At 43.3% G+C, this 57,671-nt stretch carries 57 protein-coding genes and 1 other RNA gene (2 of these 58 only partly in view); 36 read left to right on the top strand and 22 right to left on the bottom strand.

Annotated elements, in window-relative coordinates; translation table 11 throughout:
- Positions 1–470: the 3' portion of an orotate phosphoribosyltransferase gene (gene pyrE / locus DFP79_RS15965; protein ID WP_133504947.1), read on the top strand. The gene continues 178 nt to the left of window position 1, outside the view; only the last 470 of its 648 coding nucleotides appear in the window; its start codon lies off the left edge, out of view; its stop codon occupies positions 468–470.
- Positions 471–536: 66 nt separating this feature from the next.
- Here the strand turns inward: pyrE and slmA are convergent, their stop codons facing one another.
- The 4 genes from slmA to coaBC form a co-directional block, all read right to left on the bottom strand.
- Positions 537–1,130, bottom strand: a complete 594-nt coding sequence (slmA, locus tag DFP79_RS15970; protein ID WP_133504948.1) for a nucleoid occlusion factor SlmA — start codon at positions 1,128–1,130, stop codon at positions 537–539.
- A gap of 47 nt (positions 1,131–1,177) precedes the next feature.
- Positions 1,178–2,092, bottom strand: coding sequence for an acetylglutamate kinase (argB, locus tag DFP79_RS15975; protein ID WP_133504949.1), 915 nt, complete (start codon positions 2,090–2,092; stop codon positions 1,178–1,180).
- Positions 2,093–2,505: 413 nt separating this feature from the next.
- Positions 2,506–2,964 carry a dUTP diphosphatase gene (gene dut / locus DFP79_RS15980; protein WP_133504950.1) on the bottom strand — a complete coding sequence of 153 codons (459 nt, stop codon included), beginning with the start codon at positions 2,962–2,964 and terminating at the stop codon, positions 2,506–2,508.
- Positions 2,965–2,991: 27 nt separating this feature from the next.
- On the bottom strand, positions 2,992–4,212 hold the full coding sequence (gene coaBC, locus DFP79_RS15985) for a bifunctional phosphopantothenoylcysteine decarboxylase/phosphopantothenate--cysteine ligase CoaBC (protein WP_133504951.1): 1,221 nt from the start codon (positions 4,210–4,212) through the stop codon (positions 2,992–2,994).
- A gap of 125 nt (positions 4,213–4,337) precedes the next feature.
- Here coaBC and radC point away from each other — a divergent pair, with 125 nt between their 5' ends.
- The 12 genes from radC to cdd all read left to right on the top strand — a co-directional run bounded on the left by radC (position 4,338) and on the right by cdd (position 16,892).
- Entirely contained in the window at positions 4,338–5,012 is a 675-nt protein-coding gene (gene radC / locus DFP79_RS15990; protein WP_133504952.1) for a RadC family protein, read from the top strand.
- A gap of 310 nt (positions 5,013–5,322) precedes the next feature.
- Positions 5,323–5,559, top strand: coding sequence for a 50S ribosomal protein L28 (rpmB, locus tag DFP79_RS15995; protein WP_013659714.1), 237 nt, complete (start codon positions 5,323–5,325; stop codon positions 5,557–5,559).
- A gap of 11 nt (positions 5,560–5,570) precedes the next feature.
- Positions 5,571–5,741, top strand: a complete 171-nt coding sequence (rpmG, locus tag DFP79_RS16000; RefSeq protein WP_011978459.1) for a 50S ribosomal protein L33 — start codon at positions 5,571–5,573, stop codon at positions 5,739–5,741.
- Positions 5,742–5,920: 179 nt separating this feature from the next.
- Entirely contained in the window at positions 5,921–7,570 is a 1,650-nt protein-coding gene (locus tag DFP79_RS16005; protein ID WP_133504953.1) for a leucine-rich repeat domain-containing protein, read from the top strand.
- Positions 7,571–8,054: 484 nt separating this feature from the next.
- Positions 8,055–9,188, top strand: a complete 1,134-nt coding sequence (locus tag DFP79_RS16010; protein WP_133504954.1) for a helix-turn-helix transcriptional regulator — start codon at positions 8,055–8,057, stop codon at positions 9,186–9,188.
- A gap of 45 nt (positions 9,189–9,233) precedes the next feature.
- Positions 9,234–10,370, top strand: a complete 1,137-nt coding sequence (locus tag DFP79_RS16015) for a helix-turn-helix transcriptional regulator (RefSeq protein WP_133504955.1) — start codon at positions 9,234–9,236, stop codon at positions 10,368–10,370.
- A 100-nt stretch (positions 10,371–10,470) separates the two neighbouring features.
- Positions 10,471–11,286, top strand: coding sequence for a bifunctional DNA-formamidopyrimidine glycosylase/DNA-(apurinic or apyrimidinic site) lyase (mutM, locus tag DFP79_RS16020; protein WP_133504956.1), 816 nt, complete (start codon positions 10,471–10,473; stop codon positions 11,284–11,286).
- Between the two features lie 231 nt (positions 11,287–11,517).
- The gene (locus DFP79_RS16025) at positions 11,518–12,513 is read left to right on the top strand and encodes a BMP family lipoprotein (protein ID WP_133504957.1); all 996 of its coding nucleotides are present in this window, start codon (positions 11,518–11,520) and stop codon (positions 12,511–12,513) included.
- A 296-nt stretch (positions 12,514–12,809) separates the two neighbouring features.
- Entirely contained in the window at positions 12,810–14,360 is a 1,551-nt protein-coding gene (locus tag DFP79_RS16030) for an ABC transporter ATP-binding protein (RefSeq protein ID WP_133504958.1), read from the top strand.
- The gene (locus DFP79_RS16035) at positions 14,357–15,451 is read left to right on the top strand and encodes an ABC transporter permease (protein ID WP_133504959.1); all 1,095 of its coding nucleotides are present in this window, start codon (positions 14,357–14,359) and stop codon (positions 15,449–15,451) included. Before DFP79_RS16030 ends, DFP79_RS16035 begins: the two co-directional genes overlap by 4 nt.
- A gap of 11 nt (positions 15,452–15,462) precedes the next feature.
- Positions 15,463–16,431, top strand: coding sequence for an ABC transporter permease (locus DFP79_RS16040; protein WP_133504960.1), 969 nt, complete (start codon positions 15,463–15,465; stop codon positions 16,429–16,431).
- A gap of 62 nt (positions 16,432–16,493) precedes the next feature.
- Positions 16,494–16,892: a cytidine deaminase gene (gene cdd / locus DFP79_RS16045; RefSeq protein WP_133504961.1), complete on the top strand. Its 399-nt coding sequence runs from the start codon at positions 16,494–16,496 to the stop codon at positions 16,890–16,892.
- Positions 16,893–17,126: 234 nt separating this feature from the next.
- Here the strand turns inward: cdd and DFP79_RS16050 are convergent, their stop codons facing one another.
- The gene (locus DFP79_RS16050) at positions 17,127–18,275 is read right to left on the bottom strand and encodes an oligogalacturonate lyase family protein (protein ID WP_133504962.1); all 1,149 of its coding nucleotides are present in this window, start codon (positions 18,273–18,275) and stop codon (positions 17,127–17,129) included.
- 218 nt (positions 18,276–18,493) lie between these two features.
- Here DFP79_RS16050 and DFP79_RS16055 point away from each other — a divergent pair, with 218 nt between their 5' ends.
- The 12 genes from DFP79_RS16055 to DFP79_RS16105 all read left to right on the top strand — a co-directional run bounded on the left by DFP79_RS16055 (position 18,494) and on the right by DFP79_RS16105 (position 30,240).
- A complete protein-coding gene (locus DFP79_RS16055) occupies positions 18,494–19,375 on the top strand; it encodes a carbohydrate ABC transporter permease (protein WP_133504963.1) in 882 nt (293 codons plus the stop codon).
- On the top strand, positions 19,372–20,283 hold the full coding sequence (locus tag DFP79_RS16060) for a carbohydrate ABC transporter permease (RefSeq protein WP_243730298.1): 912 nt from the start codon (positions 19,372–19,374) through the stop codon (positions 20,281–20,283). Before DFP79_RS16055 ends, DFP79_RS16060 begins: the two co-directional genes overlap by 4 nt.
- Before the next feature lie 10 nt (positions 20,284–20,293).
- On the top strand, positions 20,294–21,430 hold the full coding sequence (locus DFP79_RS16065; RefSeq protein WP_133504964.1) for an ABC transporter ATP-binding protein: 1,137 nt from the start codon (positions 20,294–20,296) through the stop codon (positions 21,428–21,430).
- Between the two features lie 35 nt (positions 21,431–21,465).
- Positions 21,466–22,752, top strand: coding sequence for an ABC transporter substrate-binding protein (locus tag DFP79_RS16070; RefSeq protein WP_208111447.1), 1,287 nt, complete (start codon positions 21,466–21,468; stop codon positions 22,750–22,752).
- 248 nt (positions 22,753–23,000) lie between these two features.
- A complete protein-coding gene (kduD, locus tag DFP79_RS16075) occupies positions 23,001–23,759 on the top strand; it encodes a 2-dehydro-3-deoxy-D-gluconate 5-dehydrogenase KduD (protein ID WP_133504965.1) in 759 nt (252 codons plus the stop codon).
- A gap of 33 nt (positions 23,760–23,792) precedes the next feature.
- Positions 23,793–24,728 carry a sugar kinase gene (locus DFP79_RS16080; RefSeq protein WP_133504966.1) on the top strand — a complete coding sequence of 312 codons (936 nt, stop codon included), beginning with the start codon at positions 23,793–23,795 and terminating at the stop codon, positions 24,726–24,728.
- A gap of 128 nt (positions 24,729–24,856) precedes the next feature.
- Entirely contained in the window at positions 24,857–25,639 is a 783-nt protein-coding gene (gene kdgR, locus DFP79_RS16085; protein ID WP_133504967.1) for a DNA-binding transcriptional regulator KdgR, read from the top strand.
- Between the two features lie 122 nt (positions 25,640–25,761).
- A complete protein-coding gene (locus tag DFP79_RS17910) occupies positions 25,762–25,923 on the top strand; it encodes a protein-tyrosine phosphatase family protein (RefSeq protein ID WP_166637721.1) in 162 nt (53 codons plus the stop codon).
- Positions 25,924–26,119: 196 nt separating this feature from the next.
- The gene (locus tag DFP79_RS16090) at positions 26,120–27,451 is read left to right on the top strand and encodes a GGDEF domain-containing protein (protein ID WP_133504968.1); all 1,332 of its coding nucleotides are present in this window, start codon (positions 26,120–26,122) and stop codon (positions 27,449–27,451) included.
- A 194-nt stretch (positions 27,452–27,645) separates the two neighbouring features.
- A complete protein-coding gene (gene zigA / locus DFP79_RS16095; RefSeq protein WP_133504969.1) occupies positions 27,646–28,857 on the top strand; it encodes a zinc metallochaperone GTPase ZigA in 1,212 nt (403 codons plus the stop codon).
- A complete protein-coding gene (locus DFP79_RS16100; RefSeq protein WP_133504970.1) occupies positions 28,854–29,555 on the top strand; it encodes a DUF1826 domain-containing protein in 702 nt (233 codons plus the stop codon). Before zigA ends, DFP79_RS16100 begins: the two co-directional genes overlap by 4 nt.
- Positions 29,556–29,799: 244 nt before the next feature.
- A complete protein-coding gene (locus DFP79_RS16105; protein WP_133504971.1) occupies positions 29,800–30,240 on the top strand; it encodes a GNAT family N-acetyltransferase in 441 nt (146 codons plus the stop codon).
- Positions 30,241–30,331: 91 nt separating this feature from the next.
- On the opposite strand, the gene DFP79_RS16110 is transcribed toward DFP79_RS16105, so the two are convergent.
- Entirely contained in the window at positions 30,332–30,637 is a 306-nt protein-coding gene (locus tag DFP79_RS16110) for a hypothetical protein (protein ID WP_133504972.1), read from the bottom strand.
- A gap of 241 nt (positions 30,638–30,878) precedes the next feature.
- Between DFP79_RS16110 and nhaD the strand changes: the two genes are divergently transcribed.
- A complete protein-coding gene (gene nhaD / locus DFP79_RS16115) occupies positions 30,879–32,138 on the top strand; it encodes a sodium:proton antiporter NhaD (RefSeq protein WP_133504973.1) in 1,260 nt (419 codons plus the stop codon).
- A gap of 207 nt (positions 32,139–32,345) precedes the next feature.
- Here the strand turns inward: nhaD and DFP79_RS16120 are convergent, their stop codons facing one another.
- From DFP79_RS16120 to smpB, 10 genes are all read right to left on the bottom strand, one after another.
- A complete protein-coding gene (locus tag DFP79_RS16120; RefSeq protein ID WP_133504974.1) occupies positions 32,346–32,750 on the bottom strand; it encodes a Na+/H+ antiporter subunit G in 405 nt (134 codons plus the stop codon).
- Positions 32,751–32,761: 11 nt separating this feature from the next.
- Positions 32,762–33,031, bottom strand: a complete 270-nt coding sequence (locus tag DFP79_RS16125) for a K+/H+ antiporter subunit F (RefSeq protein WP_133504975.1) — start codon at positions 33,029–33,031, stop codon at positions 32,762–32,764.
- Entirely contained in the window at positions 33,025–33,510 is a 486-nt protein-coding gene (locus DFP79_RS16130) for a Na+/H+ antiporter subunit E (protein WP_133504976.1), read from the bottom strand. The genes DFP79_RS16125 and DFP79_RS16130 overlap by 7 nt, the downstream gene beginning before the upstream one ends.
- Positions 33,510–35,033 (bottom strand): monovalent cation/H+ antiporter subunit D, encoded by a 1,524-nt coding sequence (locus tag DFP79_RS16135; RefSeq protein WP_133504977.1) that lies wholly within the window; start codon positions 35,031–35,033, stop codon positions 33,510–33,512. Before DFP79_RS16135 ends, DFP79_RS16130 begins: the two co-directional genes overlap by 1 nt.
- Entirely contained in the window at positions 35,034–35,402 is a 369-nt protein-coding gene (locus DFP79_RS16140) for a Na+/H+ antiporter subunit C (protein ID WP_133504978.1), read from the bottom strand.
- Entirely contained in the window at positions 35,402–38,200 is a 2,799-nt protein-coding gene (locus DFP79_RS16145; RefSeq protein WP_133504979.1) for a monovalent cation/H+ antiporter subunit A, read from the bottom strand. Before DFP79_RS16145 ends, DFP79_RS16140 begins: the two co-directional genes overlap by 1 nt.
- Positions 38,201–38,436: 236 nt before the next feature.
- On the bottom strand, positions 38,437–39,528 hold the full coding sequence (locus DFP79_RS16150) for a methyl-accepting chemotaxis protein (RefSeq protein ID WP_133504980.1): 1,092 nt from the start codon (positions 39,526–39,528) through the stop codon (positions 38,437–38,439).
- A 352-nt stretch (positions 39,529–39,880) separates the two neighbouring features.
- On the bottom strand, positions 39,881–40,489 hold the full coding sequence (locus tag DFP79_RS16155) for a Yip1 family protein (protein ID WP_133504981.1): 609 nt from the start codon (positions 40,487–40,489) through the stop codon (positions 39,881–39,883).
- 533 nt (positions 40,490–41,022) lie between these two features.
- Positions 41,023–41,385: a transfer-messenger RNA gene (ssrA, locus tag DFP79_RS16160) on the bottom strand.
- Between the two features lie 60 nt (positions 41,386–41,445).
- Positions 41,446–41,928 (bottom strand): SsrA-binding protein SmpB, encoded by a 483-nt coding sequence (gene smpB, locus DFP79_RS16165; protein WP_133504982.1) that lies wholly within the window; start codon positions 41,926–41,928, stop codon positions 41,446–41,448.
- 173 nt (positions 41,929–42,101) lie between these two features.
- Here smpB and DFP79_RS16170 point away from each other — a divergent pair, with 173 nt between their 5' ends.
- From DFP79_RS16170 to DFP79_RS16180, 3 genes are read left to right on the top strand one after another with little or no spacing between them, the layout of a single operon-like run.
- Positions 42,102–43,460, top strand: a complete 1,359-nt coding sequence (locus tag DFP79_RS16170; RefSeq protein WP_133504983.1) for a sodium-dependent transporter — start codon at positions 42,102–42,104, stop codon at positions 43,458–43,460.
- A 1-nt stretch (position 43,461) separates the two neighbouring features.
- Entirely contained in the window at positions 43,462–43,893 is a 432-nt protein-coding gene (locus DFP79_RS16175) for a type II toxin-antitoxin system RatA family toxin (protein ID WP_133504984.1), read from the top strand.
- Positions 43,886–44,176 (top strand): RnfH family protein, encoded by a 291-nt coding sequence (locus tag DFP79_RS16180; RefSeq protein WP_133504985.1) that lies wholly within the window; start codon positions 43,886–43,888, stop codon positions 44,174–44,176. The genes DFP79_RS16175 and DFP79_RS16180 overlap by 8 nt, the downstream gene beginning before the upstream one ends.
- 46 nt (positions 44,177–44,222) lie before the next feature.
- Here the strand turns inward: DFP79_RS16180 and DFP79_RS16185 are convergent, their stop codons facing one another.
- Positions 44,223–44,540, bottom strand: coding sequence for an outer membrane protein assembly factor BamE (locus tag DFP79_RS16185; RefSeq protein WP_133504986.1), 318 nt, complete (start codon positions 44,538–44,540; stop codon positions 44,223–44,225).
- Between the two features lie 69 nt (positions 44,541–44,609).
- On the opposite strand from DFP79_RS16185, the gene fur reads away from it, so the two are divergent.
- On the top strand, positions 44,610–45,020 hold the full coding sequence (fur, locus tag DFP79_RS16190) for a ferric iron uptake transcriptional regulator (protein ID WP_133504987.1): 411 nt from the start codon (positions 44,610–44,612) through the stop codon (positions 45,018–45,020).
- A gap of 227 nt (positions 45,021–45,247) precedes the next feature.
- On the opposite strand, the gene recN is transcribed toward fur, so the two are convergent.
- Positions 45,248–46,918 carry a DNA repair protein RecN gene (gene recN, locus DFP79_RS16195; RefSeq protein ID WP_133504988.1) on the bottom strand — a complete coding sequence of 557 codons (1,671 nt, stop codon included), beginning with the start codon at positions 46,916–46,918 and terminating at the stop codon, positions 45,248–45,250.
- A 219-nt stretch (positions 46,919–47,137) separates the two neighbouring features.
- On the opposite strand from recN, the gene grpE reads away from it, so the two are divergent.
- From grpE to dnaJ, 3 genes are all read left to right on the top strand, one after another.
- A complete protein-coding gene (grpE, locus tag DFP79_RS16200; protein ID WP_133504989.1) occupies positions 47,138–47,707 on the top strand; it encodes a nucleotide exchange factor GrpE in 570 nt (189 codons plus the stop codon).
- Between the two features lie 132 nt (positions 47,708–47,839).
- A complete protein-coding gene (gene dnaK / locus DFP79_RS16205) occupies positions 47,840–49,774 on the top strand; it encodes a molecular chaperone DnaK (protein WP_133504990.1) in 1,935 nt (644 codons plus the stop codon).
- Positions 49,775–49,956: 182 nt separating this feature from the next.
- Complete coding sequence (gene dnaJ / locus DFP79_RS16210; RefSeq protein ID WP_133504991.1) at positions 49,957–51,096, top strand: molecular chaperone DnaJ; 1,140 nt, start codon at positions 49,957–49,959, stop codon at positions 51,094–51,096.
- Between the two features lie 70 nt (positions 51,097–51,166).
- Here dnaJ and DFP79_RS16215 read toward each other — a convergent pair whose 3' ends face one another.
- Complete coding sequence (locus DFP79_RS16215; RefSeq protein WP_133504992.1) at positions 51,167–51,781, bottom strand: uridine kinase family protein; 615 nt, start codon at positions 51,779–51,781, stop codon at positions 51,167–51,169.
- A gap of 164 nt (positions 51,782–51,945) precedes the next feature.
- On the opposite strand from DFP79_RS16215, the gene DFP79_RS16220 reads away from it, so the two are divergent.
- The 3 genes from DFP79_RS16220 to DFP79_RS16230 all read left to right on the top strand — a co-directional run bounded on the left by DFP79_RS16220 (position 51,946) and on the right by DFP79_RS16230 (position 54,517).
- Positions 51,946–52,530: a uridine kinase gene (locus DFP79_RS16220; RefSeq protein ID WP_133504993.1), complete on the top strand. Its 585-nt coding sequence runs from the start codon at positions 51,946–51,948 to the stop codon at positions 52,528–52,530.
- Positions 52,531–52,554: 24 nt separating this feature from the next.
- Positions 52,555–52,887, top strand: coding sequence for a DUF3392 domain-containing protein (locus tag DFP79_RS16225; protein WP_133504994.1), 333 nt, complete (start codon positions 52,555–52,557; stop codon positions 52,885–52,887).
- Between the two features lie 262 nt (positions 52,888–53,149).
- A complete protein-coding gene (locus DFP79_RS16230) occupies positions 53,150–54,517 on the top strand; it encodes a glyceraldehyde-3-phosphate dehydrogenase (RefSeq protein WP_133504995.1) in 1,368 nt (455 codons plus the stop codon).
- Positions 54,518–54,652: 135 nt separating this feature from the next.
- On the opposite strand, the gene DFP79_RS16235 is transcribed toward DFP79_RS16230, so the two are convergent.
- The 3 genes from DFP79_RS16235 to DFP79_RS16245 form a co-directional block, all read right to left on the bottom strand.
- Positions 54,653–55,426, bottom strand: a complete 774-nt coding sequence (locus DFP79_RS16235; RefSeq protein WP_133504996.1) for a TSUP family transporter — start codon at positions 55,424–55,426, stop codon at positions 54,653–54,655.
- A 109-nt stretch (positions 55,427–55,535) separates the two neighbouring features.
- Complete coding sequence (gene glpD, locus DFP79_RS16240; RefSeq protein ID WP_133504997.1) at positions 55,536–57,098, bottom strand: glycerol-3-phosphate dehydrogenase; 1,563 nt, start codon at positions 57,096–57,098, stop codon at positions 55,536–55,538.
- A gap of 244 nt (positions 57,099–57,342) precedes the next feature.
- Positions 57,343–57,671, bottom strand: the 3' portion of a protein-coding gene (locus DFP79_RS16245) for a DeoR/GlpR family transcriptional regulator (protein ID WP_133504998.1). Its footprint extends 436 nt past the window's final position; only the last 329 of its 765 coding nucleotides appear in the window; its start codon lies off the right edge, out of view — the gene reads right to left on this strand; it ends in the stop codon at positions 57,343–57,345.

Raw genomic sequence — 57,671 nt, forward strand, 5'->3', positions numbered from 1 at the left:
CAGATGTATCTTTCGACGTTTTATTCGGCCCTGCGTATAAAGGCATTCCATTGGCAACTACTACGGCAGTTGCACTGTATGATCATCATGACGTAGACACACCATATGTGTTTAACCGAAAAGAAGCGAAAGACCACGGTGAGGGCGGTACTCTTGTCGGTGCTCCTTTGGCGGGCAATGTCATGATCATTGATGATGTCATTACCGCAGGAACGGCAATTCGCGAGGTGATGAATATCATCGATCAAGCAAATGCTAAACCAGCTGGTGTTCTTATTGCGCTTGACCGCCAAGAGCGCGGTAAAGGCAAGTTGTCTGCAATTCAGGAAGTCGAGAGAGATTTTAATATGCCTGTGATCAGCATTGTGTCTCTAAACGATATCATGACCTATCTTGAAGAGCAGCCATCTCCTGAGTTTGCAAAACACTTGGAAGCCATAAAAGCGTACCGAAGTGAATATGGTATCTAATTTAGATTACAAAACAGCAATTTGTAATCTAAAAAGTTGTTTCGGTGAGTCGTTTTCTGTAAATGGTTAACGACTTACCATCAAGTTTTGTGCCAATACAGTCCATTGTTCTTTCCACATTTTAAGTGGTTTGTTTTTGAACTCGCTGCGCACATACTGACGAATCTTTCCTTCCAATAGAGAAACGAGGAAGTTTGCACAGGGGGCGATTCCCATATTAGGGCGTAATCCTTGTTTTAAATCGGATTCTCTGATGATTTGCTTTAATTGAGTTTCAATACGATCAAACAATTGTGCAATACGAACACGCAGTCTTTCGGTTTCGCCCGCAAGCGCATCTCCAGTGAGAAGACGACACATACCAGGGTTGTGATCAGCAAACCCTAACACCAAAGTAAGTATCATTTCAGTGCGCTTTAATACGTCACTTTCTTCTTGAATAATGCGTGTGATTCGGGTGAAAAGTGACTCTTCAATAAACTCGATCAACCCTTCAAACATTTTTGCTTTACTTGGAAAATGTCGATAAAGCGCCGCCTCTGACACACCGACTTGCTTAGCCAGTGCAGCAGTAGTGATTCTTGCTCCTGGACTGCTTTCCAGCATTTCTGCCAAAGCTTGCAAAATTTGGGTTCGGCGATCTGGTTTTTTGTTTGTCATGTTCGGCACCCGTAGTAAATTGAAAATCCTGTATTAGTAAGCAAAAATTACGCTTGAGCGTTTTTGCCCTGATTAGTAATCAAGGTGCCAACGCCTTCATCTGTGAATATTTCAAGCAAGGTTGCATGAGGTACACGGCCATCAATGATATGTGAGCTTGTTACACCCGCATTTACGGCAGACAATGCGCAACTGATCTTTGGTAGCATGCCACCGTAGATTGTGCCGTCTGCAATAAGTGCATCCACTTGTGTGGTGCTCAGTCCAGTAAGAACTTGGCCAGTTTTGTCTTGAACCCCTGAAATATTGGTAAGCAACATTAGTTTTTCGGCGTTAACGGCTTCTGCTACTTTTCCTGCCACCAAATCAGCGTTGATGTTGTAGGCGTTACCGTCGGAATCAACACCGATTGGAGCGATCACAGGAATCAAATCACTGTTTTCTAAAACTTTTAAAACACTGGTATCAATGGCAGCGACTTCACCAACATGGCCGATATCCACCTGTTCGGGTGCATTCATTCCTTCGGCTTGATGTTTAACAAACAACTTTCGTGCTTTAATAAAACCACTGTCTTTACCTGTAATACCAATGGCTTTACCACCTGCTTTGGAGATCAGGTTAACGATTTCTTTATTAACCTGCCCGCCTAGAACCATTTCGACGACATCCATCGTGGCTGTATCTGTGACGCGCATGCCATTGATAAATTTAGACTCAATGTTGAGTTTATTCAGCATGTCACCAATCTGTGGGCCACCGCCGTGCACAACAATAGGGTTGATACCAATGGCCTTCATTAACACAATATCGCGTGCGAACCCTGCTTGTAGTGCTTCATCCGTCATCGCATTGCCACCGTATTTGATGACGAGTGTTTTGCCTGCAAAACGTTGAATATAAGGAAGTGACTCACTTAAAACTTGAGCCACATCTAAAGCAGATTCACGCGTGAATGCCATTGAAAAAAAACTCCTATTGTTTTTCGATATGTTGTTATTTGTTCCACAGTCATTAGCGCATAAAGTTGGCTAATTATAGAGTGGATGACTTCGGTGCTTACTAAAGTTGTTGTTTGAAAATGAGCTTGCTTTCTAAGCCTAAAAGTAAAATTCTAGTTGCAGATAGAGTGCAGAGTCTTTTGTGTAACGATGTAAGAAGTATGTAAGCAACCACTTAGGGTTGAAATAATAGCTTGATCTGAATGATTAAACTATATGCAATTGGCGAAAAAGTTAAGTTTTGCTCGTTTCTTCATGGATATTCTGTGGGGGATGAGAAGAAGCTTGAAAAAAAGAAACTTAAATGACCTAAAAGGTGAAAAATACTCATCCTTTAGGTCATTAGTGGTTATTCGAGACTAGGAACGGCGTGCTTACTTTGTTCCGGTGTGACCAAACCCGCCTGCGCCGCGTTCAGTACTTTCGAACTCGGTAACGATATCAAAATCGGCTTGAATAACAGGAAGTAATACAAGTTGCGCAACACGTTCACCGGGTTCGATTGTAAATTCTGTTTGACCACGATTCCAACAAGAAACCATCAGTTCGCCTTGGTAATCTGAGTCTATTAGCCCCACCAAATTACCTAGAACAATACCGTGTTTATGTCCTAATCCTGAGCGAGGTAAAATAGTCGCAGCTAGATTTGGATCTTGAATGTAAATGGCGATACCCGTCGGGAGTAACGTTGTTTCGCCGGGAGAAAGTTTTATAGGCTCATCTAAGCATGCACGTAAATCAAGACCTGCAGACCCTTCTGTTGCATACGTAGGAAGAGGGATCTCTTTGCCGATTTTATCGTTCAATACTTTTAGTTGGATGGCTTGTTTCATCTTTAATGCTCTTAGGTTTTGATGCCTTTATTTAGGCTGATTTACTTGGTAAGTTTGAATGATGTCCACAAGGTGTTTTGCAAGCTCGGTTTTGCTCGCTTTCTCCGGTGTCCATTGTGATTTTTTTGACAGCACGACGACTTGATTTTGGTCGTTGTTGAAGCCTATATCGCTTCGAGACACGTCGTTAGCGATAATCAAATCGAGGCCTTTTCGTTCTAGCTTTCCTTTTGCGTACGCAATGACATCTTGTGTTTCTGCCGCAAAGCCAACGAAGTATTTGGCCGCGTCCTCTGTAGACAACGTGGCAATAATATCTGGGTTTTTAACTAACGTAAGTTGCATCTCGTTTTCATCGGATTGTTTCTTCATCTTCTGAGTTGCAACGTCTTTTACTCGAAAATCTGCAATCGCGGCAGCGCCGACAAATACATCTGCTTGTTCTGCTGCTGCGACTCGACACGCGTAGAGCATTTCTTGAGCGCTTTTAATATCCACTCTTTTAATGCCTTGCGGTGTTGGTAAGTTTGTAGGCCCACTGACTAATGTTACGGCAGCGCCTCGTTCAGCCGCTGCGCTCGCCAATGCATAGCCCATTTTGCCAGAGCTATGGTTACTGATAAATCGAACTGGATCGATGGCCTCCATTGTTGGGCCTGCTGTTATGATCCAGTGTTGTCCTTCAAGGTCGTTTATCTTGGGAGTGAAGTACGTTTCAATTGCTTCAAAAATAGCTTCTGGCTCTTCCATCCTGCCAAACCCTACATCGCCACACGCTTGTTCTCCTGCCGCAGGGCCAACCATAAGAATACCGTTTGAAAGCAGTGCCTCTTTGTTTGTTTGTGTCGCTGCGTGGCTCCACATTGCTTGATTCATTGCAGGGGCAATCATCACAGGAGATTCAGTTGCTAAGCAGAGGGTGGATAACAAGTCATTCGCCATACCTTGAGCCTGACGGGCCATAAAGTCCGCAGATGCAGGTGCAATGACAATGAGGTCAGCCCATTTTGCAAGCTCAATGTGGCCCATTCCAAGTTCTGCGTGAGGGTCTAGCAATGTACTGCGTACAGGGTTGCCAGAGATTGCTTGAAGCGTCATTTCAGTGACAAAAGCTTTTGCGCCGTCTGTCAAAACGACCTGTACTTCCGCGTTTTCTTTCTTTAAAAGACGAATTAGTTGAATGCTTTTATAAGCAGCGATGCCACCTGTAATACCAACTAATATGCGTTTACCTGTTACCCTTGCCATAAAATACTTCTCAATTGATTGGAGTGGGGTTAATGTTGGCCCATTACAATCAAGCAGGCGTTTATTCACCTGCCGGAATGATTGTAGATATTGTTTCAAGACTACCATGAATCAAGGAGAGAATCATGAGTATCAAGCAATGGCCGGAGCAAGAGCGGCCCCGAGAAAAACTTATTCATCAAGGGGCGCGAGCATTAAGTGATGCCGAACTCTTAGCCATTTTTTTACGCACTGGAACGCAAGGGATCAGTGCGGTAGAACTAGCACGTCGAGTATTGGAGCATTTTGGTGGACTACGTCAGTTACTCGGTGCTTCCAGAGAAGAATTCTGTCAAGGATTTGGACTTGGGGATGCGAAATACACCCAGCTGCAAGCTGTGATGGAAATGTCTCGTCGCTATCTTCATGAGCAATTGGTAAGAGATACCGTCTTTAATAACGTCGATCATGTGAAATCTTACCTGTCTAGCCAGCTTAGGCATTCGCCTCGAGAAAAGTTTGTAGCGCTGTTTTTGGATTCCCAACACAGGCTGATCCGTTATCAAGAGCTGTTTCAGGGAACCATCGACAGTGCCGCTGTCTACCCAAGAGAAATCGTCAAAGCGGCTCTTTTTAACAATGCGTCCGCTATTATCGTTGCTCACAACCATCCCTCTGGTGTGAGTGAACCCAGTCAGTCCGATATTCATATAACAAGCCGTATTAAAAAAGCATTAGAGTTGGTTGATGTTGCTTTGCTGGATCATTTCATCGTTGGAGAGGGGCAACCTTTGTCGTTGGCAGAGCGAGGGTATGTTTGAGTTTTATACCCTGTTTAAGGATATGCTCAAACAGGGTTTAAGGTATCGACTATTATATCTATGATGTCGCTCATTTCGGCTTCTTGATTGAATGCACGTATTTAGCGCCATTTCGTAAGAAATTTTGGGAAGAGCTAATGCAAAAACTGATCATTTTTTAACAAAATAATTGCTCTTTAAGGGCTCGTATGTGAAAATATGCGCCGCTATTCAGCTGGTATGGGATTTTTTTGATTCGTTGGGAATCATGCTCCGCCTGAGAAAGTTTGTACTTTCAATAGTTTTGTATAGCAACGAAAGGTATTAGATTATGTCTCGCGTATGTCAAGTTACAGGGAAACGTCCTGTTACAGGTAACAACGTTTCTCACTCTAAGCGTCGCACTAAGCGCCGTTTTCTTCCTAACCTTCACTGGCACCGTTTTTGGGTAGACAGCGAAAACCGTTACGTTCGTATTCGTGTATCTTCTAAAGGTATGCGTATTATCGATAAAAAAGGCATCGATGCAGTTCTTGCTGATATGCGTGCTAACGGCGAAAAAGTATAAGGAACTGAATTATGGCTTCTAAAGGCGCTCGCGATTTGATTCGCATGGTATCTTCTGCAGGTACTGGTCATTTTTACACTACAGACAAGAACAAACGTAACACTCCAGATAAACTGGAAATGAAAAAGTTTGATCCTGTAGTGCGTAAGCACGTAATGTACAAAGAAGCGAAAATCAAATAATTTTTGCTCTCTCAAGTACATAAAAAAACCGGCATATTGGCCGGTTTTTTTATGTCTTTTTTCTGGTTTTATCCGTAAGGAACTGTAAAAAAAATCTCCTCTATACCCCATATGGGGGTTTCCTCTGATCCTGAACAAAAGGTTAAATTTTGCTTTATTCTTGTTTTAAGGAGAGGGACATGTTTCGCGCATTTAGAATAAGGTTCAGTACTCTGGCTGCTCTGTCTATTATCTTAACTGCTTGCGGAGGGGGAGGAGGTGATGACTCTACGAATTCTAGTTCAAGTAATAATGAATCAGGGACTGGTTTCACTGGTACGACAGCGTTTTCAGATAGCCTTGTAAGCGGTAAGCGATTCTATGACGTATATATCGAAGAGGGAGAGGCGGAGCCCTATGGGATTGCTACTATTCTATTCGACAACAGCCACGTAAAAGTCGGTGACGGTTATATTGAGTCTAGTGAGAACGAAAAGTACTTTATTGAGCAATATACTTGGGATGTGCTCGACAATGGCAATTTATTGGTCACTTCGACTGACAGTGATGAAAGTTTGGTTGGGAAAGTCCTGTCAGCCCATACCGATTATATCGAAGTTTGTTTCGAAGAATCGGGAGAAACGGGTAACTGTGACAAAGAGCTCTTATTTAGTGACAAGGCAAAAGCCAAGGCTTATATCGCGTCGAACTCGCCTGTGGGAACATCAATCAACCTAAATAGCATTACGGACTCTGCATTAAACGCCGCTTTCCGAGACCTCGAATACGATTATGCAGAGCAAGTTTATGAAATCGACTTACCCAAGTTTGACATACAGTCTTTAGCTGGCTTGAATCAGTTTATGGAATTGTATCGATTGGTCGTCCCAGAAAACCACATAACGGATATCAGTGCTTTGTCGGCTTTGACAAAAATGGAGATTTTGGATTTAGCGGATCAGACGGACGCGTCAACTGGCGATGATATAAACCTTCTTAGTTACGATGCTATTTATAGTATGAAAGGGTTAGTTTACTTATCGCTCACACAGTTAGGCAACAATGTTACGCTTACCAAGTTTGAGCTAGACACTTTTTTAGCTGCCAGTACCGCTAAGAACGATATAGAGGTCTTAGCGTTCTATAAGTTAGCGCTTGATAATGACGATGTATCTGCGATTAATTCCTTGCCAAATTTGCGCGTGCTGGCCATTGATGAGGGGGAAGTTACCGACTTCTCATCCTGGAATAATAACTGGAGTAAACTTCAGCAGTTGAGAGTGGGTTGGAATACTGACAGCTCAAATACTAAAGTGACGTTTGACCTCAATACTATGATTAGTAAGAGCTTAAACTTAGATAATCTTACTAAACTTGAACTTGCGAAAACCTCAATCACGGAGGCAGATCTTGCAACGATTGTTTCTGGCGTTGGTAGTAAACTCCGTTACTTGGATCTGCGCTCTACGAACATTGATTCATACTCCAATTTATCGAATGCAAGTATGCCGAACTTAGAGAGATTAAAACTAAGGCCCTTAAACTATGGCAATGATGCGTACGATCTTAGTGGTACATTGCCGTTTACAGCCTCAAAACTAACCAAATTGTATTTGGAGGATGGCGACATTAGCAATTTTACAATCTCTAATTTTTCCAGTTTGACGAAACTTCAAATATCGGGCTCAAATGTAATCAGTGAATCGGTTAATGGTTTTGTCAGCGCATTAAATGCTTTGTCTAACTTCGATACACTTGTGATTCGCAGAGACGCTAAGCTATCGGGCGTGACAGTTAACTGTGATGATCTAGTGGGGTTAAAGTCGAGTATCTCCTGTACTGATATTTAGTACAATTCTCAATAGAGGGTTGTTTCATGTGCCCTCTATTCCCCTTCATTTTTGTTCTTATATCCGTCGCTCGCTTTTTAGAGTACGTCCAAGGTTGATGGTCACACCTTTGTTCGCTTCTATTGGTAATTGGGCTATTAACTTATGTGTTTTTTTGTAGTATAAAAAATGTACATTTCTGTGTGTATTCCTTCTTCATGCTTTGTCTAGGGGTTGTGTGAGCAAGTCCACTGGCTTTTGCATGTGGATCGTACTTTTTTTGAGGTTAGTTTTGCCGTTCAATATTGAACATATTGGCTAGAAAGTTAACAAAGCATAAAGTGAGTGCGAATTTAATTTGAAGTACGGCACGCCCTTTTGGGTCTTTCAAAGAAACAGACTATCTTCGTTAAGATAGATAAAAGGTATTAACATTTCTGCTCGTTCTCGCCTTAATAGGCTGTTCTCTGATAAGACTTATTCGTACCTACCCTAGGGTTATAGAATGGATATTGAGATTGTAGATGCTGTAAGTGCGTTGTATTCGACAATTAATGCACCAAAGCGTAATGAAGAAACATACGATAAGCTGGCATCGGTATTTGGCTCAGCGGGTATGACTCAATACAGCGAAAGTAATCAATCTTTCAACCTTCAAATCTCTTCCAGCATTTATAAACGTTACGGAGCTGAATTTGCTGAATACAATAAGCGTTACTCTCAATACGAATCTGAGGGGATAAACCGATTATTTGAAGAGGATACTTATGGCTGGTTAACCGAGCAGGAAGGCTGGCTGGAAGAGGAAAATGTTATAGATAGGGAAGATTTTCTCTTCATTCGAGAAAAGACTGGATTGGCTCGAACGGTAGGAGTTAATTTATCTGAGCCCGCTGGCTGGAAACATGCTGTTATTATCCATTATCCTGAGATAGTGAAAGACATCCCCAAAAACTTAGATAAACATATCGCCTTATTAGCGCCTCATATCGCTAAGACGGTTAACTTGAATAGCTTTCTTCATGGGCTCTACTATAAATATCAAGCGGTATTATCAGTATTGGATGGTTTAAGTGTTGCGGTATGTGTTTGTGATTACCGAGGGTATATCATTGTTTCAAATAGACAAGCACAGCACATTGTTTCCATGAAGGATGGCGTCTATTTAAAGAATCGAAAATTATGTTTCTCAAATTCAGAACAAAATTCTCAGTTTCGGGCCAGCACTCGAAAAATTGCAGGCACCTCGCAAGGTAAAGGTAATCTAACTGGCGTCTCATTTTTTATCGAACGTCCATCAGGCAAGCATCCATTTTATGTTGAGCAATCGCCTATAAAAGACGGATGTTACGAAGTTGAGAATAATCTTAGTGGCAGTATTATTTATATAATAGACACGCAGTCTCCTCCTGAGATAGACGTCTCGATATTTGCAAGTGTGATTTCATTGACGCCGAGTGAAGCCCATATTTCAAATATGATCTTCAAAGGGTTAAAAGATCGAGATATGGCCGATTATCGAGGAGTTTCGGTAGAGACTGTAAGAAAGCAGATTAAGTCAATATTGTCGAAGGCTCAGGTAAACAGTCGAATCGAACTTCTGATAAAGGCTGTCTCTATTCGACCTCCCATTTTGTAAAACGTCCCCAATATTTTTATAGAAGTTGTGTAAGGAGAGATTGCTGTGTCACATCATCAAGATTTTAATGATTCACATCTTCTTCAAGTGATAGAAGACATATATGCGTATGGTTTTGATCACCAAAATTGGGATAAACCGCTTGAAGGTCTATGTCGTTTATTACGAGCAAAGAGCGGCGGGTTATTTTTCTTAGATCATAAAAAGCGAATATTTCGGGCTCTTGGTGTCTATAACATTTCTGAAGAATATATTGAAAAATACAAGCAGCTTGGAGCCTTAGACGCTACGGCAACGGTGATGATACCGCTGCCGGAAGGCGCAGCGAGAGCCGCGATTGATCATAACGTCTCACGTACTGAGCATGTCGATTTTTACGATAAAATATTGTTAAAAGCGAATCTAGGTTATATTGCTGCACTCAATATCTGTAACCACGAGAATTACTTTGTCGGTATCGGTATTCATCGAGGAATGGAATCGGAGCAATTTTCGAAGGATGAGGTGAAGGTGCTGGAAAGGCTTTATTCTCATTTTCGAAGAGTCTTTGAAACAGCGGATATATTAGAGCGTCTTAAACAAAAGGAAGCCATTTTGGTGCACCTGCTCTCCAAGGTGCCATTGGGTATTGTGCTAGTCGATGCTTTTCTAAAAGTACATTATCAAAATGATTTAGCGTATTCATTGATGAAGCACGATCTAGGCTTGAGTATCTCTAAGAACAATTCGTTGCTGGGCGCTGATACTGAAAGTCTTAAGCGTTTAAAGTCATTGGTGATTCAAGCCGCAGAAGACGATGGTAAAGATGTGTCTGTGCACCATTCTCCCATTCTATTTCCGTCGCTAAATGAGCATCCGCTGTCTGTTACTATTGCCCCCTCTCCTGTAGAAAGCTCTCTTTATAGTCCTGATCTTGTGCCTTTGTATATCTCTCATCCCCTTGTTGCCTCATTTGTTTCAGTGGAGATGTTACAAGCGATTTATCCTTTGACGAAGGCTGAGGCCGAGATTGTCATCCTCTTATTAGGTGGCAGTACGTTGAATGACATTACTTCTGTTAGAGGGAGTTCCAAACAGACGGTCAGGAGTCAGCTCAAATCGATTTTTTCAAAGCTAAATGTGAGCTCTCAGCAAGAGTTAATTCGCTATTTGATTACAGGGTCGTTAAATCTCGTTGGCTGATGCACTTACTAGAAAAACGATTAATAAGACGACTGTGTGAACAACAGGCAACGCATATTATAATCTCATGAAAATAAGTATTAGATTGTAGGAGCCTTTAGTGCCAGAACTTCCCGAAGTCGAAACCACAAAGCGTGGGATCGAGCCGAATATTGTAAATAAGACCATACAACATCTTGTTATTCGTCAGCCTAAACTGCGTTGGCCAATTCCTGACGCTGTAAACGCTCTGGTAGGACAAAAAGTAGAAGGCGTTTCTAGGCGAGGGAAGTACATCGGTGTTCATACCAAAGCAGGAACATTAATCATTCACCTAGGTATGTCTGGTAGTTTGTATTTTGTCGATGTGGGAACGCCGCCGCTGTTTCATGATCACGTCGACATTGAGCTTTTAGGCTCTCCAATTGTGATGCGCTATACAGATCCTCGTCGGTTTGGAGCCATGCTTTGGCAAGAAGGTGATTGGTTGGAACACGAATTGCTTAAGAGTTTGGGGCCTGAACCGCTTACTGATGAGTTCAATGCAAAATACCTGTACGAAAGAGCAAAAGGGCGAAAGCAAGCGATAAAAATGTTCATCATGGACAGCAAGGTTGTTGTTGGTGTGGGCAATATTTATGCGAATGAGGCGCTATTTAAGGCTGGAATTCATCCAAAAAGAGCAGCGGGCAACATTAGCCTGGCTCGTTTTGAGAAATTTGTATCGTCGATAAAAATGGTTTTGTCTGCTGCAATTGAGCAGGGAGGAACAACGTTAAAAGACTTTGTGGGTGGAGATGGAAAACCTGGGTATTTTAAACAGGAGTTAGCCGTATATGGGCGTGCCGGTAAGCCGTGCATTGAGTGCTCAATATTGCTAAAAGAAATCCGTTTAGGGCAGCGAAGTACGGTATATTGTAACAACTGTCAGGCATAACTTGATTCTGATGGTATACGGAAAATTGCACATGCCATAAGGCATAAATGCAATAGTAGAAATATGTCATTTTTATGAATTTATCGTGTTAAAAGCAAAAAAAGAACGCTTTTTTTACACATTAAATGACAATAGCATTGCTTTGAGTTAACAATCAGTTTATTTTTGACCGATTAGGCAGGCTCTGAAATCAGAGTTGTCGAAGACCAAAAAATCACAAGAGGAATTGGAATGAAAGGTGTCTTTTTAGCGTCTGCAACTGCGTTTGCAATCGCTGCATCTTCCGCTTATGCGAAAGATGCAGGTCCAGCTGTCGTATTTGATAAAGCGGGTAAATTCGATAAGTCCTTCAATCAGGGTGTTTACGAAGGATCGAAAAAATACACGGCGGATACAGGTATTAAAGTTCGTGAATTCGAACCTAAAAATGAAGCGCAAGTTGAGCAAGGTCTTCGTCGTCTTGCGAAACGTGGTTACTCACCAATCGTTGCAGTAGGTTTCAACCAAACTTCTGCGGTTGAGAAAGTCGCGAAGGATTTCCCTGAAATTCATTTCACTATCATTGATGGTGTGATCAACCTTCCAAATGTACAGTCTATCGTATTTAAAGAGCACGAAGGTTCGTTCCTTGTTGGTGCTTTGGCTGCAATGAAGTCTAAAACAGATACAATTGGCTTTGTTGGCGGTATGGACATACCTCTAATTCGCAAATTCGGTTGTGGTTATGAGCAAGGTGTAAAATACATCACTCCAAACGCAACTGTTATTCAAAACATGACTGGATCGACTGGTGCAGCGTTCAACGACCCTACAAAAGGTTCTGAGCTTGCTAAAGGTCAGTTCTCTCAAGGCGCTGACGTTGTTTTCGCTGCCGCTGGTGGTACCGGAATCGGTGTTTATCAAGCAGCCGCTGATGCAGGCAAATATGCGATTGGTGTAGATTCAAACCAAAACTATTTGCATCCAGGTGTCATGCTGACTTCTATGGTTAAGCGTGTTGACCAAGCTGCTTACAATACCTACGAATCCGCAGCTAAAGGTACTTGGACTTCAGGCATGACCGTACTTGGTTTAGCTGAAAACGGTGTAGGTTGGGCTTATGATGACAATAATAAGGCTGACGTTACCGATGAAATGAAGGCTAAAATGAGCGATATCCGCGCGAAAATCGTAAGCGGTGAAATCAAAGTTCATGACTACATGGCAACCAATTCTTGTACTTTCTAATTGGTTAAGAGAAAACAGCCGTCCGTGTTTCACGTGTACGGCTGTTTTTTTATCTTCAGCTTACATCTGATAAGCTAAATTTTGGCTACTTAAAGCGACGCTTGTCTATTCAATATTTAAACTGTCATCGAGTTTTGTTATTAACCCTGACGGCGGATAGTCATATAAGCGAGAATCCTAAGAAATATTGAATGAGAAGTGGCTTTACCTAGCAGCCTGCTAAGTCTGTTAAAAACGCAACGAGTTTAAAAAGTGGCTTCTAAACTAACAGAGCGATAACAAATTATTAATAAGTTATGAATAAACCGACACATCCATACGCAATAGAGTTGCGTGGCATTTCAAAACGCTTTGGCGCTGTTCAAGCAAATAAAGACATTAATTTGCAGGTTCCTGCGGGTACTGTTCACGGAATTATCGGTGAGAATGGTGCTGGCAAGTCAACTTTAATGAGCATCATTTACGGCTTTTACGAGGCAGACACGGGTACGATCGAAGTTGATGGTCAAGAAGTCAATATTCGAAACTCTCAGGATGCGATAAAAGCAGGGATCGGTATGGTACATCAACATTTTATGTTGGTTGAAAACTTTACCGTTCTAGAAAACGTGGTGTTAGGTGCTGAGGGCGGTACCATTTTGAAAGGTGGTATGGATGCTGCTCGAAAAGAACTCGCTCGTTTAGAAAAAGAATACAGCCTTGATATCGATGTAGACGCGGTTGTGGAGGATCTTCCTGTTGGTTTACAACAGCGCGTAGAGATTCTAAAAGCACTTTATCGCGGTGCCCGCATTTTGATATTGGATGAACCTACGGGTGTACTGACTCCCCAAGAGGCAGATCACTTATTTCGTATATTGGATGCACTAAAGCAACAGGGTGTGACAGTCATTCTGATCACTCATAAATTACGAGAAATATTGGCCTCTACGGATAACGTGTCGGTAATGCGTTTAGGTCAAATGGTTGCACATCGTGAAACTGCGAAAACGGACAAAGAAGAATTAGCCGAATTGATGGTTGGCAAAAAAGTTCGTCTAAAAGTACTCAAAGACGAAGCCGAGCCGGGCGATGTCAAACTGGCTGCGAAAAATGTGTCCTATGTCGATTCGCAAGGCGTAACACGTCTGAAAAATATCAATTTTGAATTACGTGCTGGTGAAGTCGTTGGTATAGCGGGTGTTTCTGGCAACGGACAAAGTGAATTACTCAATGTGTTATCTGGCATTACCCCTATGTCTTCGGGTGAAGTGCATATGGCCGGTGAAGTGATCACGCCCAAATCACCAAAAAATGCAGCTCAAATGCGCGATTTGAAAATGGGGCATATTCCAGAAGATCGTCATAAAATGGGCTTGGTAACGGGGTTTGAGGCCTATGAAGCGGCCATTCTTGGTTACCACAATGATCCTGACTACAACGGAAAAATACTGCTCAACCGTAAAGCCATGCTTAACGAGTGTAATGAGCGTATGGAGAGTTGGGACGTTCGCCCACCGAACCCCCATTTAAAAACAGCCAATTTTTCCGGCGGTAATCAGCAAAAAATAGTCATTGCTCGTGAAGTCGAGAAAAACCCAGATGTCTTGCTTGTTGGGCAGCCAACACGCGGTGTTGATATTGGCGCAATTGAAAATATTCATGAACAAATTATAAAGCTAAGGGTTGCTGATAAGGCGATCTTGTTAGTGTCTGTGGAGTTAGACGAAATTATGGCCCTGAGTGACCGTATACTTGTAATGTTTGATGGGGAAATTGTTGGTGAATTGCCAGCAAGTGAAGCGGATGAACGTACTTTGGGTCTGATGATGGCCAATGCCTTTAACGAAGAAGGAGCATCAGAATGAAGCAAGCCTCCGTTCCAGTTTGGGTCAATGTCGGACTGATTCCTCTGATTAACATTTTGCTAGCCTTCGCAGTATCAGGGTTGGTCATTTTAGCGATTGGCGAAAACCCAATTGAAGCTGCTGGGTATCTTATTTACGGTGCGTTCGGATACGAAGAAGGCATTGGCTATACCTTATACTATGCTACGAACCTGATTTTCACGGGTCTTGCTGTATCGATTGCTTTTAAAGCCGGTCTTTTTAATATCGGTGGAGAAGGGCAGGCTTATATTGGCGGGCTTGGTGTTGGTCTTTTGTGCCTATGGCTTGATTCAAGTATGCCATTCATTGTGATTTTGCCTTTGGCTGTTATTGCATCTGCGGTCTTTGGTGCTGCTTGGGCCTATATTCCAGCATATCTTCAGGCTCGCCGTGGCAGTCATATCGTAATTACCACCATTATGTTTAACTTCATTGCCTCCTCTTTAATGGTGTATTTACTGGTGAACTGGCTGAAAGAAGAAGGGCGTATGGCTGCAAATAGCCGAACATTCGCTGAAAATGCCTGGATGCCGTACATGCATGAAATATTATCTCCATTAGGCATCAACATCAGTGATTCACCGTTAAACGGTGCGTTTATTTTAGCGCTGATTTGCTGTGCGTTTATTTGGGGGCTGATTTGGCATACGCGTTGGGGCTATCAACTACGTACGTTAGGAACCAATGCGACAGCGGCACAATATGCTGGTATTGATAATGCCAAAGTCACTATTTGGGTGATGCTGATTTCAGGTGGCTTAGCAGGCTTTGTAGGAATTAACGAAATCATGGGTGTTAACCACAATCTATTGCTGAACTTTACCGCAGGCTACGGTTTTGCAGGCATTGCAGTGTCGTTAATGGGGCGAAATCACCCAATTGGTATTATCTTGTCGGCGACTTTGTTTGGTGCTCTTTATCAAGGCGGAGCGGAGTTAGCATTTGAAATGCCGACTATTACGCCCGAAATCGTTGTCGTGATTCAGGGTTTGGTTATTTTATTCTCCGGTGCGCTTGAGCATATGCTTAAAGATCGCGTCGAAGGTTTATTCATTCGTAAAGCAGCGTAGGAGGAAAGGGTATGTTTGAAACATTAATTCTGATTCTGGACGCAACATTACGTGTGTCTACACCTTTAATTTTGGCGGCATTAGCCGGTTTGTTTTCTGAGCGAGCGGGTATTGTCGATATTGGTTTAGAAGGAAAAATGCTCGGCGGCGCATTTGCCGCAGCGGCAGCCGCGAGCGTGTTTGGATCTGCTTGGATTGGTCTTGGCTTCGCTATTATTGCATCCGTTGGTTTGGCCTTGGTTCATGGTTTTGCCTGTATCACTCACCGCGGAGATCATATTGTATCGGGTGTAGCGATCAACACCGTGGTCGCAGGTCTAACAATAACACTGGGGTTAGATTGGTTTAGCATGGGTGGGCAGACTCCGGCATTGTCGGGCGATGAACGCTTTTTTGCGATCACATTACCTTTTGCTGACGCGCTTGCAGATGTGCCTGTCATCGGGCTGATCTACTCTGAACTGATCAGTGGTCATAATATTTTGGTGTACTTGGCATTTGCTCTTGTACCAGCGACGTATTGGGTTGTGTTTAAAACACGTTTTGGACTGCGTCTACGCGCAGTGGGAGAAAACCCTCATGCGGTGGACACAGCAGGGATTTCTGTTGCGTTTATTCGTTATCGCGCCGTGATTATTTGTGGTGTGTTGTGTGGTATTGCAGGCGCTTATTTGTCTACTGCGCATAATGCAGGCTTCTTAAAAGACATGAGCGCAGGTAAAGGCTATATGGCTTTAGCCGCGCTGATCTTTGGTAAATGGCGACCTGTTCCTGTGATGTTTGCTTGTTTGTTGTTCGGTTTTCTGGATGCGGTTGCGGTTCGAATGCAAGGCGTGGTTGTACCGGGAATCGGTGAAATTCCAGTACAGGCGATTGAAGTGCTTCCTTATGTGTTAACGGTATTGTTGTTGGCAGGGTTCATTGGTAAAGCGGTTGGCCCTAAAGCTGTAGGTCGTCCTTACGTCAAAGAGCGAGCGTAATTTAGCTCGATTAATCTATTGATCCATCTGCAAACGCAGGTGGATTGGTTGAGGAATCACACATGTTAGAAAAAAAGCTATTGGATTTGGCAAACGCAGCGATGAATAAGGCGTATGTGCCTTATTCAAAATTTCATGTAGGTGCGGCAATCGAAACGGAATCCGGTGCGTTATTTTCTGGATGTAATGTTGAAAATGCATCCTATCCCGAAGGAACATGTGCAGAAGCAGGTGCCATTGCCTCAATGGTGCGTGCAGGTGAAACCAAGATTCGTACTATTTATGTGATGGGGATGGGCGACGAGCTTGTTACTCCTTGCGGTGGCTGCCGACAACGAATTCGAGAGTTTGCGACAGCAGAAACTCAAATACATATTTGCAGCCCAGAAGGTGTGCGCAAAACGTTTTTGATGAACGACTTGCTTCCATTCTCGTTTGGCCCAGAAAACCTTTTAGTCTAGATCAACGGTATGCTGATCCTGAAGCATAGACCTGAAAAATAGCTCAGAAATAGACATAAAAAGGCCCTCTAAAAGAAGAAATCTACATAGAGGGCAAGAGAGTGAGCTGCCATTCAGTTAAAAGCCCTTTTTCAACAAAAGGGCTTTTTATGTTCTACCTCTTTTCTGCGATACCGTTTCCGTTACTCCTTTTCCTTTTTCCTTTTCCTTTATCCCTTTTTTATCGTGGTTTTTTTATAGAGTGGCGATGTACAGCGCAGGCGTGCCGTTCATGTCTGAGCTGTATAGAACGCCTTTACTGTCTGGTGTAAAGGATGGATGAGGATGGTTAACTTGACGGCTGTTGTTCAACACTTCCCAACTGGTTTTGTGCTGGCAAACCGCTTTCGATGTGCCTGCTTTTAGGTCAAACACGTAAATATTGTCGTCGTTTGAAAGCTCGTGCCCTGATGAATCTGCTACATCGACAGGCGTACCTGAACCGTCACCGACAACCAAAGAGCCATCATCGTTACTCATAAGGTGGCTGCAGGCAGGCATGATGGTTTCTTGTTTTTCTTCTAGCGTTTCTGGATCGACAGAGTAGAGCCAACGTTCTGTTTCTCCACGGGTGTAAGACACAAACATCATTTTGGAGCCATCGGGTACAAAAAATTCGTGTGTGCACGATTCTTCTGCACCTTGTTCATAGACCTTACGTACGTTTGATCCGTCTTCATCTACAAACCACATGCGAGTATCGATCAGGTCGTGTGGCCCTTCGTGACAGAAGGCGACGGTATTATCATCGAATGGTCTATAAAGAGGATGCCCCATCCAGACATTTTGATCTAAGATGACACTTCTTACTCCTGATTTCATGTCAATTGAGATCAAGCGACAGCGAGGCTTTTTATGATAAAACTCCGCAAATTTTTTCCAGTCGCTTAACTTCATATGATCTTCGGCTTTTATTTCGATCCCAACTATTTTTGTGCAATCTCGGTTAGCGACCCAAGTACCGTATCCAACCCAGCCTTTTTCAACTTTGTAGATTACGTGATGTTCTTGTGTTTTTATGTCAACTCGAATCAAGGCATGGTTATTTTTCATAAAAATAAGAGCGTCGTCCTGAGTCGTAATAAACCCACCGAAGGTGTTGTCTCCTGTGCCTTCCGTTAGCTGCAGTGCTGATTGCGCCTCTAAATCCATCAAGTAGTAATTCCAAGGGCCATCAAAATCACCCGAAAATAACAATTTATTTCCGCGATCGGAAAAGCATTTTTGATAAAAGTAATTACGGTGACACACCGCGTCATTTGGGGTGAGTTGAGTAACTTTGTTTCCGGTGGATTGATCCGAATAAGTGCTAAACGAAAGCTGGACGGTGTTTCCGATCGCCATAAAATCCTCTCTTGTTATTGTTTGGATGGTTTTATAGAGACAGCGGATGCTGGTCTAAATTATTTTGTCTAACTGTATAAATTATTTTAAAAGTGTAGAACGAAAATAAAAAAATTAAAACGTCTTTTTATTTTTATTGTTTTTCTGTTGCAAAAATAAAAATCCCTTCCTAGTATGTAATTTCAACTGCGCATAAAAATAACTAAGAGTTGGAAATCATGTACGAAAATAGAAGATTAGGTTTAGCCTATATCAGCCCATATATAATCGGACTCATTGTCTTTACAGCGTTTCCGTTTATTTCTTCATTGATCATCAGTTTTACTGAATATGACCTGATCAACACTCCCGAGTACGTCGGATTGGATAACTACGAGTACATGTTAGAAGATGACACCTTCTATCAGTCTATGTGGGTGACCTTTGCGTACGTATTCTTAACCATCCCATTAAAACTTGCTTTTGCACTGTTCATTGCGTTTGTTTTGAACTTTAAGCTGCGAGGCATCAAGTTCTTCCGTACCGCTTACTATATACCGTCTATTTTAGGCAGTAGTGTGGCGATCGCTGTTCTCTGGCGGGCGATCTTTTCGCTAGATGGTTTGCTGAATAGCTTTATCGGCGTGTTTGGCATTGAACCCATTTCTTGGCTTGGTGAACCCGTTTTTGCCATGTTCTCAGTCACGCTTTTACGAGTGTGGCAGTTTGGTTCTGCCATGGTCATATTTCTAGCGGCTTTGCAGAACGTCCCTCAATCGCAATATGAAGCCGCAATGATTGATGGCGCATCGAAATGGCAAATGTTTACCAAAATAACCATTCCGCTTATCACGCCCGTTATCTTTTTTAACTTCATCATGCAGACAACCCAAGCGTTTCAGGAGTTCACTGCGCCATACGTTATTACGGCAGGTGGACCTGCAAAAGCAACGTATTTGTTTTCGCTCTATATCTACGAAACGGCCTTTAAGCACTTTGAGCTTGGGTACGGCAGTGCGCTCGCCTGGGTGTTGTTTATTGTCGTAGCAATCTTTACCGCAATTTCATTCAAATCGTCAAAATACTGGGTGTTTTACTCAGGGGATAAAGGTGGAAAATGATGATATCTCGGATCTTTGCCGATCAGCAAAAGAGCCAAGAAGGCTTAAGTGCAGAGGCAATAAAGACACTGCGTAAGCAAAAGATAGGTGCATTTTTTCGTTACGTCATTCTGATCCTGTGTGGTGCGGTCATGCTGTACCCGTTGGTCTGGATGTTTTCAGCGGCCTTTAAACCGAACTACGAAATTTTTACATCATTGAGTTTGTGGCCGTCTGAGTTCTCAATGGATGGTTTCATTAATGGCTGGCAAACGGGTACGGAATACACATTTGGGCGCTTCTTCTGGAACACCTTTATGTACGTTATTCCAAAAGTCATCCTGACGGTCATCTCGTCTGTCATTGTGGCTTATGGTTTTGCTCGATTTGAAATTCCATATAAGAAATTTTGGTTTGTCACTTTGATTGCGACGATATTATTGCCTAGCTCAGTATTGTTGATCCCACAGTATTTGATGTTCCGCGAAATGGGAATGCTGGACAGCTATCTGCCGCTTTATTTACCGATGGCATTTGCGACTCAAGGGTTCTTTGTCTTTATGTTGATTCAATTCTTGCGCGGACTGCCTACGGATATGGAAGAAGCGGCCATGATTGATGGGTGTAACTCGTTCCAGTTACTTATCTACATCATTGTGCCCATTCTAAGGCCCGCTATTATTTCCGTCGCTTTGTTCCAGTTCATGTGGTCCGTTAATGATTTTCTTGGGCCGCTGATTTACATCTCAAGCGTTGAGAAATACCCAATAGCCTTGGCTTTGAAACTGTCTATCGACGTGACCGAAGGCGCTCAATGGAATGAGATTCTCGCGATGTCTTCCATCGCTATCGTGCCGTCAATCGTTGTGTTCCTTATGTCTCAAAAATATTTTGTCGAAGGCATTACTGCCGGCGGCGTGAAGGGTTAGGAGTAGAGTTATGTCAAAAGTGACCTTAGAAAAAGTAGCGAAAGTATATTCAAACGGTTTCAAAGCAGTACACGACATCGATCTTGAGATTCAAGACGGTGAGTTCATGGTGATGATTGGTCCTTCAGGCTGCGCGAAATCGACCACACTTCGTATGCTGGCGGGTTTGGAAACTATTTCTGGCGGGAATGTACGTATCGGAAAAGACGTTGTAAATAACCTAGCACCTAAAGATCGTGGAATCGCCATGGTGTTTCAGAACTACGCTTTGTATCCACATATGACAGTCAGAGAGAACCTCGGTTTTGGACTGAAACTCGCCAAAGTCCCTGCGGATCAAATAGAAAAACAGGTTGATGAAGCGGCTGAAATGTTAGAGCTAACGCCTTTAATGGACAGGTTGCCACGCCAACTTTCTGGTGGGCAAGCGCAACGTGTCGCGGTAGGTCGAGCGATAGTAAAACGTCCAAATGTATTTTTGTTTGATGAACCTTTATCGAACCTCGATGCCAAGCTTCGAGCGTCCATGCGCGTCAGAATCTCCGATTTGCACAAGCAGCTTAAATCGTCAAACCGATCTGCAACAACGGTTTATGTGACGCACGATCAGACCGAAGCCATGACAATGGGAGATCGAATTTGTGTCATGAAAGAAGGCGTTATCATGCAAGTGGATACGCCTGCAAATTTGTACAAATACCCCAAAAACTTATTTGTGGCTGGATTCATTGGCGCACCTGAGATGAACATGATCGATGCATCTTTCTTTGAACTTGCTGATGGCAGTTTGAATGTCGAGTTTGGTGAATTCGGTTTGTGCTTAGGGGCATCGAAGTCAGAGAAAATAAAGAAGAAGGCAATTACCAGCGACATTACCTTGGGTATACGACCTGAGTTCATTCATCTTGCAGATGAGCATTCGGCGAAAGACCAACTTGTAAAGGGCACAATTGTTCGGATGGAGAACATGGGATCTGAATTTTACGTGTATTTTTCCGTGGGTTCTCAGGAACTGTGCGCGCGTATTCAGACTTCCATTGTAGAAGAGAAGTTACTTAATACTGAGAGTAAAGAGCAACTTTTCTACTTCGATATGGCGCAAAGCCACGCATTTGATCGAAAAACGGAAGAGAACATTTCTCTTTAGTTCTTAGGTATAAATTCATAAAAAAGGGAAAAGCGATGAAGAAAATAAAAAAAATAATGTCATTTGTAGTCATTGGTGGAAGTTTAATGTCTACAGGTTATGTTCAAGCTGATGAACTTCGAATGTCATGGTGGGGTGGTAATTCACGTCATGAAGCAACCAATGCGGCTGTAAAAGCGTTCGAAAAAAAATACCCTGATATTGCTGTAAAAACAGAATATACCGGCTGGGGTGGTCATCTAGAGCGGTTGACGACTCAAATCGCAGGTAATACTGAACCGGATGTAATGCAAACCAACTGGAACTGGTTGCCGATCTTTTCCAAAGATGGCGACGGCTACAAAGACCTGACTGAATACAGCGACATCATTGACCTTTCCCAATTTCCCGAAAGCGCTTTGAAAGCTGGCCAGAGAAATGGCGTTCAAAATGCCATTCCTATTTCTATGGCAGCACGTATCTTCTACTACAACAAAGATACTTGGGCGCGTGCCGGATTAGATTTCCCGACGACTTGGGAAGAGTTAATGGCAGCAGGCGCAATATTCCAAGAAAAGCTTGGTGATAAATTTTTTCCTATGGTTTTAGAGGGAAATGACATCATGGCATTGAATCGCTCGTATATGATTCAAAAATACGGCATTCCGTTTATCGATGAGAAAAACAAGCGAATCGCCTACAGCGAAGAGCATATGATCGAGTATTTTCAGTTGTACGCCGATATGGTGGCGAATCATGTCATACCAAGCAGTAAATACATTGCTTCCTTCGGTGCCGCGAACCTTTATGAATATAAGCCTTGGATCAACGGTGAATGGGGGGGAATTTATATGTGGAACTCTGCCATCAACAAATATAACGACAACTTGAAGCCGCCAATGAAGATGGCCTTAGGACCCTATTTAACTAAGACAGGTGCAACCGATGCAGGGCTTTTTTATAAACCTGCGCAAATGTTTGCTATTGGGAATAACACCGACTACCCAGAGGATGCTGCGAAGTTAATTAATTTTGTATTGAACGATCCAGACGGGTTTAGAGCGATGGGGCTAAAACGAGGTGTGCCGCTGAGTAAAGTTGCTCGCGATACACTGGTTGCAGAGGGTGTCATCAAAAACAAAGATCTGGCCGTTGCGGGTTTGAACTATATCAATGTCTTACCTAAGAAGTCTGGTGTGTCGCAGTACTTTGAAAATCCGAAGTTGCACGATTTATTCGAAGAGATGCAACAAGATATGGACCACGGAAATAAAACAGTGGAAGAGGCCGCGAAAACGTTCTTGAAAAAATCAAAACGTATCCTTCGTAAAGCCATGAAGTGATATTCGATGTGCCGCTTACACAGTTCGGATGAGTAAGCGGCACTGCTTCTGAGATAAACCTTCCACATTTCACGAACACGACAGAAATATCAATTCGTCATAGCTATGGTGCCATTGCTATGTGTTTTTCAAAATAAATTGTAAAACAGTGTTTTACAAAATTAAAACCATATTTCTTTTATGCTATTCTACAGTCATTAACAAGTGTCAATGAAGCTCCTGAGAGCGGGGAGCTAAGAGAGTAATCTATGCTAAATATGTTCAGTCTAGAAGGTAAGGTGGCCATTGTTACGGGTTGCAATACTGGTCTTGGTCAGGGGATGGCGCTGGCGCTGGCGAAAGCAGGTGCTAAAGTTGTCGGTGTCAATCGAACTAACCCAGTGGAAACGGCTGAGTTAATTAAAGAAGCCGGAGGTGAATTTTTAAATGTGATGGCGGATGTATCCAGTTCAGAGACGCCTTCTCGTGTCTTAGACGAAACCATCATCACATTTGGCCGAGTTGATGTGCTTGTCAATAACGCGGGCATTATTCGCCGTAACGATGCCATTGATTTTACAGAGAAAGATTGGGATGACGTTATGGATGTCAATTTGAAATCTGTCTTCTTTCTTTCACAAGCTTTTGCTAAGCAAGTCATCAAGCAAGGTTCGAGTGGCAGTATTGTGAATATTGCGTCTATGCTGTCGTATCAGGGTGGTATTCGTGTTCCCTCTTATACGGCATCTAAAAGTGGCATACTGGGGTTAACCCGTTTATTGGCTAATGAATGGGCAAAAGACGGAATCAATGTGAATGCCATCGCGCCTGGTTACATGGCAACGAACAATACAGAAGCTCTTAGAAATGACGAAAGTCGCAGCGCTGAAATATTGGGGCGTATTCCTGCTGGACGATGGGGTGAACCTGATGATGTTGCGGGCCCTGTTGTATTTTTGTCATCTGATGCATCCCGTTATGTAAACGGTTATACGCTAGCGGTAGACGGTGGTTGGCTAGCAAGATAGCAATAATAAATATAGTTTGTAAGGTGAGAGTGAATGCTAAATAAAGAGAGAGGTTGTCGTATTGGGGTGATTGGAGAATGTATGGTTGAGCTACAAGGAACCATGTTTTCAACCCTCACGCAGTCGTACGGTGGAGACACCTTTAATACGGCCGTTTACTTGAAACGATTATTGGGAGCATCATACCGAATCAGCTATATCACTGGATTAGGTTGTGATGCTTTGAGTGATCGGATGCTGGATCTCTGGCAAAAAGAAGGCATTGATACCAGTTATGTGGTGCGTTCTCCTAACAAGCTCCCAGGCCTTTACCAAATTTCCGTAGCGGATAATGGTGAACGTTCTTTTCAGTATTGGCGAAATGATGCCGCCGCGAAATACATTTTTGACGATGAAACAACGGAATCTCTAGCGAGCCATTTATCCGAATTTGGTTGGTTGTATTTGTCTGGCATCAGTCTAGCAATACTGACAGATAAAGGGCGAGAAACTCTATTAAACGCACTCGACCGTTATGTTGCAGATGGGGGAAATGTTCTTTTTGACAACAACTATCGTCCGGTTTTATGGCCTACAAAAGAAGACTGTCAGGCTTATTATATGAGAGTGTTATCTTTATCGAAAATTGCGCTTTTAACAGAAGACGATGAGCATCTATTGTGGGGTTACGGTTCCATTGATCAGGTGATTGCGCGAACGCCTACGAATGAAATTGTCATCAAACGAGGTTCAGAGCCCTGTTTAATCGACGTTGAAGGAAAACGCAGCGAGGTTGCCGCACAGCGAGTGCAAAATATCGTTGATACAACCGCAGCGGGTGATTCGTTTGCAGCAGGTTATTGTTACGGTCGTATCGTAGGGAAGTCACCAGAAGAGTCCGCTAGAGCAGGGCATTCTATAGCATCAAGAGTCATTCAATACCCCGGTGCAATTATCTCGAAAGAGCGGATGAAGCTTGAGTCAGCTTGATATTCGTTATGAACTGTTTGAAACGTAAATATTTCAGATTTGTAACAAATGCGGGATAAGTTTAATGGCAAGTTGAAGTTAATTTTTTTATACTTTTCACAATATTTTTTCAGAAAAAATAAAATACTATGGCTAATGACGACGAAATTCAAATAGAACCTGTTTCCTCCGTAATGAAAGTGTTTGCAATTTTATCTGCGCTTTCTACTCAAAAGTCGTTGGGTGTCACTGAGTTGTCTCAATTGGCTATGACCTCAAAAAGCACTGTATATCGTTTTTTACAGACGATGAAAATGCTTGGATATGTTCGTCAAGAAGGGGATTCGGATAAATACTCTCTAACATTAAAATTGTTTGAAGTAGGCGCTAAAGCGCTGGAGTATTCTGATCTCGTTGAGCTTGCAGAACCGTATATGAATCGCATCGGTGAACAAACACATGAAGCCCTTCATTTAGGTATTCGTGATGCGGATAACATTGTGTATGTTTTCAAAGTAGATGCGCAATATAACTTACGTATGCAGTCTCGTATTGGGCGTCGAAATCCTTTATACAGTACCGCAATTGGCAAGGTGCTTCTCGCAGAGAAAGACGAGCAAGAAGTGAAAGACATCTTAGCTGAAACCGAGTTTTTGCCTTCGACTAAAAAGACTCATTTAGATGTTTCATCGCTACTGAACGAATTAAAAATTGTTCGAGAGCAAGGGTTTGGCGAAGACGTTGAAGAACAAGAAGAAGGTTTACGCTGTGTTGCTGCGCCAATCTACGATCGATTTGGTAATGTGATTGCAGGTATGAGCTTATCTTACCCTACGTTACGACACAGCGACGAAGATAAGTTGAACTACATAGCCTTGTTAAAAGAAAGCTGTGAGAAAGTATCGAGTAAGCTGGGTTATAACGCATCTTAATTGCATTTCACAATACGATACTGACGATGTCTGATTGGCTCGGTGGTTTTTTAAAATCGCCAGCCGATTAGAAATTCGACTCAGTATCCACTCTTAAAAATCCCCTTTTCTATAGCGCTCGTATGCTTCATAGCTCATGTTATGTTGCGCAATACAGTCATTCGTTTGACTGGGGCGGAGCTCCGTACAGTCGTAGTGCCAGCGGCTTTGAAGTAGTTCATACACCTGTTTATTGGAACAGCCCTGCCCCAGAAAAAGTGCACACAGTAAAAGCAATGATTTAATACGCCAAGTCATTAACTTACTCTCGAATATCGACCGTTTACCGCTCTTAGACTAAGCTCTTTTTATGACTTAAGCGTGACGAAATTGTGTTATTTTTTGCGGGAAATTGAGATCGCAGTGAATCAAGTCTGTTAGACTACTTGGTCTATTATTTATTATCGCAGGTAGGTGAGTTCATTAACCTTGGTACCTTTTATGACCACGTTCCTTGCTTTTATAATTAATGTCGTTTTGTTTTCTGCTTTTCCTCTTTATGCGGCTATGATGCCAGCTCGATTCCGTTCCCCTGCCTTGTATGCTTACATGGGTATTATTCTCGTAGTTGGAGGATTAGCGGGAGCGTTGTTTTCATATCAGGTAACAGAGACGGCCTATATCTCAGGGGGGAACCTTGCGTACGGAGCGTTTATGATGACCGCGGTTATGTTAATAATCAGTGAACATCATACGGGCACATTTCGAAATATGTTGCGGCTTCTTATTTTAGTCGACACGTTTGTTTTTGTTGGCTTCAATTATACAGCGTGGTTACTGGAATCAGATTTGATTTCAAAGCCTGTAGAGATCCCAGCCGATATATTTAAAGTGTCTATCGAAATTCTATTACTAGGAGGAGCGTTGATTCTTCTAGAAATCATACTGATGCTGATCGTCTTTATTCAAGCGCGTCGAATTACCTCGAAACTGTCTCATCTAGCGATCATTTACACTCTTACTTTTATCTCAATCTTGTGTCTCGATGGTGTTCTGTTCCCACTAATTGCATTGAATTCACATCCGGATGTTATCCAGATTATTTTTGGAAACGTGACGGGCAAAGCGATACTGGCAGCGTCTTTCAGTGTGCCTCTAATGATTTTTTATGTGATCTCTCGAAAGCAGTTCGCGCAATTTGTGAGTAGTCCTCTACCGCTCAATGAACTGTTGAGCGCGCCGCGTAAAAAACTATTAGATACGTTATATCAATACGAAATGCGAGATCGACAGTTACAACAAGACAAACTAGAGCTGGTTGAGCGAGCAGAAAAGGATGCGCTGACTGGTTTAGCCAATAGAGGGAAATTTAACCATGTTTTGGATAACCTTTGGAGTGCCAGTAAAAGCGCTCAAACACCCATTACTTTAGTGATTGGAGACATCGATTATTTTAAACAGTTTAATGACACATACGGTCACGAACGCGGCGATGATTGTTTACGGCGTGTCGCTCAGCTTTGGAGTGATACGCTTGAAATGGACGGTGCTCTAGCCGCTCGGATAGGAGGGGAAGAGTTTGCGTTACTCTGCCCGAATTGTACCTATGATGATATATCAGAACGCTTGCAAACATTTCAGGCGCAACTGAACAGTGCCGCTATTGTCCATGAAGCCTCTGACGCATCGGCTTATGTATCGATGAGTATTGGTGTGTCGTCTATGACGCCGAATGACGACGTGAATATCCGCGATTTATATGTAGCGGCTGACGACAACTTATACCGTGCTAAAAAAGCGGGACGAAATAGCATCCATTTTGACGCGTCATAATTTCGAAGCGCGTAAGTATTTAGGTATACACAGCTAGATACTTACGCCTCAGTAACGCTTACCTCACAAAAACCAGCGAAAACTAATTAAGACCCAAATTGAGCGAACTCTACTCGTACAGTCTGCTGTTTTGATAAAAACATATTGTTATGTTATAACATAATTAATGTATTTCCTTCTAAGTGGTTATTTCCATGCAATTAATAAAAAAATTACCTGTTACCGTGTTGTCTGGTTTCCTTGGAGCGGGCAAAACCACCGTTCTAAGCCATATTTTAAACAATAGAAGCAACCTCAAAGTGGCCGTCATTGTGAATGATATGAGCGAGATAAATCTTGATGCCACGTTTGTTCAACAAGAGGTTTCTCTGAATCGCAAAGAAGAAAAATTGGTTGAAATGAGTAATGGGTGTATCTGTTGTACGCTAAGGGAAGACCTGCTTTTAGAAGTAAGAAAGCTCGCTAATGAAGGACGTTTCGACTACTTGGTTATTGAATCAACCGGCATCTCGGAACCTATGCCAGTAGCGGAAACTTTCACTTTCGCAGGTGAAGAGGGTGTTAGTCTCTCCGACATTGCCACGTTAGATACCATGGTCACCGTTGTTGATGCAGTGAACTTCCTCAAAGATTATGAGCAAGGCAAATACCTAGCGGATGTAGGGGAAAGCTTAGGAGAAGAAGACGAACGGAGTGTGTCTGATCTGCTTGTCGATCAAATTGAATTTTCCGATATTCTGCTTATCTCTAAAACAGACCTTGTTGACGAAAAAGAGTTGGCTAGGTTGAGCGCTATTTTAAGAACGCTCAATACGGAAGCGGACATAATTCCGATTCAGAAAGGAAACATAGCAATCGAAAAAGTGCTGGGCACCGGAAAGTTCAGTTTCGAAAAAGCGCAGCAGTCCGCGGGGTGGTTGAAAGAGATGCGAGGAGAGCATGTGCCAGAAACTGAGGAGTATGGAATTGGCAGTTTTTCTTATATTGCTCGTAAACCCTTTCACCCCGAGAAATTTTATAACTTACTCCACAATACGACGCAATACGGTAAGCTCATCCGCTCAAAGGGGTATTTTTGGTTGGCATCAAGGCCTCAGTTTGCAGGTCAATGGAGTCAAGCTGGTGGGGTTGCGCAATACGGTTTTGCCGGCATGTTTTGGCGCGCTTTACCAAAAGATCGTTGGCCAAAAGACCAAGAATCCATTGATATCATCATGAAGGATTGGCATGAGCCGTTTGGAGATATGCGGCAAGAGTTGGTATTTATTGGCCAAGAGTTAAATAAACAAGCAATGATTGACGCGTTAGATCAGTGCCTACTTTCGGAAGACGAGGTGTTAGAAGGTCAAGAGTATTGGCGCTCGTTGTCAGACCCGTTTCCAAAATGGGATGAGGAGGTTGCATGAGTTTAGCTGCCTCCTCTTCCACTGAAAGCTCTCATCGAGAAGTTGTTGAAACGGTTTTTTGCCGATCAAGTCACCTTGTAGAGGAGCTGGTGGACATCTCTCAAATATATGAGAGCGAGCTAAACTTTGTCGCGTGGAATCGAACTTTAGAAACAGCGTTAGAAGAGGCTGTTGAACATTTGGTCTCTATTCTTTCTGAGCGTACGAAAGTATTTTCACACAGTGAAACCGTATCGGTCTTAAGCATCGATACGACATTACGACGTATCTTTCCTGAGTTTGACGGGCGCGACATACTCATCAATGATATAGCTTTGTTGTTCGATGCCTTTTCCTGCCTGTTTGAACTTGAAGAAGTGGGTTTGCGTATTGCTTTAGTTAAACGCGCAATGTGCCCAAGATTTCATGTGGATCAAGTTCCTTGTCGACTTGTTACGACGTATTGTGGGCCAGCTACTCAATGGCTTGAAAACTCAAACATCAATAGGGCGAAGCTTGGAAGAGGGAATGACGGATTAGCGGACGAAATCTCTGGTTTGATGGCGAAAGATACCGTTAAGCTTCAACTTAAAGCTGGAGACGTTGCATTACTTAAGGGAGAAAAATGGCCTGACAACGAATCGCTAGGAGCGGTTCACCGTTCTCCAGACGTATCTGAAGATGAAGTTAGGTTACTCGTGACCTTTGATTTTGCCTAAACTACTTATCAAAATGTTTTATCAAATGCATTTTTTACACGCTTCTAATAGCCAATTAATTTATTGTTATAAGAGACTTTTGCACGAAGTCACGAGCAAAGCCAAGACGAGGCAAAAATAGACGAAAAAGCGGAGTTTATGCGTTATAGATGAGCATTTTGAGTTTGTTTATAACACTGTATTGGAGAGTGCAGTCATCGTGCAAAGGTTTCTATAAATCGATTAGAGTGTAGTAGGCCGTAAAATGAACCGTTATTTTGTATCAACAGATCCCGCATTGTTTGACTTTGATTCTATTCACTCGTTTCTAACGGACAGCTATTGGGCTAAAAATATTCCGAAGGAGACGTTAAAAAAAGCGATCGAGAACTCTCTTTGCTTTGCGATAATTTTAGAATCTAACCCACCCCAGCAAGTTGGCTTTGCCAGAATGATTACGGATAAAGCCACATTTGCCTATTTGGCAGATGTTTTTATTCTAGAAGAGCATCGAGGAAAAGGCTTATCAAAACGTCTAATGGAACATATTGTGTCGCACCCCGATCTTCAAGGGCTTCGTCGTATTATGCTCGCAACAAAGGACGCTCACACTTTGTATTCAAAATACGGTTTCGAGCCTATTGAGCAAGTGAGCCGCCTGATGCAGGTTTGGAACCCCAATGTTTACTTAAACCCCAATAAATAGCGGCATCGTTATTTTTTGAGTACATCATTCATTATTGAGATTTATCAGGGCGACAGCGGGAGAGATTAGGCATAATAGTGCCAAATGAGCTTTAACCTAAGCTCTGAATTGATCGATATAGGTCGGTTGCTTCTTCGTTACTTAACCCAGTAACGCGAGAATGTCGGCCGATGCTACTGGAAATTTGGATGAAGTTCTTTTCTTCTTGCAGTTCAGACGCTGTATTTTCCGCTGCTTCTTTTGAGCGTTGGAACAGCTCCTGTGATGCTGAGCTAAGGGCTACTTCTTCCTTTTCTGGTGGATAGCGGTCAGCTGCATCTCTCTGGGTCGTAGCCTTATTGAGATTGTAAAGAGATTGCTGATAGAGGTTTAAACCCTCGTTTGAGTTAATAGTCATAGCGGTCACTGTTCATTAGACGCACGATAATATTAGTATTGGCGACTATTGGTTAAAAAGCAAACAGATTTTGTTTTTTGTATTTTTCTTTCAGAATTGACTGCTAATACACAAATTTTGTAAGGAAATTTCAAAAAAAACCGCTCAAAAGGTAGGCGATTCTGTAGAAGGTTTGTAGAATGTGCACGCTGCGTTCTGGAGAAGGCGCAAAACAATTATTTTTCCCATTGAGGTTCGTTAAATGCCTGCTTTATTGCAATTTATATTAATTGGCTTAGCTGTCATTGCGTTATTAGGTGTGGTTTTGGAAGACGTGATTCATGTTAACAAAGCTAAAGTAACACTGTTTTTAGGTACGCTTTCTTGGTTTCTACTGTTTATCTTTCATGATGCGGGTCATGAAGGGGCGGTGAATGAAGGCTTTTTAGAAAATATTTCTGAGATAGCCAGCTTATGGCTGTTCCTTGTTGCTGCAATGACATTTGTCGCCTATCTCAACCAGAAAGGTATGATAGAGAACCTTATTCACTTGTTTTTGCCTAAAAAAATAAGTGAGCGACGACTTCTGTTTTTGACCGCGATTTTCTGTTTTGTCTTTTCTTCGTTAGCAGACAACATTACAGCGACTTTGGTCTCTGTAACCTTAATTTTGTCGCTTAACCTTTCAACCAAGAAAACGGTGCGTTTCGCAACCTTGGTGGTTTTCTCAGTTAACTCTGGTGGTGTCTCGCTGATAACAGGCGATGTTACGACCTTGATGATATTTTTGGCGGACAAAGTCAGTATCCTTGATTTGCTGATGTTATCTCTTCCTGCCTTTATTGCCGTACTTGCTTTGGCGATACTCTTGTCTCGCGGCATGTCTGAAACCGTACATGTTCAGATTCGTAGAACGGATGTTCGAGGCGTAGATTTAGCCATTGCTGCGATCTTTCTTACAACAATTATCGGCACGATAGTATCGAATGTACTGTTCAATATCCCTCCAGTGTTGACCTTCCTATTAGGCTTGTCTGTTATGTTCCTAGTAGCGCGCTTCTACGGTGAAGACGAAGATGAGACACCGATCTTGGAATACATCCGTGTAATTGAGTTTGAAACGCTTCTGTTCTTCCTTGGTATCTTGTTGCTTGTTGGTATGTTGAAAGAGATCGAAGTATTGGATGCTTTGGTCAGAATGTATGAAGTCATGCCTCCTGTAGTCGCAAACTACGTGATGGGGATATTGTCTGCTGCGATTGATAACGTTCCATTAACGGCAGCTTTGCTAAAAGCGGGCATCGTAATGACAGAGGCAGAATGGCTTGGATTGACCTACGCAGTTGGTGTGGGCGGCTCGTTATTGGTAATTGGATCTGCAGCGGGTATCGTGGCGATGAGCAAAGTATCAGGATTGACGTTTGGCTCTTACGCGCGCTACAGCTTCTTATTGCTGATCGTTTATACGGTAGGTTACGCTGCATCCATGTTCCTAGCTGAGACAGTGTTGGGAGCGGGTTGATGCCCCTTTAAAGTATTCAACGCATGGATGCACTTTACAACTGTGGATATCCGCCTTGGTTTTCCACAGTTTAAGGCGACGAACTACGAGCTAATCGAAAGAGAAATAAAAAGGCCAACCTGATCAGGTTGGCCTTTTTATTTCTACTGAATTGTACCAAAACACTAAATACGATAGCGCGAAGTCATAGAGCGTTAAGCAATAAAACTAAACCTGCTTATTCTCTTGTGTCGTATCGGTCTGTTCTTCGCTCAGTGTCGGTGCTCGTCGTTCCTTGATGGTTTCCATCAACTCTTGGCCCTTTGTTCTCTCAATGGCCTTTGTGTCTTGGTGCAGTGCTGTTTTAGCGATCATATTAGCGGCTACAGGCGCTGTAATTAATAAAAACAAAGTAATGAGTAACTCATTCACAGAGAACGTACCTGTGTGAACTGAGTGATAGATCATGGAAGCAATTAAGACACCACTGATACCCAATGTCGACGCTTTTGTTGGTGCATGCAAACGCGTATAAATATCAGGTAAGCGCGCGAGACCAATCGATCCGACCAGCAAAAATATGCCGCCAAATACGAGAAGAATACTGATAATGGTTTCTACCAAAAATGACATAGTCAATTTTCCTATTCAATAATGTCGCCACGAAGTAAGTACTTACAAAGCGCTGCAGTACTGACAAAACCAAGCATGGCGATTAAGAGTGCGGCCTCAAAATACAAAGACGTGCCCATGTGAATTCCATACAACATAAGCAAAGCGATGGTGTTAATGTACATTGTATCGAGTGCGAGAATACGATCCGATAGTTTTGGTCCAACCATCAGACGCCATAAATTTAAAAACAACGCGATACAGATAAAAATGGCGACAATAAAAAGGGCCCAATCTAGCATCCTAAAATCTCCTTGATGGGGTTTTCATAGCGTGTCTTCACCGTATCAACCAGTTCTTTTTCATTTGTTAAATGCAATGCATGAATGTAGAGCCATTGCTTGTCTTCTGAAATTTCCGCACTGACCGTACCCGGTGTTAGAGACACTGTACTCGCAAGAATGGTAATGCCTAGATCCGATTCAATATCGATTGGAATCGCGATAAATCCAGGCTGCAGCTTTTTCAAAGGCCCAACGACTAACCACGCGACTTCGAAATTCGCCGTGATAATATCGCCCAATACCATAAAGAAATAGCGAACCGCTAAGAATGGTCTTTTGATCTTCTGTTTTTCATCGCGCATCCCAGAGGTTAACAACGGGATAGTAATGGCGAAAAAGAGCGCCAGAACGATGTGGCCGACACTGGCAGAATTATTAAGCATGAGCCAAACAACAAAAAGCAGAAGACTGTGCATTGGCATAGGAAGAAGACGCATTATTGAACTCCTCCAGATTGAATAGATGGTAGCAGCGGCAGCACAGACAAATTAGGGTCATGCAGTGTATGAGCTGCAGTTTGTGCGATTTCGACGACAGATCCACCAAATAGAGCTAATAAAGGGGAGGCTGCCATCAGTAAGAATACCGCTAATAACTGTACATAACTTGCCTCAGGTGCATCGTCTTGAACGCCACCAGAATGTCGCCAAAACAAAGTCGTGCCAGCTCTAGACAATGTGATCAAGGCTGCTAGGCTGCTGATCAGCATAATAGGCCAAACCCAAATCATTTCCGCGGTAGATTGAGCCGCTTGAAGAATCAAAATCTTACCAACAAAACCTGAAAGCGGTGGCATTCCGATAATGGCAACCGCGCCCACTGCAAACCCAATACCCAAAAATATGGGTTGTTTAAGCGCTTTAGATCGAACAAAGCGATCTTCGGCTTTGCCTCGTTGTTTCGCAATAATGTCGGCTAATAAGAACAGCCCCGCAGTGACAACGGTACTGTGTAATAAGTAATAAAGCGCAGCGCCGGTTGCCACTTCACTTTGTAAGGCGGCACATACCAGCAAACTCCCCGCAGACAAGACCACCATATTAGCAACGAGCAATTTGAGTGTTGGCGCCGCAAAAATACCGACTGTTCCAATACAAATTGTCAGCAAAGACAACGGCCATAACCACGTTTGCGCTATGTTAGCGAGCTCGCCTGCATCGTCGCCGAAAATCATAATATGGACGCGGAAAATGCTGTAGATCCCAACTTTGGTCATAATGGCAAAAATGGCTGCGACTGGAGCACTGGCACTAGCGTAGGTTCGCGGTAACCAAAAATGCAGCGGTAGCAACGCTGCTTTAAGTCCGAATACAACCAAGAGCATAGACGCGCCGATTTTCGCCAAGATTGCATTACTTCCTTCCAACGAACCGACTTTAGCCGCCATATCCGCCATATTGAGCGTACCCAATGTGCCGTAAAGAATGCCTAGCCCAAATAGGAAGATGCTGGAACCGACCAAGTTTAAAATCACGTAATGCACGGTTGCTTGAGTCTTTTGTTTTCCCCCGCCATGAATCAACAACGCGTAGGATGCGATCAGCAAGATTTCGAAGAATACGAAAAGGTTAAAAATATCGCCTGTCAGGAAAGCACCGTTGATCCCCATAACTTGAAACATGAACAGAGGGTGAAAGTAAGCACCTTCTTTGTCATCGCCAGCGCAACCGTATAAATGCGCGCAGAAAGCGAGAAATACGCAAAGCAAAACCAGCAAGGTAGACATTGAATCAGCGACTAACACAATACCAAATGGCGCTTGCCAGTTCCCCAAAATATACTGAGTAGTGCCTTCATTATGAGTTTGCATTAGCAAAATAGCAGCGACCACAATTTGAAGTGCGAACGATGCAACGCCAATCGCACGTTGGCGCGCAAGCGTAGTGCTAAATGGCGGTAGTAATAAAAGGGCCCCAGTTAACAGAGGCAGAATAATAGGAAGAATAGCAAGGTGCTGCATTTAGCGCTGGCCTCCTTGTTTGCCAGATTTTCGCGTCTCTATAGACGACGGTAAACGTCCATCTACATGATCGTTACCCAAGTCAGCACGGGCTCTCATGGCCAATATCACGGCAAACGCCGTCATAGCGAAACCGATTACGATCGCAGTTAATACCAACGCTTGAGGTAATGGATCACTGTAGTTTTCGGATTGCCCTAACACGGCAGCGGCATCCAATTTCAAACGGCCACTAGCAAATAGGAACAGGTTGACCGCGTAAGATAAGAGAGTGAGGCCGACAACCACAGAAAAGCTACGTCCTCTCATTGTAAGAAAAATGCCGCAGGCTGTTAAAATGCCAACGCAAAATGCGTATAAACCTTCCATTAATCATGTTCCTCTAAAACAGGTCGCTCACTGGTCGTCAGTTTGCCTAAGTTCGCAAGAATCAACATCGTGGCTCCGATGACAGTAAGGTAAACACCTAAATCAAATATCATGGCACTGGCCAACTCGAATTTACCGATCGCTGGCAAATAGAAATAATCGAACCAAGATGTTAGGAAAGGTCGATCAAAGAACCAACTGCCAACACCTGTTAGTGCTGAGATCGTAATACCTGAGCCAATCATGACTTGATAATCGAGCTTCATACGACTCTTCATCCAATCAACACCGTGAGCAACGTATTGCTGGATAATCGCCACCGAGGTAATCAAGCCTGCGATGAAGCCTCCGCCTGGCAAGTTGTGTCCACGAAGGAATATATAAGCGGATACAAGCAAAGCAAGTGGCAACAGAGACTGAGAAATAACCGCCAACAAAATTGGATGGCTGTCTGTTGACCAAGGACGGCCGTTTAGATCGCTAGAGGGCATAAAGAGCTTCATACGCGCAATTAGCTTGTAAATCCCCAATGCAGCGATTCCTAGAACGGTGATTTCTCCCAAGGTATCAAACCCTCGAAAGTCAACGAGTATTACGTTCACGACGTTAGTACCACCGCCACCGGTTTTGCTGTTCGCAAGGAAGAAATCAGAAATAGTGTCGAGTGGACGAGTCATCAATGCGTAACTGATGGTGCCAACAATACCGCCTAACATCGCCGCAATACCCAAATCACGCACAATACGACGAGGTGACGATTCTTTTGGTGTTTTCTGTGGCAGGAAGAACAAAGCCAACATAAGCAGGATAATAGTAACCACTTCAACAGACAGCTGAGTAAGCGCTAAATCGGGTGCAGAGAACTTCGCAAATGCCAAAGTCACAACCAACCCGACAACAGAAAGCGTAATCAGCGCGACCATACGTTTACGGTGCCAGAGTACCGTCGCAAGCCCAGAGATAGTAAGAAGTACTGCGGCAGTAATCGACAGCGCATCGACAGGAATTTCAGGTCGACGTCCCGCTGTTGTGTTTAGATCCAACAGGGGAATAGCACTCATGACAATGGTAAGACTCAACACAAAATAGATGTAGCGCTGAAGCGATGCGTTATCAACGATGGCCATAAACTGTTCTGCACGTCTGGAGATCTGTTGCACGATCCCTTCAAACACGAGTTTAGGGTCACTCGCAGGGAACTGTGCTTGGAACTTAAACAAGTGCTGGCGATTGTAATACAGGAATAACCCGCCAATAAGTGCGATAAAGCTCATAAGAAGCGGGAAGTTTAAACCGTGCCACACAGCCAAGCTGTAGTAGGGAACGAAGTCGTTTAATGCTGCACCTGACGCGGCGTAGAGCAAATCGCCCACTACAAAGCCTGGGAACATTCCGACCACAAGACATAAAAATACCAAAATCTCGACAGGGACTCGCATATAACGTGGTGGTTCATGCGGTGTTTTGGGCAAATTGATTGGCTCGCCGTTAAAGAATACATCGTGGATAAAGCGAGTGGAGTACGCCACCGACAAAACGCCGCCCAACGTCGCCATAACGGGCACCATCCAAGAAAGCGAACCAAGAGAGCCTTGATGCAGCGTTTCGGTAAAGAACATTTCCTTAGACAAAAAGCCGTTTAATAGAGGCACACCCGCCATCGCAGAGGAGGCAACCATGGCAAGCGTGGCGGTATAGGGCATGTACTTCCAGAGACCGTTTAGTTGCCGCATGTCCCGCGAGCCCGATTCGTGGTCGATAATCCCTGCCGCCATAAACAGCGAGGCTTTAAAGGTCGCATGGTTGATTATGTGGAAAATCGCTGCCACTAGCGCAAGGTCTGTGCCCATGCCCAATAGCAAGGTAATCAAGCCCAAATGACTGATCGTGGAATTGGCCAATAGCCCTTTTAAATCGTGCTGGAACAGAGCGAGGTAGCCACCAAGTAGGAAGGTCGCAAGCCCTGTCATGCTTACAATTAAGAACCAAAGCTCTGTACCTGCCAAAGTTGGATAAAAACGTGCCATTAAGAATATGCCCGCTTTCACCATTGTTGCAGAGTGCAAGTAAGCACTTACTGGTGTCGGCGCAGCCATGGCATTGGGCAGCCAGAAGTGGAACGGAAACTGAGCGGATTTAGTAAACGCGCCTAAAAGCACCAACACAACAATAACAGGGTAGCTCGCACTTGCTCGCACAAGGTCGCCGCTGTCGAGTACGTCTTGTAAGCTGTAACTACCCACAACCTGACCTAGAATCAGCAAACCCGCTAACAGAGCAAGGCCGCCCGCACCGGTTACGGCCAATGCCATACGCGCACCTTTACGTGCGTCTGATTTATGTCCCCAGAAGCTGATTAACAAAAATGAGCTAATACTGGTTAATTCCCAGAAAACCCAAATTTGAATCAAGTTATCCGACATAACCACGCCTAACATGGCGAACATAAAGAAGATCAGATAAGAATAGAACTTTCCTATCGAATCTTGATCGGATAAATAGTAGCGAGCATAAAGGATAACAAGTAGCCCGATGCCTAGAATAAGCAGGGCAAAAAGCAGCACCAGACCATCGAGACGAAAGGCCAGTTCGAGCCCCATACTGGGAATCCATGGAATCGCAGCATGAAAAGCTTGCCCGTCAAATATCTCGGGTGCTTTTGAAAGGATTAAAAACAATGCTAAAGCGGGTAACCCTGCCGTTAAAAACGCACAAGCTGTTCGGCTATAACGAGCCGAAAATAAGGGTACCAAGGTTCCGATTAAGGGTAACAAGGGTATCCATATTAGAGAGTTCAAGTGAAGAGCTCCTTACAATGATTTCTTTCCAGATCGTCCTTCACAACGAAACGGGAACTAAGTTCTTATCCAGATTGAGTATTACTATAGCGAACGTGGCGTATCTTAGGTAGATTTTTTAAGTAATATCCAAAGATAAAAACGAATTATAATAGACAGGAGGGAGTCGATGAACTGAAAGGCAGTTCATCGACTTGAGTGATTCAATCGCAATATGTTCATGGTGAATAGGGTGTTTAGCCTTGATCCGCGACTTCTTCCATCAGCTTGTCAATGCTCGCAACGACTGCAAGGCTCCCTGCCTCCATATTATCAAGATAGCGATACATTTCTTTTGTATTACCTTGCTCTGCGGAGCGTAACGCTGCTCTGCCTGAATCGTGAACTTGTTTATGAGGTCGCTCAATGGCTTTGAAATTAGAGCTTTGTGCAAAAGCTGCTTTGCCGTAGCCTTCGTAATACCATTTTCCCAGTCGGCATTGAGTATGCTGGTTAACTTCTTCCGAGTAATTTTGATTGGCCAAGCGTTGGTAAACGTCATTTTTCCAAACGACATGATCGAGTTTTACGGTGTTTAAAAAAGAGTGTGTTGATGCAATGTCGATGACGGTCTGCATATGAGAAGAGGAGTCGATGACGTTGTCTACCACGGCGGATATCTGCTCTGATGAGGAAGAGACATCCAAGGCAATATTTTGGTTCTTAGCAACACTGTCTTTAATATGGTGAGTTTGCTGAATCACTTTATTAACCAGCGATTCCACTTTTTCACTCGCTGAGTGTGTTTTTGCCGCTAAATTACGTACTTCATCAGCGACCACCGCGAACCCTCTGCCTGCGCTGCCTGCTCGCGCTGCTTCAATGGCTGCGTTAAGTGCAAGTAAATTAGTCTGATCTGATATTTCTTGGATATTGCTAACCAGCTGACTTATCCCGCTTGCCGTATTATCAAGTATGGTTGCCGCTTCCATACTGCTGTCAGCCTGCTCATTAATCGCCATGGCTCTTTGTTCTAATTGAGCCAACGCCTTGTTTGTTTGATCAAATGTTTGATCCAGTTCTTCCAATTTGCTCTTTTCATGTGAAAGCTCTTCTGCATTATTTGCAAGACCTGATCGGATGGTTTGTAACATATCACCGCCACGAAGTTGCGATAGCAAAAGATTCTCTTCATTGTGAGTTGCGTGTTTTAACAAAGCAATTTCCGCTCTTGCGTCTTGCAACTGCTGGTTCAGAGAATGTTCCATCTCATCTTTCTCTTTTTGAGCCTGAATGAACTCGATCTTCAACTGGCTTAATTCTTGTTTTAGTGCGCCTGATGTAAACATGGGATCCTCGATATATTTATAAGTATTACTGCATTTTATCAGTGGGAAGAGACGAGAAAATTGATATGCGTCAGCGTGCATATTTATTGTTTCATTGATTTGTCGGGTTGAATCGACACATTAAATACAAAAAATACACGATGGTTGAACCGCAGAAGCGCGAAAAGGAAGGATCTTAAAGGAGATTACAGTTAATAGAGATTTAGGCTGAAAGAGATTTAGGGTGAAAGATATTTAAGATAAAAGAGCTGTAAGAGTAAGCCTTTAAGCACCGATACTTTGAAAGAGCGACTTACAAAGTATCGGTGCTTACAGGTATTTGTTAAAAAGTCCGTATTTGATAAAACCAGTGCTAGAAAAAGTTCCAAATTATGCTGTGCTCTGATCCCATACTCCAAAGCAAAACCACCACTCCAAGCATCGCTTCTAACACAAGGATCCCCACACCCAATGTCGTGCCTGACAAGATGAACCCGCGTTTGTGGCTAATGCCTAAGAAGCTTGGCGTTCCCTTGTAGAGCAAGTATCCGGTATAAATAATCCCCAATACCATCGCTAACACACACAGCCATATGATGGGATAGATCGCGAACAAACCGCTTAAAAACAACGGCGTAGCAATATAGCCCGCGAATACAATACACTCGTTACGATCGGGTCGGTCTGGCAAACCACGCGCTAACCAATGAATGAAACTCCCCACAAGCCCCACAGCCAACAGAATTAATGCATAAAATGCGACACCGAGCACGATGCCGTCGCCATACGATACTCTGAACGTTTCTTCGCCTCCGAATGTCCAACCCACTTGAGTTGTACCAATGAATGAACTGACGACAGGAATCGCCGCCATAATTAAGACATGATGCATGAACAAATGGCTGACCGATTCATGCTCATCGCTGATTGACCGCCATTCTCTATCTGGGTGATGTAAAAGTCCCCAAACGTGATTGATCATAACTTCCCCCTATGCTCACCGCTTTTAAATTTAACGTTATGGTTAGATGGAAAAACATTGATCCTTAGGAAAAGTGAAAATACACCGTCATCGACGTAAGCGAGATTGCTAGGCAATCCAATGAAGGCGTATTTGCCCGTTTCCTATTGATCTAAGTCAAAAGTATAGTCAAGGAATCTCAAATCAGCGTGTGAATAAAAAATGGAATTAACGTACTAAATCGTAAAGTCGGTGATCTAATTTCAGACTTGTTTCGTGGGTGGTTTTTTGAGTGGTCCACGGTCATTGCCGCTTTAGTCGCAACTATATTTCTATAAACGGGGTTTTGATGAGTAAGATGATTCTTACTGTACGTCAGTTGTTATGGACCAATACAGTAAACTGCTTGCGATTGAAGTACTTCAAGCCAATTGAAATGCAGAAACAATTAAGAATGACACAGTTTATTAGTACTGCGTGTGGGAGCGTGATTTGCTATTAATCGTTTAACTGCTCTAGAAACCAAAAAACCACCCGAAGGTGGTTTTTAAATTTGGTGGAGGTGGGGGGGGTCGAACCCCCGTCCGCCAGTCCTCTGCCATCGGCTCTACATGTTTAGTCACTTCTATTCTTTGACCAGGAACCGCCCGAAGGACAGGGTGTTACTGGCGAGCCTGCTTGATCTTATACTCTTATCCCCAGGCAGGGCATCGAGTAGCATCTTGTAATTTATGATACTGCGGAATCTCGGGCTACAAGCAACCTGAGGGCAGCACACTAGCAGGTTATTAAGCTGCTAAAGCGTAGTTTTCGTCGTTTGCGACTATATAATTGATACGAGGGGATTTACGAGATCACGTATCACTCTCGACATGCACCTCAGGGTTCGTGACCAGCGTCGAAACCATGTCACCCCCAAAGTATCGGCAATTCTAACGAAAACAGAGCGTTAACGCTAGCAAAACCGTACATAGCGTTTATGCGCTGTGTTTCATTAGGCGTTCTTTATCGCGTGCCCAGTCGCGCTCTTTGGCAGTATCACGTTTATCATGATCTTTTTTACCGGTTACTAGGGCAACTTCACATTTGATCTTGTTGCCTTTCCAGTACAGTGCCATGGCCGCACAGGTTTTACCCTTTTGTTCAGTAACCTGAATGATCTTATCGATCTCGCGGCGGTTTAATAATAGTTTACGCTGGCGTAATGGCTCACATACAACGTGCGTTGAAGCACTCAATAGTGGTGTTATGCGTGCGCCAATTAGCCAAGCTTCGTTTTGATGGATAATGACGTAAGAGTCCACCAACTGCGCTTTGCCTTCTCGTAGGCTTTTTACTTCCCAACCTGATAGGGCCAGACCCGCTTCAAATTTTTGATCAACAAAGTAATCGTGACGGGCGCGTTTATTTAGCGCGATGGTGCCGGATGAATTTGATTTTTTCTTCTTTGATTTGCTCATAGGACAAAATTATACGGTCGATAAACGGAAAAAACTAAGCTTTTCTTGAGGTCTGCGGTGGAATGTAAGAAAATTTGCCAAATATTTGAATATTTCATTGTTTAGCAGACGTTCTGAATGCCATTCAGTCGTTTGGTTAGTGTGTAGTCGAACGAATAACAGAGCTTTAATGTATGACCGAGAGTCGGTGTTTACAAGGTATTTGGTCTAGTCCGTGGATTTTTATCTTTGCAGCCAGTGGAGCGGCAATTGGATTAGGTAACGTCTGGAAGTTTCCTTATATGATGGCAGAAAACGGCGGCGCTGCGTTTCTGCTTGTTTACGGTTTGTGTTTGCTGTTCGTCGCTTTCCCGATTGTGGTTGCGGAGGTCGCGATTGGTCGCACGGTGCGCTCTAATCCGATTGATACGGTCAATGATTTAAGTGAGCGTAAGTTACTCCACCGAGGGTGGGTTTTAGTGCCTTGGCTTGCAGGCATCACAGGCATGTTGATTATGACATTTTACAGTGTCATTGCTAGTTGGGGCTTGGCGTACGTCGAGCGCGCCATTACTGGGCTTTTTGCGAACATCGGCCGGTTTGAGGCGGATGTTATGTATCAAGATCTTCTCGACTCGCCGGTCGAGATGTTGTTTTGGCATTCTATCTTTATGCTTCTTGTGGTGTTAACTGTCGGTCAGTCGGTGACACGTGGGCTTGCAACATTGGTGAAGATATTGCTCCCCGTGTTGATTGTTTTTCTTTCATTGTTGGCGGTATATGCGCTTTCAGTTGGAGAGTCTTCACAAGCACTAGAGTTTATGACCGTTTGGTCTTGGAGTGATTTTTCCTTCGATATGGTGCTGTCTGCGATCGGTCATGCGTTATTCAGTGTGGGCGTGGGGTTAGGTGCAATGTTCTCCTACGGCGCTTATATGAATAAACGGATGTCTATTTCACGAGCGTGTGCGATCGTGGTGGGAGTGGATCTTGTGGTTTCCTTGTTGGCGGCTGTGGTCATTTTTCCGTTAGCGTTTGAGTTTAATATCGATGTAGACTCTGGGCCGAGTTTGGCGTTTGTTACTTTGCCCATTGTTTTTGGCGCGTTGCCGGGCGGCCAAGTTATTGGTGCGTCATTTTTTGTATTGCTGACGATTGCAGCTTTGACCTCATCTATTGCGATGATGGAGCTGTTCGTCGCTTGGCTTCATGAAAAATTTTATATTGGTCGTTTAAAAGCGGCGACGGTGTTGGGGGCTTTTATTTGGCTCGCTGGTATCGCGATTCTTCTCTCTTTTAACCATTGGGATGCGAAACTGATCTTTGATAAGAATCTGTTTGAGTTAGTGGATTCGCTGACGTCTTTCGTTTTATTGCCTTTGGTCGCTTTGTTAATAGCCGTGATGGTTGGGTGGTTTGTCCCCGAACAAATGCTGCGAAAAGAGATGATCACTAAAGATCCAAAGAATTTTGATTGGTGGTACAACGTATTGAAGTTTGTCAGTATTCCGCTAATCGGTCTCATTACCGTGGCTGGATGGATAGGAGTATAATTTGAGTCGTATAGAGCGTTTCGCTCATGTTAATTACAGCCAGCAGCAGATGTTTGATTTGGTGAACGATATTAATCATTATCCTGCGTTTTTGCCTGGTTGTTTAAGTGCGAAGGTCTTATCGCAGAGTGAGGCCGATATTGTGGCGTCCTTAGAAGTGGGGAAAGGGCCTGTTAAGCAGGCTTTCACAACGAAGAATTTTTTAACGCATCCAAATGAAATAGAGATGACGTTGGTCAGCGGCCCATTTAAAAAGCTCCATGGGATATGGCAATTTCAGGCGTTAAGCGACACGACGTGTAAAATTTCATTGAGTATTGAGTTTGAATTAAGTGGAATGTTGAAGTTTGCATTTGGCGGTGTTTTTAGTCAGGTAGCGAATACGATGGTTGAAGCCTTCAGTCAAAGAGCAAAGGTTGTTTACGGTGAGTAAGATTCATGTAGAGGTGGCTTATGCGCTGCCTGAAAAGCAAAAGATAATTGCGTTAGACGTTGAAGAAGGATGTACGGTTAAAGAAGCTGTGATGAAATCGAATATTGATGCTTTTTTTCCGGGATTAGATTTAGAGAATGCGAAGGTTGGTATTTTTGGGAAGGCGGTACGTAAGCCGCAAGAGCAAGTATTAAAACCCGGTGAGCGTGTTGAGATTTACCGTGAATTGACGGTGGATCCAAAGCAGGCGAGAGCCAATCGAGCAGCGAAAACAGCAAAGTAGCGTTTAATTTAAAGGGCTCACTAAAGAACCCCTTAAGTTAACAAAATTAGTCTTGAACGATATCGATTAGCGCGCCATCTTTAAATTTAAGGGTTAGTTGGTTAATTGGACTGGTTTTATCCGCTGACGTTGCGTATTTTGATTTAAATAAGTAGTGCCACTCGTCAGGAGTAAACGTATCTCGAACCATGGGTGTGCCGAGAACGTAGATCACTTGGCGCTCCGTCATGCCGCGGGCGAGTTGTTCAACTTGCTCTTGCTTAATGATGTTGCCCTGCGTAACTGGAACCTTATAAGGTTCAGGTAACAAGCTGCAGGCATTGAGAGAAAAGAGAGCGGCAACTAATAATAGAGTTTTTTTCATTGGTATCATCCTAACTGTGATGTGCTAATGATAAAGTAATTATTAACGAGATCGAATAGAGAATTACTCATGAGTACAGAAAATCAAGAGCTTAAGAAAGTGGGTCTTAAAGTAACTTTGCCTCGCGTAAAGATTTTACAGATCCTTGAAAAAGCCGGTGACCACCATATGAGTGCGGATGACGTGTACCGTACTCTACTGGAACAAGGTGAAGATGTAGGTCTGGCGACCGTGTACCGAGTATTGACTCAGTTCGAAACGGCTGGTCTTGTTGTTCGTCATCACTTCGAAGCGGGCACGGCGGTATTTGAACTTGAAAAAGGCGATCATCACGATCATATGATCTGTTTAGAGACAGGCAAGGTTGTAGAGTTTGTTGATCCTATTATTGAGCAACGTCAAAAAGAAATTGCGGAAGAGCATGGTTTTGATATTGAAGACCATAACTTGGTAATTTACGTTCGTCCAAAAGCAAAATAAGCGATTTCGTCGTACTGTTTAAATAAAAAGGCGGCATTCCTATAGGAATACCGCCTTTTTTTATGCTTAATTTTTTTTACTAAAAGAAAAGTGTGTAGAAAGCTTACTGCTCTAGGAGCACTTTTCTCAAAAGCACTTCTCTAAAATGTATTTCTCTCACAAGTTCTGCTATAAAAAGCGCGGCTTAAGCAATATCGTAGTGTTCACGTTTGTGCTTGGTTATGGGGCTATTGTAAGTGAACATTGCCAAGCATTTCCCGTGCATGAGCGAGCGTTTGATCGGTGAGTTTAATGCCACCTAGTAGGCGTGCTATCTCTTGTGTTCTTTCTTCTTCTTTCAGTGTTTTGACCTTCGAGGAGGTATTTTTATCGGCGACCTGCTTGCTGACCTGAAAATGCTGATGGCCTTGTGCGGCGACTTGCGCTAAGTGAGTGACACAGAAAACTTGCCCTCGTGCTCCGACTGATCGAAGCATGCGACCAACAACCTCCGCGATGCCACCGCTAATACCAACATCGACTTCATCAAATACCAGAGTTGGAATGGTGGAGGTGTGAGCAGTAACAACTTGAATGCCTAAGCTAATACGCGAGAGTTCACCGCCTGAGGCAACTTTACGAAGTGCTTGCGCTGGTTGGCCTGGGTTTGAGGCGATCATGTATTCGATTTCTTCAAAGCCGTTTGCTGTGATTTGATCGAGCGGTTGGCAATCAATAAAGAACCCTGCGTGTGGCATGCCTAAACCGTGAATTTGCTCTTCTACTTTGATGGCAAGTTCGTCTTTGGTTTGAATGCGCTTTTCTGTGAGTAACGTTGCGCTGGCGGTTAGCTGTGCGTACGCTTGTTCTTCTTTAAATTTCAGGGATTCTAAGCTTTCTTCGCCGCCTTGCAGTGCTTTTAGCTCAGATTCGATGTTCTCTCGTAAAAGAAGCAACCCATTGGGTAATACTTTATGTTTACGCGCGGTATCGTAAATGGCGCTCAGTCGTTCTTCTACTTCTAATAGTCGCTGTGGATTTTGCTCAAGCGTTTCTTGGTAGTGTGTGAGGCTAGAGCTTGCTTCTTCGGCTTGAATAAGCGCGTCGTTCATCATTTCCAACGCATTTTCCAATTCTTTGGTTAACGGTTGGATGTTACTCGCACTTTGAATCGCGTTATGCAGCATGGAGCAGACATTGCCTTCATCGCTTTCTTTTAGCAGGCTGCTGGCCAAATAGGCTTGCTGCTGAGCTTCGGCGATGTTTGAGAGAAAGGCTTGTTCTTTTTCTAATGCTTCTATTTCTTGTTCTTTGAGATCCAGTTGCGAGAGTTCTTCTAGTTGGTAAGACAGCAGTTGAATCTTGGCTTCTTGCTCCGCACTGATGTTTATCTTCTGGCTAAGCTCGTCTTTTAAAGAGCGCCAAACTCCAAATTCGTTTCGTACGGTTTGCGCTAAGTCCGTCAATTGGCCGTATGCGTCGAGTTGCGCTCTTTGTATGGTTTTTTTCAATAGGGACTGGTGTTCATGTTGCCCATGAATGTCGACTAGGTAGCTGCTCACGTCTTTTAAATCGCTCAGTGTGCAGGGGCGACTGTTTATATAGGCTTTAGAGCGGCCTTCTTTTGTTATAACACGACGCAAGATACAGTCTTGATCTTGGTCTAGGTCGTGTTCTTCAAGCCAGTTTAAAACTTCTGGGTTTTGGCTAATATCGAAACTTGCGCTGATATCGGCTTTTTTTTCTCCATGTCTTACAACACTTGCGTCTGTTCTGCCTCCTAAGCAAAGTGATAAAGCATCGACCATGATGGATTTTCCAGCGCCTGTTTCGCCGGAAATGACCGTCATGCCTTTTTTAAGCTCTAACTCTAGTGAGTCGACAATAGCAAAGTTGGATATCGCAATACTGGTTAACATGGGATGCTCCAGAGTTATAAATAAAACATATGGTTATTTATACAGTATTTGTTCGTTTTTTGACAAGGGCAAGTTGAAAACTTTTATTCCCGTTAAGCTTCACAATAAACCGTATAAAAAAGCCGCAAATTTAATGAGGGTATGGTGTTGAAAGGTAATTTTGTGTCCCCATATACTTCGCACAGATGGTAATTACTTTCTGTTATTTGGAGTGAAAGAATGAGTGATCAGCAAAAAAAATCAAATCAAGAAGATGAATTGCAAACAGAAAATTTGCAACAAGAGGGCGTTCAGGTAGAAGAGTTACTTGAGCCAGAAGTTGAAGTTCTAGACGACGATGAGCTAACGAAAGCAAAAGAAGAAGCGTTGCAGTACAAAGAAGCGGCTCTTCGAGCACAAGCGGACGCTCAGAACGTTCGTCGCCGTGCCGAGCTTGATGTTGAAAAAGCGCATAAGTTTGCCCTTGAAAAATTTGCGAAAGACATTGTAAAAGTCGCAGATAACTTGGAGCGGGCATTGTCGTCAGCAGAAGAAGGTTCCGAAACCGATTCTGTTCGTGAAGGCGTCGAGTTAACCCTTAAAGATTTGATCGAAACACTTGCTCGTTTTGAAATTCAGCAAGTTGATCCTCATGGCGAACCATTCAACCCTGAATTGCATCAAGCTATGACAATGGTTCCGAATCCACAAATGGAACCTAATACGGTTATGGATGTAGTTCAAAAAGGTTACACGTTAAGTGGTCGCTTATTGCGCCCTGCAATGGTTGTTGTAAGCGCTGCGTCCTAATAAAAATGGGCGATAAAGTGATAAAGCCAAAAAACGCGTCAAAAAATTGACGGTTTAAGGTTGAAATGCTCGGAAGAGCACCCAAATACAGAATTAACAACGAAATAAAGAATTTTACTGGAGAGTATGACAATGGGTAAAATCATTGGTATTGACTTAGGTACAACGAACTCTTGTGTTGCTGTACTAGATGGCGAAAAATCACGTGTAATTGAAAATGCTGAGGGTGATCGCACCACTCCTTCTATTGTTGCTTTTACTGATGACGGCGAAACGTTAGTTGGTCAGTCTGCTAAGCGTCAAGCAGTGACAAACCCAACGAATACTCTGTTCGCAGTTAAGCGTTTGATCGGTCGCCGTTTTGAAGACAAAGTGGTTCAAAAAGACATCTCTATGGTGCCTTACAAAATCATCGCGGCTGATAACGGCGATGCTTGGGTAGAAGCAAAAGGCGACAAGAAAGCGCCGCCACAAGTTTCTGCTGAAGTTCTTAAGAAAATGAAGAAGACAGCGGAAGACTACTTGGGTGAAGCGGTAACTGAAGCTGTTATCACTGTTCCTGCTTACTTCAACGATTCTCAGCGTCAAGCAACAAAAGATGCGGGTAAAATCGCAGGTCTTGATGTTAAACGTATCATCAACGAGCCAACAGCGGCAGCACTTGCTTACGGTCTAGATAAAGCAACGGGTGATTCTACTGTTGCTGTATATGACCTTGGTGGTGGTACATTCGATATCTCTATCATCGAAATCGCTGATGTAGACGGTGAGAAGCAATTCGAAGTACTTTCTACAAACGGTGACACGTTCCTAGGTGGTGAAGACTTCGATATGCGTGTTATCGAATTTTTGGCTGCTGAATTTAAGAAAGACACTGGCATCGATCTTCACAACGATCCTCTTGCGCTACAACGTTTGAAAGAAGCGGGTGAAAAAGCGAAAGTTGAATTGTCTTCTTCTAGCCAAACTGAGGTGAACCTTCCTTACATCACAGCAGATGCAACTGGGCCTAAACACCTTAACGTTAAACTAACTCGTTCTAAGCTTGAATCTTTGGTTGAAGAGCTTGTTGTTCAATCTCTAGAGCCTTGCCGTCAAGCGCTTAAAGATGCTGACGTGGACCCTTCTGACATTGATGAAGTTATTCTTGTTGGTGGTCAGACTCGTATGCCTCTTGTACAAGAGAAAGTGTCTGAGTTCTTCGGTAAGGCACCTCGTAAAGACGTTAACCCTGACGAAGCTGTTGCAATGGGTGCTTCTATTCAAGGTGCGGTACTTGCGGGTGATGTAAAAGACGTTCTTCTTCTTGACGTAACGCCTCTTACTCTTGGTATCGAAACAATGGGTGGTGTAATGACTGCTCTGATCGAGAAGAACACAACGATTCCTACTAAGAAATCTCAAGTGTTCTCTACTGCAGAAGACAACCAAAATGCAGTAACTATTCACGTTCTTCAAGGTGAGCGTAAGCAAGCGGGTCAGAACAAATCTCTAGGTCGTTTTGATTTGGCTGATATTCCTCCATCACCTCGTGGTATTCCACAAATCGAAGTAAGCTTCGACATCGATGCGAACGGTATTTTGAGTGTATCTGCGAAAGATAAAGCGACAAACAAAGAGCAATCTATCGTAATTAAAGCCTCTTCTGGTCTAAGTGATGAAGAAGTTGAACAAATGGTACGTGACGCTGAAGCAAACGCTGAGGAAGATCGTAAGTTTGAAGAACTTGTTCAGGTTCGTAACACTGCCGACGGCATGATTCACGCAACACGTAAGACTTTGGATGAAGCGGGCGATAAAGCGACTGCTGAAGAAAAAGAAGCAATCGAAACGGCTATCAAAGATCTTGAAGCTGCGCTTGAGTCTAACGACAAAGAAGCAATTGAAGAGAAAACCAATGCGCTTACTCAAGCGTCTGGCTCTTTAGCTCAAAAAATGTACGAGCAAGCACAAGCTAACGAAGCGGCTGCTGGCGCGGGCGCAGAAGCGGGTGCAGAACAAGCTTCTCAGCCACAAGACGATGCAGTAGACGCAGAGTTTGAAGAAGTTAAAGACGACAAAAAATAAGCCTTAGTGGTGATTTTTAATCGTCGTCCATGAAGGACAAAGGCAAAACACGGATGTTCCGTGTTTTGCTGTCTTTAGGATTGGCTAAGGGAAGTGTAAATAAGTCTTCTAATCTGAGAGAAACATAGACGGTTTATTTATACCCTCTCTGCTCTCACTCGAAAGGTGCAGGAATCCTCGTAATGAGTAAACGTGATTATTATGAAGTGCTTGGTGTCAGCCGCGATGCTGATAAAAAAGCGATCAAAAAAGCGTATCGTTCGCTTGCTAACAAGTACCATCCAGATAAAAATCCAGACAATGAAGAAGCGCTGGAAAAGTTTAAAGAACTTGCAGAAGCTTATGAGATTCTCTCAACTGAAGAGAAGCGTGAAGCCTACGACCGATTTGGTCATGAAGGTGTAAACGGTCAGGCAGGCGCAGGTGGCTTCGGCGGTGCTGGTGCCGGCGGCTTTAGTGATATCTTCGGTGATGTTTTTGGCGATATTTTTGGTGGAGCGGGCGGAGGTGGCGGCCAACAAAGCCGTACTCGTCGTGGTTCAGATTTACGCTACACCCTAGAGCTTGATTTAGAGCAAGCTGTTTGGGGATGCGAAGAAAAAATTCGTATTCCAACATTAGTGGATTGTGAGAAGTGTGAAGGCAGCGGCGCGAAGGCAGGTACTAAACCTACGACGTGTCCTACCTGTAATGGCGCTGGACAAGTACGTATGTCTCAGGGCTTCTTCTCTGTTCAGCAAACGTGTCCTCAGTGTCATGGTCAAGGGCAGGTTATCTCTGATCCTTGTAATTCATGTCATGGTCAAGGCCGTAAGCAAGAATACAAAACGCTGAATGTTAAGATCCCAGCCGGTGTTGATACAGGTGATCGAATTCGTCTTTCTGGTGAAGGTGAAGCCGGAACGTTTGGTGGCCCTGCTGGAGACTTGTTCGTTCAGGTGTCTGTTAAGCCTCATGCAATATTTGAGCGTGATGGTTCAAACTTGTATTGCGAAGTCCCTATCAGTTTTACCACGGCAGCATTAGGCGGTGAAATTGATGTGCCGACGTTAGATGGTCGTGTTCGCTTGAAGGTAACGGCAGAGTGTCAAACGGGTAAATTATTCCGATTGCGCAACAAGGGTGTGAAGCCTGTTCGTGGCGGCCCAGTTGGTGATTTGATTTGTAAGGTCGTTGTTGAAACGCCAGTTAACCTGACTGACCGTCAAAAAGAACTGCTGCAAGAATTGTCTGATTCAATGGGAGAAGAAAGTGATCATTCTCCGAAGCAGAAAACATGGTTTGATGGCGTGAAGAAGTTTTTTGACGAGATCAAGAAGTAGCTTTTCGGTCTAATGGCCTTTTTCCCTAACCCCATGTTATGAATGTATGGGGTTAGGGAGACGTTTAAATTTAGCTTTTTGCGCTTTTCTTATCCAAAACTGCTTCAATATAGTTTTGTAAGAGGTTTGCCGCATTAGTAAAGCTGTTGTTGTTAGGGATAACTAAATCGGCTTTGCTGCGAATTTCTAACGTTTTTAGCGATGCTTGACGGACGTGTCGCATGTAACGACTTGTAACTTCGTTTACATTTCTTCCCCGTTCCGCGATGTCTCTTTTTAAACGACGAACAATGGCGATGTCCATATCCGTGTCAACAAACAGCAGATAATCTACAGCGTCTCGAATTGCGGCATCTTGAAACATCATATGCCCTTCGATTAAAACAACATGAGTCGGCTCAAGATTACGATAGCCTATGCGTTTATGTTGGGAGTGATCATAAACTGGAATTTCGTTAGGTTGTTGACGGTTCTTACAATTATGGATCGCAAGCTTAATGCTTTCGACGTCCAAAGAGCTTAAATCATCAAAGTTGTATACATCTGGGTCGATGCTACCGCACCCATTGTAGAAGCTGTCTTGACAGAGAACGGTAATGCGTTCCTCTTGTCCTTCAGCCAAAAGAGAGCATAAACGGCTTTTGCCGCTACCCGAAATACCTGTTACGCCAATTACAAGCGCCATGAAATACCTCAACAAATAGAATACAGAACATAACCTTTATAGGTTGTATACTATATCAAATTATTGCTTTTTTTTCTTTCTGACTTTTTGGTCAATTTAGATCTTTCTATTTTCTGAATTAGCCTTATCCTTTAAAGGCTATTTATTTCATCTGGACATTTGAAATGCGTTTTAATTCTTTTTTGTACTGCTCTCTATTTTTGACAGGAGCGTTGGTATCCACCTCTTCATATGCTACGGCTGCAGAGACTCAATCAAGTGAAGTTGATTCTGAGCTTGCAGCGCCATCATTGCAAACCAAAGCTGAGTTGTTTGGGTTGGAAGTTAATAATTTGAGTCAGGCTGATTTTGAAGTTCATTTACAGAAAATGGGGCTTCAGCCATATCCTTCTTACCGAGACGGGGTAGCCACATATAGCTTAGGGCCAGAAGGTATTCTCGGTATTCGTGAGCTTACAGTGCTTTTTAATCAATATAAATTCATTAAGAAGGCGACATTATCAGGTGTGGTAGAAAGTCCTAAAAAACGGGCATCATTGGGTAAGCTGCTGGAAAAGAAATACGGACCACCAAGTGTAGGCTTTGTCCGTGATGGCTACGGTCGAGCAAAATGGTTCTTTAATGACGGGACCGTGATTGTACTGCGCAATACAACCTTCGATGTGTCGGTGAGTTATGTTGATGAAGTGCCAAAAATTCAATCTGAATCTGGCAAGATTGATGTAGAATCTCTACTCAGAAAGCAGTAATCAACTTTTATCCGGTCTTTGCAAATGGATATGCTATTTGAATTAAACACCTCTGCGGCTCGATTTATGCAGCCGCATCTAAACGACATCGCTTTGGCATTTGTCGCTACCTGTTTGGTAATCTACGGTGATCGTATAAACCGCACTGTAAAAAGGGCGGTTTCCTCTTGGGTCTTCCTCGCCAGAATATCAGCATTCATTCTCATGTGTACCTTTGGTTATGGGTTGCTCACTCTTTGGGTTCAGCCTTTAGTGCTATGGGGGTTAACGCACATCAATGTAACCTATCGGCCTTTAACAATTGTCATAAGTTTTGTGATTTTGGGTGTTTTAGCCGAAAGAAAACGATATTTGTAAAAAAAATCATGAAATTTTTTACCCTATCTTGTTTGTTAGTTACGGAATAATTGCAAAATAGACTCGTCTTCCGCGCTATATCATTTTCTTATGTTGTAAATTTTCAACAAGCTCACTTTTATTTTGTTCTTTTCATAAAATATCTCTCTAAATGGCGGATTTTTAACGAATTTTGTTGTCTTGTTACAATTTGTCTTTCTCAAATTTGAAATATAAACTGCATCCCATATCGCATCTATTAGTCTGTTTTCGGGGGCAGGAAATGACAGATACTTGGTTACAAACTCTTTCTCAGGTGGAATCTTTAATTCCATTGTTGGGTAAACTTGGTCGTGAACAATCTCTTAAAGTACAGTTGGCAGGTCAGACTCTTATGTCGGATTCTGTAACTGGATTGATGGAACTGTTTGATCGTTATCCAGGTGTTGATTTGGGGCGCGTAAAACAAGTTTTGACTGACGCTCAAGAAAGCGGCATGGGCAATGGTATTTTGGAACTTGAAGACGCGCTAGCAGATGCGCAGATTTCTGAAGGTCTTCTTTCTGCAACGGGCGAAGAAACGCCGGTTGTTTTGTACGGGTTCGGACGTATCGGTCGTCTACTAGCACGCCGTATTTGTGCTGTTGGTCATACTACTCCTGGAATGAAGCTGGCGGCTATCGTCGTTCGCCGCGCGGGAGATAAAGATCTCGAAAAGCGCGCAAGCTTGCTTAAGTATGATTCTGTTCACGGTACATACGAAGGCGTTGTAAAAGCAGATAAAGAAAACGATGTTCTTCTTATTAACGGCAACCCTGTGAAAGTGATTTACGCATCAGATCCTGCTGAAGTCGATTATGCGGCATCAGGCATTGAAGGTGCTTTGCTAGTGGATAACACAGGTCGCTGGCGCGATCATGATGGTCTAAGTGTTCACCTTTCTCGTCCAGGAATTGAGCGTGTTGTATTGACCGCACCTGGCAAGCAAATGAAGAACGTTGTATACGGTGTGAATGACGTTGATGTTGATGCTGAGGATCGAATTGTATCTGCTGCATCTTGTACGACCAACGCTATTACGCCAATTTTATCTGTCTTGGAAGATAAGTTCGGCATTGAATCGGGTCATGTTGAAACGGTTCATGCTTATACAAACGATCAAAACCTGATTGATAATGTTCACAAAGGTGATCGTCGTGGACGTGCCGCAGGCATGAACATGGTTATGACTGAAACTGGCGCTGCAAAAGCGGTTTCTAAGGCCATCCCTTCTTTAGAGGGTAAGTTAAGCGGCAGCGCTATTCGCGTTCCAGTAATTAACGTCTCTATTGCTGTATTAAGTTTAAATTTGAAAGCAGAAACGTCTGTAGAAGAGATTAACGCTCTTCTTCAGCAAGCTTCTGAAAGCGCAGCGTTAGCTGGCCAGATTGGTTTCAGTGACGCAGCGGATGCAGTGAGTTCTGATTTTATCGGCTGTGAACAAGCTGGTATTTTGGATTCGCTGTCTACTAAGGTTCGCGGTAATCAAGCTACGCTATATGTTTGGTACGACAATGAATATGGCTACAGCTGCCAAGTTGTTCGTCTAATGGAGAAACTTGCTCAAGCAGTCTCTTTAGAGGATCAGGTAGCGGAAGAGCAAGCAGCTTGACCGGAGCACAGTTAAGTAAAATTGGTGATGTGGCTTTTACAGTCTAGTCATCGATCTTCTTAAGCATGTGTGTTACTTAGGCGACCTTTTGGTCGCCTTTTTTTATTCTGTACGAATAGAAAATAAGAATAAAAATTAGAGCTGCTGACTGAGCAGTTTTAGTGAAATCGCTAAGCACATAAAGATGACCATTGGGCGAATGATTGATGCGCCTTTGCTAATTACCATGCGTGAGCCAACCTGCGCGCCTAGCCATTGACCTAGTGCCATAACACACCCAAGCCCCCAAACGATATGCCCTGTAAAGGAGAACATCACCAGAGACGACACATTACTGGTTGCGTTGAGGATCTTGGTATGAGCGGTCGCTGAAACAATAGAAAGCCCCATAAAGCACAAATAGGCGGTTGAGAAGAAAGCGCCTGTTCCCGGTCCAATAAGACCGTCATAAAAACCAATTCCGGTACCAATAATAAGTGCAAATTGAAGGTGACTTAATGTCACTTTGGATGAAATGACGGGCTGAAGCTTAGGCAGCCAATAAAAAAACGCAGCGACTGCAATTAGAATAATAGGTATCGCTTTAATCAATGCGTTACTGTCCAAATAGGAAACAAGTAACGTTCCAGTAATGCTCCCCAAGGCCGTCATTAATATCGCGAACCACATTGTATTTAGCTGAACCTGACGTGTTCTTACAAAATGATACGATGCTGATAGTGTACCAGCGCATCCTTGGAGCTTATTTGTTGCGAGTGCTTCGGCTGGCGAAAGCCCAGCGGCAAGTAAGACAGGAAGGGTGATCAGCCCTCCGCCTCCGGCGATGGTATCGATCACTCCGGCAAAAAAAGCTGTAATAAAAAGACCGAAATACAGCCAAACAGAAAACTCCCCTAATAGCCCTTCCATGACACTCCTTTTGTGACAATATTCATAATTGGGCTATATTTTATCAGGCTTTTTAGAGAAGTAGCGCTAGGCGTATTTCTAAATGTTTATCATCCTGTGGCTGTGGGCGCTATGTTGATGTTTCTTCTGATTGATATGAAGACGGTTGCGAATGCGATAGATCGTTGGATTCAATAAAGTGTTGTTGAATATACTGATCAACAAATTGTTTGAGAGACTCTTTTTGTTCTTGGTTGAACTCAAGCCCCAGTTTACTCCTGCGCCAAAGAACATCATCGGCGGATCTAGCCCATTCAGATTCCATTAGATAGCGTACTTCTGCTTCATACAGGCCGGCTCCGAACAGCGTCCCTAAGTCGGAAGTATCACCGATATTTTTCAACATGGTATGCGTTAGTGTGCCGTAGGAGGCAACAAAACGTTTGGCCATATGAGCGGTTAAGAAGGGATACTTTTGCTGTAAGGATACGGCATAGGAGTCATGTCCTTGAGTGAAGTCTCCTCCGGGTAAGGGTTTACTGTCTGTCCAAGCATCTCCCATTTTGCTTAAGTAGGGCGCTAGGTCTTTCATTGCTGACAGTGCTAGTTGGCGATAAGTGGTGATTTTTCCACCAAAGACACTCAATAGAGGGGCTTTTCCGGATTCGTCTTCAGTATACAAGGTGTAGTCACGAGTTACCGCCGAAGGGTCATCCGATTCGTCTTGGAGCAGTGGACGTACACCCGAATATGTCCAAACAATTTCGTCACGTGAGAGCGGTTGTTTGAAGTGTTGATTGGCAACATTGAGGATGTAGTGAATTTCCTCTTCTGAAATGGAAACGTCTTTAGGGTCGCCTTTATATTCAACGTCTGTTGTTCCGATGAGTGTGTAGTTTTCTCTATATGGGATGGCAAATACAATGCGCTTGTCGGCATTTTGCATGATGAATGCATTGGTTTGGCTGTAAAGGCGTGGTACAACGATATGGCTGCCCTTTATCATTCGTATTCCGTACGGAGCTTTACGCTGTACTTTGGATTCAATAAATGAAGAAACCCAAGGTCCTGCTGCATTGACCAACGCATCTGCAGTGACGGTTCGTACTTCACCGTTTAGTTGATTTTTTAGCTCGATATGCCACGTACCATTTTTTCGATAGGCATTGCTACACTCTGTTCTTACGTTAATTTGTGCGCCATTTTGTTGTGCGCTCAGAGCGTTAATCACGACGAGACGAGCATCGTCTACCCAGCAATCTGAATATTCAAAGCCTTGTTTGATGGAAGGTTTTAGTGGACTAGAGCGATCATACTTTAGCCCTTTTGATCCCGCTAGTTGCTCACGCTTCCCTAAATGATCATATAAAAACAAGCCGAGACGAATAAGCCAAGCAGGTCTTAAGTGAGGCTGGTGCGGCATTTGAAATCGCATGGGTGTGACTAAGTGCGGTGCCGTTTTGAGTAATACTTCGCGCTCGCTCAGTGCTTCTCGTACTAATCGGAATTCATAGTGCTCAAGGTAGCGTAGCCCTCCATGAATCAATTTGCTGCTGGCTGATGACGTGGCGCTGGCAAGGTCACGCATTTCACATAATCCAACGGTCAGTCCTCGGCCAGCTGCATCCGCAGCAATGCCTGTACCGTTGATGCCACCACCAATAACAAAGAGATCAAAATGTGTTTTTTGCATGATTTGCCTCGGCATCGAGCCATTAAACGAAACTAAACGAATGTGATTTTATTCGAAAACGAACATTTTATAATGATGTTATTCCTTTGTGGTCTTTTTAGCAATATAGATTTGAATGAAAAATGATCGATTTGTATTGGTTGAGATGACTAGTAGGTGATGTCGACTTTTGCAATAGCGTTGGGAGCGTGGTTTACAGTATTTGTAATTAATACGTCGTTTGAGGCTTGGCTAAGTAGGGGTCTTAATGACAGATTTCCAATTCTACTTTGTGCTCTTTCATTAATGAAAGAGTTTGCTTTGGCGGTTCAATATCCGTAAAAAGTTTATCTACTTGGCCTAGATGACCTAAGCGTACTACGGCATGACGGCCAAATTTTGCGTTGTCTGCCGCCAGAAATACATTGCGTGAATTTGCAATGATTGTTTGAGCCACGCGCACTTCTTGATAATCGAAATCCAATAGGGAGCCGTCGGCTTGGTCAATTGCGCTGATCCCGATGATGCCAAAATCAACACGAAATTGATTAATGAAGTCTATTGTGGCTTCACCCATTACCCCACCGTCGCGAG

The organism is Marinomonas balearica (assembly GCF_004362145.1).
GTDB classification, from domain to species: Bacteria; Pseudomonadota; Gammaproteobacteria; order Pseudomonadales; family Marinomonadaceae; genus Marinomonas; species Marinomonas balearica.

Bases quoted from the DNA above. Each gene is read 5' to 3' on its own strand.
- nhaD (WP_133504973.1), top strand. From the start codon at position 30,879: ATGCCTGCTTTATTGCAATTTATATTAATTGGCTTAGCTGTCATTGCG.
- DFP79_RS16035 (WP_133504959.1), top strand. From the start codon at position 14,357: ATGAAGCAAGCCTCCGTTCCAGTTTGGGTCAATGTCGGACTGATTCCT.
- DFP79_RS16060 (WP_243730298.1), top strand. From the start codon at position 19,372: ATGATGATATCTCGGATCTTTGCCGATCAGCAAAAGAGCCAAGAAGGC.
- cdd (WP_133504961.1), top strand. From the start codon at position 16,494: ATGTTAGAAAAAAAGCTATTGGATTTGGCAAACGCAGCGATGAATAAG.
- DFP79_RS16220 (WP_133504993.1), top strand. From the start codon at position 51,946: ATGCGTTTTAATTCTTTTTTGTACTGCTCTCTATTTTTGACAGGAGCG.
- dnaJ (WP_133504991.1), top strand. From the start codon at position 49,957: ATGAGTAAACGTGATTATTATGAAGTGCTTGGTGTCAGCCGCGATGCT.
- kduD (WP_133504965.1), top strand. From the start codon at position 23,001: ATGCTAAATATGTTCAGTCTAGAAGGTAAGGTGGCCATTGTTACGGGT.
- slmA (WP_133504948.1), bottom strand. From the start codon at position 1,130: ATGACAAACAAAAAACCAGATCGCCGAACCCAAATTTTGCAAGCTTTG.
- DFP79_RS16100 (WP_133504970.1), top strand. From the start codon at position 28,854: ATGAGTTTAGCTGCCTCCTCTTCCACTGAAAGCTCTCATCGAGAAGTT.
- DFP79_RS16110 (WP_133504972.1), bottom strand. From the start codon at position 30,637: ATGACTATTAACTCAAACGAGGGTTTAAACCTCTATCAGCAATCTCTT.
- coaBC (WP_133504951.1), bottom strand. From the start codon at position 4,212: ATGGCAAGGGTAACAGGTAAACGCATATTAGTTGGTATTACAGGTGGC.
- DFP79_RS16230 (WP_133504995.1), top strand. From the start codon at position 53,150: ATGACAGATACTTGGTTACAAACTCTTTCTCAGGTGGAATCTTTAATT.
- DFP79_RS16050 (WP_133504962.1), bottom strand. From the start codon at position 18,275: ATGGCGATCGGAAACACCGTCCAGCTTTCGTTTAGCACTTATTCGGAT.
- zigA (WP_133504969.1), top strand. From the start codon at position 27,646: ATGCAATTAATAAAAAAATTACCTGTTACCGTGTTGTCTGGTTTCCTT.
- smpB (WP_133504982.1), bottom strand. From the start codon at position 41,928: ATGAGCAAATCAAAGAAGAAAAAATCAAATTCATCCGGCACCATCGCG.
- DFP79_RS17910 (WP_166637721.1), top strand. From the start codon at position 25,762: ATGCTTCATAGCTCATGTTATGTTGCGCAATACAGTCATTCGTTTGAC.
- DFP79_RS16090 (WP_133504968.1), top strand. From the start codon at position 26,120: ATGACCACGTTCCTTGCTTTTATAATTAATGTCGTTTTGTTTTCTGCT.
- DFP79_RS16170 (WP_133504983.1), top strand. From the start codon at position 42,102: ATGACCGAGAGTCGGTGTTTACAAGGTATTTGGTCTAGTCCGTGGATT.
- DFP79_RS16005 (WP_133504953.1), top strand. From the start codon at position 5,921: ATGTTTCGCGCATTTAGAATAAGGTTCAGTACTCTGGCTGCTCTGTCT.
- radC (WP_133504952.1), top strand. From the start codon at position 4,338: ATGAGTATCAAGCAATGGCCGGAGCAAGAGCGGCCCCGAGAAAAACTT.
- DFP79_RS16055 (WP_133504963.1), top strand. From the start codon at position 18,494: ATGTACGAAAATAGAAGATTAGGTTTAGCCTATATCAGCCCATATATA.
- DFP79_RS16125 (WP_133504975.1), bottom strand. From the start codon at position 33,031: ATGCTAGATTGGGCCCTTTTTATTGTCGCCATTTTTATCTGTATCGCG.
- dut (WP_133504950.1), bottom strand. From the start codon at position 2,964: ATGAAACAAGCCATCCAACTAAAAGTATTGAACGATAAAATCGGCAAA.
- DFP79_RS16025 (WP_133504957.1), top strand. From the start codon at position 11,518: ATGAAAGGTGTCTTTTTAGCGTCTGCAACTGCGTTTGCAATCGCTGCA.
- glpD (WP_133504997.1), bottom strand. From the start codon at position 57,098: ATGCAAAAAACACATTTTGATCTCTTTGTTATTGGTGGTGGCATCAAC.
- fur (WP_133504987.1), top strand. From the start codon at position 44,610: ATGAGTACAGAAAATCAAGAGCTTAAGAAAGTGGGTCTTAAAGTAACT.
- grpE (WP_133504989.1), top strand. From the start codon at position 47,138: ATGAGTGATCAGCAAAAAAAATCAAATCAAGAAGATGAATTGCAAACA.
- DFP79_RS16105 (WP_133504971.1), top strand. From the start codon at position 29,800: ATGAACCGTTATTTTGTATCAACAGATCCCGCATTGTTTGACTTTGAT.
- rpmB (WP_013659714.1), top strand. From the start codon at position 5,323: ATGTCTCGCGTATGTCAAGTTACAGGGAAACGTCCTGTTACAGGTAAC.
- DFP79_RS16235 (WP_133504996.1), bottom strand. From the start codon at position 55,426: ATGGAAGGGCTATTAGGGGAGTTTTCTGTTTGGCTGTATTTCGGTCTT.
- recN (WP_133504988.1), bottom strand. From the start codon at position 46,918: ATGTTAACCAGTATTGCGATATCCAACTTTGCTATTGTCGACTCACTA.
- DFP79_RS16225 (WP_133504994.1), top strand. From the start codon at position 52,555: ATGGATATGCTATTTGAATTAAACACCTCTGCGGCTCGATTTATGCAG.
- DFP79_RS16150 (WP_133504980.1), bottom strand. From the start codon at position 39,528: ATGTTTACATCAGGCGCACTAAAACAAGAATTAAGCCAGTTGAAGATC.
- rpmG (WP_011978459.1), top strand. From the start codon at position 5,571: ATGGCTTCTAAAGGCGCTCGCGATTTGATTCGCATGGTATCTTCTGCA.
- DFP79_RS16155 (WP_133504981.1), bottom strand. From the start codon at position 40,489: ATGATCAATCACGTTTGGGGACTTTTACATCACCCAGATAGAGAATGG.
- DFP79_RS16070 (WP_208111447.1), top strand. From the start codon at position 21,466: ATGAAGAAAATAAAAAAAATAATGTCATTTGTAGTCATTGGTGGAAGT.
- dnaK (WP_133504990.1), top strand. From the start codon at position 47,840: ATGGGTAAAATCATTGGTATTGACTTAGGTACAACGAACTCTTGTGTT.
- DFP79_RS16185 (WP_133504986.1), bottom strand. From the start codon at position 44,540: ATGAAAAAAACTCTATTATTAGTTGCCGCTCTCTTTTCTCTCAATGCC.
- argB (WP_133504949.1), bottom strand. From the start codon at position 2,092: ATGGCATTCACGCGTGAATCTGCTTTAGATGTGGCTCAAGTTTTAAGT.
- DFP79_RS16010 (WP_133504954.1), top strand. From the start codon at position 8,055: ATGGATATTGAGATTGTAGATGCTGTAAGTGCGTTGTATTCGACAATT.
- DFP79_RS16215 (WP_133504992.1), bottom strand. From the start codon at position 51,781: ATGGCGCTTGTAATTGGCGTAACAGGTATTTCGGGTAGCGGCAAAAGC.
- DFP79_RS16030 (WP_133504958.1), top strand. From the start codon at position 12,810: ATGAATAAACCGACACATCCATACGCAATAGAGTTGCGTGGCATTTCA.
- DFP79_RS16040 (WP_133504960.1), top strand. From the start codon at position 15,463: ATGTTTGAAACATTAATTCTGATTCTGGACGCAACATTACGTGTGTCT.
- DFP79_RS16130 (WP_133504976.1), bottom strand. From the start codon at position 33,510: ATGCGTCTTCTTCCTATGCCAATGCACAGTCTTCTGCTTTTTGTTGTT.
- DFP79_RS16140 (WP_133504978.1), bottom strand. From the start codon at position 35,402: ATGGAAGGTTTATACGCATTTTGCGTTGGCATTTTAACAGCCTGCGGC.
- DFP79_RS16135 (WP_133504977.1), bottom strand. From the start codon at position 35,033: ATGCAGCACCTTGCTATTCTTCCTATTATTCTGCCTCTGTTAACTGGG.
- DFP79_RS16065 (WP_133504964.1), top strand. From the start codon at position 20,294: ATGTCAAAAGTGACCTTAGAAAAAGTAGCGAAAGTATATTCAAACGGT.
- DFP79_RS16080 (WP_133504966.1), top strand. From the start codon at position 23,793: ATGCTAAATAAAGAGAGAGGTTGTCGTATTGGGGTGATTGGAGAATGT.
- kdgR (WP_133504967.1), top strand. From the start codon at position 24,857: ATGGCTAATGACGACGAAATTCAAATAGAACCTGTTTCCTCCGTAATG.
- DFP79_RS16120 (WP_133504974.1), bottom strand. From the start codon at position 32,750: ATGTCATTTTTGGTAGAAACCATTATCAGTATTCTTCTCGTATTTGGC.